The organism is Shivajiella indica (assembly GCF_042683085.1).
In the GTDB taxonomy this organism is placed as follows: Bacteria; Bacteroidota; Bacteroidia; order Cytophagales; family Cyclobacteriaceae; genus Shivajiella; species Shivajiella indica.
In genome coordinates this window covers 1-57,671 of record NZ_JBHUIV010000034.1, presented here as the reverse complement: position 1 = coordinate 57,671, position 57,671 = coordinate 1, and the positions used below count along the sequence as shown (strand labels likewise).

The window sequence follows — 57,671 nt, the reverse complement described above, 5'->3', positions numbered from 1 at the left end:
CTCTATCACAGAATTTGAAAATACCAGATCAAATTGGCCATCCTCAAATTGCGACAGGTCAGTTGCGTCTCCTGCCTTACTTTGTATGCCTTGGGGTAAATTCTTTTCTTCTTCTAAATTGAGTAAAGTAATCTGAAGCCTTCCCGAACGGAACATTTCTTTGTCTTTCCAGAAATTGGCTGTTCCTCCCACATCCAATACTTTTATGGCTTTTGATTGAGGAAAATTATGGTCAATTAACTGTTCAAAAATTTGGAACCTTTTGTTTCTTAGCGCGTAACCTAAGGAATCAGGTTTATCAGAAGAAGCCAATAAGGCTTTAAAATAATTCATAAATCGCGAATGCTATTTCGATTAAGGCAAATTTGGGACATTTTGAAATTTATTCTTACAAAAGTAATATTGCTTAGTTATAGTTTGCTAGTTTTGTGTAAAAATTAGATAAGGGTTATTTTCTTTTCAACTTATTGATTTTGACCAAAAATTTAGAAAGCGTGTGAAAAACGTTTTCAAGGATTAATGTTTTAGTTTATATGAAAAAACGGTTTGATAGGTTCTTCCCTTGGCTTTTTGTGTTAGGAGATGTAACCGTCGTAATCTTCTCTTTCCTACTTACATCTTTTCTTTTAGGTAGTCCTGCAAATTATGATGGTCCGGATAATGCCATCTTTCTGATATTTATCATGGTTTGGATGGTAGTCACCGTGCTCCGAAAGGATTACAGATGGGAACGGACTTCCAGACAGGATAGCCTTTTTAATAAGCTGATAGTTTCTTTACTATGGTTTATGGTCATTGTAGCCATAGTTTGGATGCCGATGATCAATGAGGGGAGATTCTTGTTTTTTGGGGTACTTGGCTTGGTTCTGTTTCTCTTTATCAGTTTTTATAGGATCAGTGTTTACCTGGTCCTCAAAAAATATAGATCAAAAGGATTCAATTACAGAAATGCTGTTATTCTTGGCAGGGGAGAGGTCGGAAAGAAATTGGAGGAAGTGCTTGGCAAAAGGAAAGACTTTGGGATCCGTTTTATGGGTTATTTTGATTTCAACAAGGAATTGGCTCAAAGTAAAGAAATGCTCCAAAAGTTTTTTGAGGATGCCGTCAAAAACGAAATTGACATTATTTATATCAATGAAATCAGGGATTCTTATCTGATCAAAAAATTGATTGATTTTGCTGATGAGCATTATATCAAGGTTAAAATAATTCCCAGTGATTCCTTACAGCTGGAGAAAAAGTTGTCATTTTCAAGGTATGGGGATCTGTATGTGGTCAATGTCAATGAAATCCCACTGGATAATGTAATGAACTGGGGATTGAAAAGGCTTTTTGATATTGTGTTTTCACTTTTAGTAACGGTTTTCATCTTGAGCTGGATGATTCCTTTGGTCGGATTATTGATCAAACTGGAATCCAAAGGACCTATTTTCTTTATTCAGGAAAGAAATGGGGTAAACAATAAGGTCTTCAAATGTTTGAAATTCAGGTCCATGACCCCTAATGATTATTCAGACACCAAACAGGCTGTGAAAAATGACCCAAGGGTGACAAGAATCGGGGCCTTATTGAGAAAAACTTCTTTGGACGAAATGCCACAGTTCCTCAATGTTTTGTTTGGTGACATGTCTATCGTGGGCCCAAGACCTCACCCTGTGCCCATGAACCAAAGGTTCAGCACTTACATGCAGAAATATAATGCAAGGCATAGGATTAAGCCAGGAATCACTGGTCTTGCGCAGGTTAAAGGTTATAGAGGTGAAATATTATATCCCTATCAGATCCGTTCCAGGGTAAGATTGGACTATTTTTATGTTCAGAACTGGAGTATCTGGATGGACCTTTCGATTTGCTTCAGAACTATAGCTGAGATATTTGTTTACAGGAAAAATGCTTATTGATAAGCAGCTGAAATGTGGGTATTGTGGGAATAGAATCAGCTTTAACAGGCATCATGTTAAAGAGATGATGTTTGGGTCAGGGCAGATTTTTGAATATGCCGAATGCCTCGGATGTGGAAGTTTGTATCAACCTAATATACCGGAAAACCTTTCTGAATTTTATCCTAAAAATTATTATTCCTTTAAACAATTGGAGCGATCTTCTCCTATTAAGATGCTCCTTAAAACCATCCGATATCAATTTTTCCGAAATGGATTGACATTTCTAAAACCGTTTTATGGGGACTGGTTGAAATTTACCAAGGTGTCCAAGCATTCAAAAATCGCTGATTTGGGATGTGGTCATGGACAATTGCTCTATGAATTATTTGCCTCTGGATTCAGAAACTTAGAAGGATACGATCCTTACATTGAAAAAGAGGTTATTATCAATCCTTATTTGACCCTATTCAATAAATCTGTATTTGAAATGAAGGGGAAGTATGACCTCATCATGATGCACCATGCCTTTGAACATATGGTCAATTATGCAAAAGCTATTGAGAAGTGTTTTTCCTTACTGAATCCGGGGGGATATTTATTGATTCGGGTTCCCGTGACCGATGCACAGGTTTGGAAAGAGGAAGGGGTAAATTGGGTGCAATTGGATGCGCCCAGACATCTCACCATACCCTCTACCAAGGGACTTATAGCATTGGCAAAAAGTATTGGTTTTTCTGTAAAAGGAATTGTCTTCGACAGCACCTCCTTTCAATTTTGGGGGACGGAACTTTATAAAAAAGGTATCCCACTTAAGGAAGGAGAGGACAAACTACAGGCAATATTCAAAAGTGAGCTAAAAGAATTCCATAAAAAAGCCCTTCTCTACAATAAGAAGGGCATTGGGGACCAGGCCTGTTTATATTTTTACAGGGCTTTTTGATCAAATTTTCAACAGCGCATCCAGGAAACTCATGGTTTCTCCTTTCTTTTTGAAAATCAGCATGGGTACCTGATTGTTGGCATTGACCAGTTTTTCGGCAAAGCTTCCGAGTAAAGCTGCCGCCGAGGCTGTTCTTCCCCTGCTGCCCATCAAAATCATGTCAGCACCATTTTCTTTGGCAGTATCAATGATAAATTGTCCTTCATTCCCATCTTCTCTCAAGATAAAGAGGCAATCAAATTCGGGAATTTTATTTTTGGTTAAAAACTTTTGGAAATCATTCCTGGCATGGGATTCCATAATCTGGGCAAATTCCTCATGGCTTTTACCGGTTTTGTAGTAACCAATGGGGACAGAATATACATGCATTCCTAAAATTTCTGCATCTATTTCATCAGAAAGCCTTTGGGCAAATTCCAGTGTCAACACCGAATGGTCGGAAAAATCCAACGGAACCAATAGCTTTTTGGGCAATCCTGCATTGAACCTTTCCGGGAGAAAGAGCACTGTACAGGGAGCCCTATGGGCCATATTTTTCGCCAGTGAACCACTACCTTCCAATTGCTCTTTTCTACCCATAATGAGCACATCCACATCTTTTATTTTGGCCCATCTGAGCACTGTTTCCATGGGTTTGCCTTCCTCAACGATGACTTCCATTTCTAAATTCTCAGGAAATTCGGCTGCGTCGACTATTCCCATTATTTCTGCTTTGATAGATTCATCGGTGGGAACCATCAGGTCAGGATACTTTTTGATCAGCTCTTCAGGAATGGAGAGATCCTTGGCTACATGGATAAAATATAATTTTTCTATTCCAAGTATACCGGAGATAATAGCTAGTTTCTTGATGAGAATGTCATCCATCTCGGTAAGGTCCAAACCGACCATCGCCTTAGTAAAATTCTTCATAATTCTATGTCTGCTTATGAATTATCAATTTACATTATAAAATATTCTTTTGAAAAATCTTCCTCAAATTACTGTAAAGCTTTTTGAAATAAACGGTTTATGGGTACGAAATCAGATATATTTGTGTTGAATGGCGACAATTCCGGCAAAATATTTTATAGCACTGGTACCTGAAGGTAAAATTCAGGAAGAAGCTACCGCTTTGAAAGAGGAAATGAAAAACCTTTTCAATCTAAAATATGCCCTAAAATCACCTGCCCATATCACGATCAAAATGCCCTTTGAGTGGAATGAAAACAAGGAAGATAAATTGATTTACAAACTGCAGAAATTTTTGGCAGGAATTGGGGTTTTTGATCTCAAATTCAGGGATTTTGACCGCTTCGGCAGAAGAGTGATTTTCGTTGATGTTCTGCCAAGTGCAACCCTTCAATCCTTACAGGAATCCTTGGGGAAATTCTGCAAATTGGAATTAAACCTGATCAATGAGCTGAGCGATAGGGCCTTCCATCCCCATTTGACCATTTCCTTCAAGGATGTTAAACCAAAGAATTTTGACCTTTACTGGAAACACATCCAATCCAAGCATTTTAATGCGGACTATCAGGTCAGAGATGTAGCGCTTTTGAAAAGGATGGAAGGAAGATGGAAAGTAATCCACCGCTTTCCTTTGACAGAAGCTTAACAGCTCAATTTTTTGCCTTTTTGGCTTTTAAGGTGCGGAATACTTCCAAATATTGGTCGGTGACAAAATCCCAATTGTATTTTTGGGTGAGCCCTTCTCTGGAGCTTGAACGAAGTTGCTCCATGGCAGCTTCCTCCATTTCGGCTTTTTCTGTGATTGCTTTGACAGATGCTATATTTTTTTCAAAAAACCATCCGTATTTTCCATTTTGAAGCATTTCCTGATTGAAGACTGTATTTAGCGCCAAGATGGCGCAACCATATCCCAAAGCTTTCAACATGGAAGGATTGGTTCCCCCGAATTCATGTCCATGGTAATAGGCATAGCAATTATGAAATAAGGCTTTCAGTTCCTCGGGGTCGGTGACATATCCCGTAAATACTAGTCTACTATCCTGGATCTGCTTGAGTTGGGAAGCGTAGGCATCCTTATAGGGCACATCTCCCACCACTACCAGCTTCCTCTTGGAATTGGAAGCCACAAATCCCTTGACCAACAAATCGGCATTGTTGTCAGGCACCATCCTTCCGACGATAAGGAAGTAATCCTGTTTATCCAGTCCCCATTTTTTGATTTTTTCCGGATCAGAATGGAAAGAAGGATTGGCACCATAGGCAATGACGGTGGATTCACAACCAAACATATCCTTGTAAATCTTCTGCATGGCATCTGCATCGTTGATGATGTGGTCATACCATTTGGTGGACATTTTTGAAGACCATAAAAAATACTTGGCTCCCATGCCTTTCCATTTTGGTCGGAGCCATTCCAAACCGTCCACGTTGATGGCAGTAGGTTTTCTGAATAATCTGGATATCAATCCAAAAGGACCGTTGGCACTGTTGACCACTAAAATTACATCTACATCCGACAAGCAGGCATGGACCATAGAGAAAAAAGAATGGGTCAACTGGGAAAGGCTTTTTTGTTCTATGGCAGGCATATACACCAGCTTTATACCATTTACCTCTGATGGGCGATTGCTGAATAGGGATCGATGGCAGTAAACCGTCACTTTCACACCCCTTTTCTGCAGGCGTTCTCCCAGTTCTTTGACCAAAGTTTCATAGCCACTGTACACATAAGGATAGCCTCTTACTCCGAGTATGGCTACTTTTAAATTGCTGTCAGTTGTTTTCATATAAAGCAATAAATTTCCGTTGGAAAGATTCTTTGGAGAACATTTCCATGGCCCTTTTTCTTCCTGCCAGGCCCATGGCTGTACGCACGGATGGATTTTCAATCAACATTCCAATTTGATTGGCAGCTTTTTGGGGATCATTCCAAGGAATCAGCAGTCCGGTCTCCCCTTCTTTGACCATTTCGCAGGCACCACCATGGGCAGTTGCTATTACCGGTATTGCCGATGCCATGGCTTCCAGGATTACTGTTGGCAAAGGGTCAGGTAAAATGGAAGGCAGGACAAAGATGTCCAGACTTTGCAGGAGGTCAGCCACATCGGATCGGAAACCCAAATAGCTTACTCTTTCCCCTAAACCCAAAGTTCTGATTTTTTCCTGCATCTCTGAAAGAAGGTGTTCAGTGCCTGGAAATGCATCACCGGCTATAATAAAATGAATGTTGGAATATTTTTCGGATAAGATTTTGGCCAGGTCCAGGAAATAGCCCTGCCCTTTCCAATGGCTGACCCTTCCAATCATTCCAATCCAGATTTTATCCTTTTCCGGAGGAGCAACCTGTTCACGGATGGATTTATTTCCTTCAAGGAAAGGGGTATAATCAAGTCCATTGTAAATCAGATGTAATTTTTTTTCTTCAATCTTATCTTTCCAGTTGTCATATACAGCCTGTGAGACCACGATGACCTGATCGGAAGTTTTTTGTATCAACATTCCCAAAAATTTGCCTAACCAGAATGGGGAAACGATGATTTCATGGAGGTGAAAAATATGGCGTTTTCCGGTGCTGTATGCCAGCCAAGCACCAACCAAAACAGCGGAAGTATTGGAATAAATAATGTCAATGTTTTTTTCGACAATCCATCTTTTCAAGACCTTTTTTGCTTTCCAAAGTACCTGGGCCCTATTGAATAAGCCTTTGGGATTAAAGTACTTTCTCCTTAAAATACCCAGTCTTTGAATGATGACCTCAGTCCCGATTTTTCTTAATTCTTCTGCTAAAGGACCTTCCTCCGAAAGAACAACATACACTTTATATCCCTCTTGTTGTAAAAAGTCCACACTGTAGAGCAGGATTCTGCTGGCCCCGTAGAGGTCAGATGAGCTATGAAGCATGAGCACATTTTTACCCATCTAAGCTTCGTGATTTAATGACTTTTGCCGGATTACCGGCTACTATACTGTAAGGGGGCACATCTTTGGTGACTATGCTTCCTGCGGCCACTACTGATCCTTTTCCTATAGTCACTCCAGAAAGAATGACAGAATTTGCAGCAATCCAACAGTCGTCCTCTATTTTAACAAAAGACCGGGTCACTCCTTGATCTATCATGACCTTGTCCAGCTGGTCAAAATTGTGGTTTTCTGAATAAATACTCACCCTAGGGGAAATCATGACATTGTCACCGATTTCGATATAACCAGAACAACCAATGTAGGAATAGGCTCCGATATTGCTGTTATTGCCCATTTTCAGACCAATTCCCGGCTCTCCTCCATAGAGATTGGTAGGACGGATGATGGCATAACTTCCAATGCTGACCTTATCTCCGAATATCAGACCTCTTTGGGATAGCCCATTGACCTCACAGTGGTCCTGAAGGATAAAATTTTTTCCGGCCTCAATGTAGTGGGCCTGCCGGAGTGTAACCCCTTTTCCCACTAAAAACAATCCCCTGATTTTTTTAAAACGCCATCTGTGGGCAAGGCCTCTGAGGATACTCCAACCCAAGCTCCAAAAGGTGCCTAAAGTTGACCGATTGTCCCATTCTTTTCCAAACCTTTGGGAGAGGTCCATACCGGTAAGGGAGGAAATTGTATTGCCCAGAAAATTACTCATCCAGAAGTGATTTAAAAATATCCTTCAAAGATAGAAAAAACTTCTCCGTGGTAAATTCTTTGAGCCGATTTATCCCTTTTTGTGCCAGTTCCTCTCGCAAAGTCCCATCTTCTGCCAGCTTTTTCATAGCTTGTTTTAAGGAATCAGGTTCATTTTTTTCCAAAACCAATGCCGCTTCTCCCGCCACTTCTTGAAGTGCCCCTTGGTTGGAAATGATTACAGGAAGCCCAAAAGAAAATGCCTCCAATACAGGAAGTCCAAATCCTTCATTGGCAGAGGGGAAAACATAGGCCAAGGCATTTTGAAAATATATTTTTAGCTGATCTTGGCTTACATAACCGGGGAAAATGACTTTTCCTTGAAGTTGCAAACCCTCCACCAGGTTTTGAAGCTGATCAAAATCATCCAAAGCCTCCCTGGGTCCTCTTTGGCCTACCAAATAAAGTCTGAAGTCTTCAAATCCCTTTTCCTTGATCAGTTTCCCAAAGGCTTTGATCAGCAGACCGAGGTTTTTACGCTTTTCCATCACCCCCACATGTAGAAAGTATTTTTCTTTATTTTCCAACCTTTTCGGCTTTCCTTCTGGAAGATGTAAGCCTGAAGATGGATATGCCACATCTATCCTTAGCTTTTGGAAAATCGGGAGTTTAAGCAGTTTTTTCTTAGAAAATTCAGTAATGGTTACCACAGAGGCATTTTTCTTAAGGCCTTTTTTGAGAAAAAAAAGGTAGTACTTCAACCAAAGGCCTTGGTAATGTTCCGGATTGTCCCAAAAGAAAGTGTCATGTATGACAGAAACTTTGTGCCCTTTTCCCCATGAGGGACTCATGATATCAGGGCTTAAAATCATGTCCGCGCCATGCTTATAGGACAGCAGTGGCAGCCATAATTGTTTTCTGAAAAAGTAAAAAGCTTGGAACAAAAGGTTCTTTAGGAGGGAAGTTTTTCCCTTAAAAAACCTGCTTGTATTTATCTTTTCAAAATCAGGGCTCAGTATAAACTCAAATTCGCTATTCTGTTGTTTCCTGATCTCCTCACAAAGGGTTTGGATATAGGTCTTGATCCCGGTCTGTGCCACATGCAGGTAGAAGATATCGATCAGGATTTTAGGCTTCCTCATGTTGTGGTGTTCCTTTTGGGTACTGGTTAATGGAGCAATAAATAGCCATTTCTATATTCCAAACATAAAATGAATAACAAAAAGAAAGTTTTCTTGCTTCATAACAGTTTTGCCCTTCAAATGATCCTGAAAATTAAGTGAATTTGAAGGAAAAAGCATTCATTGGGGAGACTGAAATAAGTATTTGGGAAAAAATCCTAATTCTATACAAGGAATCCAAGTTTCTAATATTGGATTTCTTTATCGGATGGATTTTATGATTCTTTCCAATACTTCCAACAGCTTTTCTTTATCTATAGGTTTGGACAGAAAGTGATCCATTCCAACTTCCAAACATTTTTCCCTTTCAGTATGAAGTGCACCTGCGGTGAGGGCTATGATGGGTGTGGAAAAACCAGCTTGTTTTTCAATACTTCTGATTTTCAAAGTGGCTTCATAACCATCCATTACGGGCATCTGCACATCCATAAAGATTAAATCGGGTCTGGATCTTTGAAATTGTTCGACAGCTTCTTTACCATTTGCACATTCAATGACCGTTGAATCCGGATAATAGGACTTGATGATGGTTCTGAGCAGCAACATATTCAAGGATACATCTTCAGCGATTAAGATACTTATGCCTTCCCTGTTTGTGGATCTACCTTCTCCAGTGTCTCTCTTTTCATGAGAAATTTCCAAGGTATGGAGGTTGCTGATTTTATTCAAACAATTGAACAATTCAGAAATCTTGGCCGGTTTGACAAGTTTTGCATCAATTTTCAATTCATGAATTGAATTTTCCAATCTGGCATCATCAGCCGAACTATACAGGATGATTTTAGGCAATTCTACCTGGTGTTTTTCGGCAAACAGCTTTTTTATCTCGCTGATCGTGGTTATGCCGTCCACAAAAGGCATGTGATAGTCCACAATCAACACATCAAAATGGGGGTCTTTATCCAATAGGGTAAGTGCCGAAATGGCATTATCTACCGATTGGGTTTTAATATTCCAATGGGCCAAAATATGTTCAAGAATCGTCCTGTTGTTTTTGTTATCATCGATGATCAAAATCTTTTCAATATTGATCAGTCCATTATATTCAATGGAAGGTGTCCTTTTATATGATTTTTTAATGGAGAAAGAAAAGACAGAACCCCTGTCAATCTCTGATGTCAAATTAATTGTGGATCCCATTTTTTCTGCCAACATCTGGGAAATCACCAATCCAAGACCAGTTCCTCCAAATTTCCTTGTGGTGGAGGAATCCGCTTGGGAAAAAGATCTGAATAATTTGGCCTGCTGTTCTTCTGAAATACCGATTCCAGTATCCCTTATTGAAAAAGTGAAAATGCCTTCCTGTTTGACGGGATCTGTTTCTTCAAAACTGATGGATAATTCTACCTCTCCTCTTTCGGTAAACTTGATCGCATTGCTCAGAAGATTGACCAGAATTTGTTTGATGCGGATCTGATCCAAAATGACATATTTTGGAATGTCAATCTGAATATTGAGGAGAAATTCAATGTTTTTCTTTGCAGTATTGTATTTTACTATGTCGGCTGTCTGTTCAGCCAATTCGATTAGGTTGGTTTCCACCTCTTCCAATTCCAACTTTCCTGCTTCAATTTTTGAAAAATCAAGAATGTCATTGATGATTCCGAGGAGGATATGGGCAGATGTATTGGCACTTTGCACATATTGAAGCTGTTCATTGCTAAGTTCGGTATTGATTAGAAGATCTGTGAATCCAATGACGCCATTCAAAGGAGTTCGGATTTCATGGCTCATGTTGGCGAGAAATTCAGATTTGGATTTATTGGCCGCTTCTGCTTCTTCTTTGGCATTGATCAGGTTCCTTTCGAGAACGGATCTTTTTTTAATATTCACCAACATCTCTGCATACACCAATAACAATTGGAGTTCCGTTTCGGAATAAGGATGGACCCCTTTTACCCAATCAAAACCTACAAAGCCCAGTAATTCTTTTTTGTACAACATGGGAAAGGTGACCAAGGTCTTGATATCTTGGGGAATCAAAATATCCTTCAAAGGGCCTTCCTCCAATTCTTCCACTACAGGTACGCCAAATATTTCCCGTCTTTGATGTTTTTCCACCCAATGAGGAATATATTCCATAGGAAGGCCTTGAAGATTTTCAATTTCCGGACTGACCCCTTCAGCGCACCATTCATAGGTATTGGAGGCGGTCATGTCTTCAAAATTATATTCAAAAATGTAGGCCCGGTCTGCTTCAACAAAATGACTCAATTGCGCTAAGGACTTTTGTACATTATTCTCTAATTCCTTCAGGTCCATATTGATATACTTGGAGGAAATATCAATAAGAATTTGTTGAAGCTCCAGCTGCTTTTTTAAAGATTCTGTATTTATAAAGGCCCCCATTTTTTCACCTTCCATAGGTTGGTTATTTTTAATTTTAAAAACTCAGATTCAAAACAAAAGTATTTTTTCACATCATAAGATGCAAAATACTTTTTATGAATTACATAAAAATAATAGAAAAACAAAGAGGCGGGTGAATTTTAAAAACTTTTATTTCAAGAGATGATTTCAGAAAGTATCATATATTTCAGCTCTGTTTTTCTTTCCCAGCATCTTGAAAATCTTCCTTTTGAGTGGGAATAAAAACTGCAATCTGTCTTTGATGAGATGTATAGAATGGAGATAGGTTCCTGCGAAAAGGTGTTTCTGACTCTGACCAATTTCAATGGGGGCGGATTTATGATTTGGATCCATTTTTACCATTGCCAAACCTCCCCACATTTCCCTGTAAGTATCGTTATGCCAATAGGATCCTGTAACATAATCCAATTCTGCGTAAGTAATATGTTCAGGATGTTTTTTCAAAAAATCCCGGATACCTTTTCTACATTCGGGATTGAAACTATCATGCATGAGTATGGTGACAGGATGGATATGTGGATAACTATAAATTGCTTCCAAATCCCTATAAACACCTTTTCTGGTATGGTCGCCATCTACCAGAATAAAATCCAGACGGCGGTTATCATTTTTAATCTTTTCAAAAATATCAATCAAGCAACGGGAGGAATCCCCAACTACAAATTCCACATTTGAAAATCTGCTGGCCAATAAATCCCCAGGAGCCTTACTGATATCTATGGAATACACATTTTTGGAATAGTGGCTGATTACTTGGAGACTTCCCCCTTGGTAGGTTCCTATTTCAATAGCTACATCAGGTTTTAGTTCCTGTAAAAGGCCTATTAAGGTGTATTTTTCTGCTCTGGACATTTGCCAGTTCAAGGATTCATCTACTTTGAAGCTGGAAAAAAACGGTTTACCGATATTGTCAATCATAATTCAATTTTGGCAAAGGTATAAATTTCCTTTCATTTAATTTTTCAAAATGCCCAAAGCCCCGTTCAAATAGGCTTAATACCTGGCCTAGATTTTATGTATCTTCTTTTCAGGCAATCAATGTTTTTTGGTAAGTGATATTTTGATAGGCGTGCACACTGTAACCAACCATCCACCAAGTGAGCCAAGAAACATATGCGTACACTTCAGCATTGGCAGTAAACAGGGGCAAGAGTAATCCAAATTTTACCGTAGCAGCAACGAAGGCAATTCTGGCAGTCATGAGGTTCTCTGTTCGGTTGAAAACTTTTAAAGCAGTACGTATTCCATAGAAAAGGATAAGGATATAAATGAACATCCCAATCCAACCTAATTGTACACCAAAAATCAAAAATTGGTTTTCGCCGCCAACCCGGAGTTCTTCTTCCACGCTGCCTACATTACCGCTCATGGCCAACCCTATCCCAAATGGATTGGCAATCATAGAATCCAAAGCAATAAGCCATTCCAATACATGGCCTGCACTGGAAGGGTTTTCAAAGGTAATGGTGTCCACCACGAAGTAATAGAAATCATCTGAAGCAAGGAATACTACATAAAACACAAAAAACAGGAAAAATCCGATGCCCAGAAAGATCAACTTATACAGCCTGAAAATCATGGCAATGAAGAAAATCATGACAAAAAAAGAAAGAAATGCTGCCCTTGATGAGGCGAAAAATAGACTTCCTAAAGAACATAACATCACCATGGTATATACGAACCAGTTTTCTCTTTTACTGGATAAAAACCAAATCAGTCCTGCTGAAAAGCCCAAAAGTACGGAACTGGCCAATTCCAAGGGGTCGGAGAAAAATGAGGCCAATCTTTTGGTCGTTGCCTGTGTTTCAAATGTCCAGGTCAGCCCAAAGTTTCCGGTCGGCTCCATGTCATTAATTGCCTGGTTAAACAAAGCATAACCTGTTAGGGATTGTAGATGTGTATCGATAGTTTTTTCAAATAAATTGACAAAAAATGCCCCTATTGCGATCAGGAATATCCCTTTAAATAAAAACTTTATTTCCCTGTCATCAAATAGGGTATTCCTCCCCATAAAGTAAACGAGGCCAGGGACTAACATATTTTTAAAGTAAAGCGCTTTATTGATGGTGCTTGCTTCACCTATGGGGATTACCATATAAATAAAACCCATTGTCAGTAAGGCGAGGAAAAGTATATCTACTTGATGAAACCTGAATGGGTAGTCGAATAGATTTTTTTGGAACAATACAAAACATATCAGAGAAGTCAGGATTACTATCTCCTTTAAAAACTGAAATAATTTTACGATTAATTCAGAACCTGTAGTCAGGTACGTGACACTCAGCACAGTGGTGTAAAAAGGTAAAAAAAGCAAAAGAAAGTAAATTCCATATTCCCATTTTCCATACAATAACATTTTACTAAGGACCCAAAAAATGAGCCCAATAGTAAGTAAGGTTATGATGGATAGAATTATTAGGGACATAAGGGTTCATTATGATGATGGTCCAAAAAAATACCGTCCCGAATACCTTTTGCCACTGCTTTCATTTTTTTGAATCTCCCTCTTATACAAAAATAGCTAATCCAGATCAAATACTTTCCAATATGAAATGGCCATGCAATTACCCAAAAAGGAAAATCGAGATGCCGTCTAAGTTGGAATAGTTGGTTTCGGCAATAAAGGTAAAATACGGTTGGGCTGATCATGCCCTCTTTATGGGCCTTTTTAGAAGAAGCACCGCCTTCATGGTATATGGTGCTTTTCGCTGCCAAGTAAATCAAATAACCTGCTTTTCTTATTCGTAAAGACCAATCCACATCTTCAAAATAGGCAAAATAGGATTGTTGCAGTGTCCCAACCTTTTCTATGATTTGTCTGGGAATAAGGATACAGCAACCTGTTGCCCAATCCAAAACTTTATCCTCAACTTTCGCAGTTTGAAAATTCTTTTGACTATCCAGTGTTTTGGCAATCCCCAAGGGCGCAATATATCTACCTCCGGCACTCCAAATCTTATCCCTTTTATCATGAAATAGGATAAGAGGTTGAACCATCCCTACATTGGGGTGACTTTTTTGTACTTTCAACAACTCATTTAAGAAGTCGGGCTCAACTTCTGTATCATTATTCAACAATAAAATAAAGTCAAATTTATTTTTTATTGCATAGTCGATACCGGCATTATTTCCTCCTGTAAATCCAAGATTTTTTTCATTGGCAATAAAAACCGGGGTTTCAAATTCACGCTTTAATTTTTCAAAAGAACCATCTTCTGATCCATTGTCTACCAGTACAATGGTGTAATTGGAATAATGGATCTGCATTAGGGACAGAAGACACCTTCTGCTAAGGGAATATCCATTCCAATTAATGATGATAATGGCCACCGATGAGGGTTCTTTTGAATCCATGAAATAAATCTTTGTTTTTTAAGAAGATCAATAGGGTACAAATGATAAAAATAAATACTTCTGTGGAAAGCAGGGCAAAGCATAGGCCGATGCCTCCATATTTTGTGGTAAGAATCAAAGAAACGGAGATCATATAAAGGCACATGAGCCAAGAAGAATTGAACAAAAGATATTTCTTATCAGTGACCAGTAAAATGAGCACATTAGGGATATTGAAGGATGCCAATAGGGGCACGAATGCCAATACCCTGAGATAGCTCACGGATTCTTCCAAAGGAGATTTAGCCAGAGCCTGAACAATGAAAGAAGCGGAAAAATACGTGAAAAGGGAAAGCCCCAATCCTAAGAAGACAGCCCAGATATAGACTTTTTTCAGAAATCTGTAAAATTGAGCGGTATCGGATAGGTATTTTTTGGAAGCATTGGGAAAAACCGCCTGAATAATGAGGGCCGGTAACAAACGGAGGACCATGGTAATCCTTTCTGCCAGGCTGAACATGCCCAAGGTTTCGGCATTGGCGAAGAAACTTAGAATAATCAAACCTCCATTTATGGAAATATGGGAGGTTATATTTGACAAAAACAATAATATATTTTCTTTCAGGGATCGGAAAATCTGCCTGAGTTTGGGTTTATAAAAAAGGATTTCCAATTCATAATGGATATAGACCAAAACAAAAAGATTGATAAATAAACCTGCACCTCCCAGGATAAAGTTCACCCATTTTGCCTGTTCGGGTTGGTGTATAAACATAACAATACCCAAGAGATAAAGGAGTTTACTGAATACGTTGGCCATGGAAATCATCTTCATTTTTTCCATTCCCTGAAAAAACCAAAGAGGAAGGGTAGCTTCTGAGAAAAGAAGCAATATGGAATACACCAGGATAATCTGATATTCCCTGAATAAATTGAATGCAAAAACCGCCACAAGTATGAGGGCTGCAGCAAAAAAAGCCAGGGTAACTTTACTGAATATGATATTGGAAACCAAATGGGATAGGTTTTCTTTGTTTTTTTGGTTGATGGCCACCTCTCTTGGTCCGCTCAGATTATAACCAAAGCCAACCAGAATATTCAAAAGAATGATGACGGAAAGTGCCAGGTTAACCAAACCAAATTGATCTACCCCAATAGCCTGTATCAATAAAGGCATGGAAACCAATGAAATCAGGATATTGGATGATTGGATAAAACCCAAAAAAATAAAATTCTGAATAGATTTATTCTTAATCAGATTGCCGAATTGATAAGAAAATATTTTATCAAGCATGATTAAAAAGTCTATTCCTTTTTCTCCGCGACATGTAAACGGTACAACTGTCTTACATAGATATAGAACAGAGCTAAAATTCCTACTATCAGCGCGCCAAATACCATTCCTTTCAATAACCTGATTTCAGTTCTTTTCAAAGGAAATCTGGGGGTATCGATGATCTGGATCAAAGGAGAATTGTTTCGGTGATTGACTTTTGCAATCTCCAGGTTTTTTACAATTTCCGCATAGACAGCCGAAGAGGCTGTGACATCCACCTGCCTTTTTCGTGCTTCCACTGTGGCTGTCTGAAGTATAGGATTGGGGTTAGGAACCCGGTCTGTGGTACTGGCATAGGCCAAAATGCTTTCATCCAACAGGTTACGCACACTATCTGCCTGGGACTGAAGTATGGCCAGGTTTTCAGCTGTTTTTTTCGTTTTGGTCTCAAAATAAAAAGTATTGACATTTTCCACCAAAGTTTCATTGAAGACCTTCGCAAAAGGCTCATCTTTTGAAGAGACATTTACCTGAATGATCGAGAGTTTTCGGTTAGGCTTTTCCACTGCAAGGTGCTTTTCCCTGATCAATTTTGAAACCTCTTTGATGACAGAATCCTGGGTGACTGAAAAGCTTTCCCTTGGAAGAGAAAAATCCAGTTTTGAAAAATCAACTTTTCTTTTCCATTTTTTGTCCAGTTCCTGAAATTGTATGTACCGGTCAATCAAAAGGGAATTTACATCAAATGGACTCAATAGGGTTTTGCTGAGCATATTATCTGATTTGTATAGCTCCATGATATTATCTCCCTGAAATAATCCGCTTGTTGAACCAATAGATCCCAGGTTGACGCCTATTAGAGAAGCCAGACCGGACATCTGGCCTAAGCTGGACATGTCGCTTTCTTCCAGTACAAAGGTAGTCTCTGCATGGTACACCGGTTTTTTGAGAAATGAGGTCAAAGCCCCTAAAATCAAACCAATACTGCCCGCAAGTATTAAAAATTTCCATTCACCAATAAAAAACCCGATCCAATACCGAAACCGTTGGACAACTTCTTTAAGGGTAATTTTATCGTCTATAATATGCTCCGCCATCAGGGATTAATTTGGGTAATGACAAGTACAAGGGTAGCCAAGGCTGTGGCAATTCCGACAAATTCAGATGGACGGATTGGAACCCTAGGGCCTTTGGTAGGGACAATGATTTCTGATCCAGGCATCACATTAGGATAGGACCTTATTCCCATAAAGCTTTTTGTCCTGGACACCTGCCCATTTGCATATACAATATAGGACCGCTTTCTATTTGCCCTGATATCAAATCCTCCGGCACGGTCGATATAATATTTCATGCCTTTGTCTTTTTCAAACCGAACGGTGGCGGGATATACCACATCTCCCCTTAGCCTGACTGTCTGTAATTGTCTTGGAATGGAAATAATATCTCCTTCTTCCAATATCAAATCCAAATCAGATCCAGGATTTCTTAAAATTGCCTCCAAATCAATAGCTACTGCTTCAGTCTGTCTGATTTTTATGGGAGCCAAATCAGTTTTTGTTTCAGTGATGCCGGTGATCACTTCCCTTTTTGTGGCTGCTGCGGAATATCCTTCACTGCTGTCCTGTGGGCTGGTTCCCAAATCTTTGAAAAGACGTTCCAATAATAGCTCCTGAGCTTCCGTGTTGTTGGGATCCAACAATAGCTTTTGCTGTAAATCCAATAAATTCCGCTGTCTTCTGACCTGTTCGGACTCTGTTTCGTAAAATTCTGTCCTTCTGATCAATGTCGCTCCTTTGGCATAGGCAAAAGCTGTCAGACCCCCGGCTCTTTGAATTATATTGGAAATTCTTTCATCAGCAGAATATATGGAGAATATACCCGGAGAATTGACCTGGCCTTCCACCTTTACCAATCTATCCAAAGAGAAATTGGGCTTCCTCCTGACCAAAACCATATCATAAGGCTCAAGGGAAACCTGAGAATTCTCTGCTGTTAAACCGCCTTCCACACTGACTTTAATCAGATCTGAAAATGTACCTGATGTCGTTTCCTGTGACCTCCTGGCAATTTCCACATCTTTGGCATTTGCAGCTTCTCTTAAGCCTCCTGCCAAAATAATCAGCTCTTCCACTGTCATATTCTTGGAAAAGGGATAGGTTCCCGGATTTTTTACTTCCCCACCGATCTGTACATAAACTTCTTCCTGAAGATCATATATACTGGAGATCCGGACTACATCTTCTCTTTTGAGGGGTATGTCTGATGAAGAACCATTCAAAAGATCCCGTAAATTGACAGTCAATACTTCCGTGCTCAGGTCATCAAAAGTTCTTAAAATGCTGGCTCTTTCCAGATACGCATCCCCTCTTAACCCCTCCGCATTCTGGATAAGCTGGCCTAGGGTTAAGCCTTCTGTCAGCGAATAATTGCCTTCTCTGAAAACCGCCCCTTTGATCTGAACCCTATTGGTATATCTGTTGAGCACTTTTCCCACCACATATTCATCCCCTCCTTTGACAAGGAAAAGGCCAAATTGGTTGGCATAAATATCAGATACAGCCCTTTCCTTGCCGGTTATTCTTGTGACATTAATTCTCTCTTTGAAAGCCTCATCCGTAAACCCTCCTGCATACCTTAACAGGTCTTCAAAATTATCTCCTTCTTTAACTTCAAAAACTTTGGGTCTCTTAACCTCTCCTGTGATGCCTACTCTTGCTAAAAAGGGTTCTACCAGCACCACATCCTGGTCCTGCAAAGTGAATTCTAAGTTTGTCTTCCCATTGACAAGAAAATCGTAGATATCAACTGTGGCAATGTTTTTCCCATTTCTGAGCACTTTAATGTTGCGCATGGTGCCGTTTTCATTCGGACCTCCGGCTGCATAAAGGGCATTGAATACGGTACTGAAAGCACTTAATGTGAAAGTGCCGGGAAGCATTAGCTCTCCTACCAAATGAACCTGTATGGTTCTCACATTGCCTAAGGTCACCTGAACAAAGGTACTTGGGTTGGAACCCCCGATTCCAGGATAATATGCTGAAAGTCGGTTTCTAATAATTCCGGATGCCTCTTCAATCGATTTACCTGAAACACTGATGGGGCCGATATTATCCAAAATCAAAAATCCATCCGGATTGATATTGGCTTCATAATATTGTTCGGATTGTCCGTAAATATCTACATACACCATATCCCCAGGGCCCAGGATATAATTTTTTGGAGTAGCGATATTCAGATTGGGTTCGAAACTCAGTCTCCTGTTTTTATTGTAAAAAAGATCTGCACCGAATAGGTTTGATTTTTCATTTTCAACCCCTTCTAAATCAGACGGGAATTTCATGATCCCCTGAGAAATCTGGCTAAAGTCCACTTGCTTCCTCGGCTCTCTTTTGGATGCAGAAGTTGTAGTTCTGGATGATTTTCCTGCCAAATCCAGTTCTTCTATTCTTTTCTGAAGTTTCTCAGCTTCTCTCGCCGGAAGACCCCTCAATCTTGCCATCTGGACCAATTCCATTTCTGTTATTCCAGCCTCACCTGCCCTCCTGATCAATTCCCTGATTTGATCATCTGTAAGCTCATCCACGTTGATTGTTGAAATATCCGCTAAGTTTTGGGCATCAGCTATAGGCGGAGAAATCAATAGTAAAGCAAACCCAATTAAAAGGTAAGCAAAATATTTCAAGGTGGTGTCAACGGCCTTATTGTTCCTCAAAGAATAGTTTCTCATATTTTTTAACCCCCAATTACAGTTTGACTACATCAAGCTGCAAAAGCTATTTGGGTATTTTTTCTGATTAAAATAGAATAAAATCAGTGTAAAGATAATTATTCCCTCTTGGAAAGAAATAGCCTTTAAACTAAAATAGGGATTAGGCTTATTACTCCGTACAGTTTTTGCAGATTTCAATCTGCTTCCTGTCCTCCAAAAGGGTTTTTCTGAAAGTCTGGTATTTAGGGGTTTTCCAAATAAGCTCAAAGGGTTTTTCAGCGACATTTCCCATTACATGGGAGCCATCTTTATCAAAGCAACAGGGAACCACCTTCCCATCCCATGTAATTACTGCACCCTGCCACATCCTCCAACACTTATTTTCAATGTTTTTTTTCAGTTTCCATTTTCCAGATCTATCCTGGACATATCTCGAATATTTGGTATCTGAGGGTATAAGATCCGAACCGTTTTCGAAATTGTAAATTTGTGTGGTTTTTAATTGCAGTTCATCTACCCCAATCTCTTTCGCCCATTTTTTCAAATCCGGAATCTGGTGCTCATTTTTTCCTGTAACCAAAAATTGAAGTATGATTCTGGGAAACTTGCTGTTCAGTTCATTTCTTCGGGAAAGAAAAAGTTGAAGGCCTTCAGTTACTTTTGTCAAATTCCCCCCAACCCTGTAATGTTCATATACATCCTGGGTTATGCCGTCCATGGAAACTATCAATTGCTTTAAGCCAGATGAAATTATATCATCCACATTTTTACTTGTGAGGTAATGGGCATTGGTGGAGGTGGAAGTAAAAATTCCCTCTTTATCAGCCAAATTGACCAATTTCGTAAATCTGGGATGAAGGAAAGGCTCACCCTGAAAATACAAATGAAGATAAGTAAGATATTTTCCGGTTTCTTGGATGACCTTTCGGAATAGTTCCTCATCCAACATTCCGGTTGGACGTGTAAAACTCCTTAATCCACTCGGGCATTCCGGACAACGGAGGTTACAACTGGTGGTCGGTTCGATGGAAAGAGTTGTAGGGTAGCCCAATAGTATAGGTTTTTTCCTCCACCTGCTAATATGAAAGGATAGATATAAGGCAAAAATGTTGGAAATTTTTTTCCAGGTAAATTGCTGTAAAAATGCTTTTGCGGTAATCCATTGATTTTTCACATATTGAAGTAATCAAAATCCTTTGAAATAAAAAAGAAGCTGCCCCAAATCGAAGCAGCTTCTTAAAACAGCCTACATGAAAAACTTATGGTAATAAAACAGAATCAATTACATGTATCACACCATTTGTCGCATGGATGTTCAATGCTGAAGGCACTAAACCTGAATCATTGATCTGAAGAGAACCCAAATTAACGGTCAAAGTGGAACCCTCCAATAAAGATGGCAATTCGGCACCTTCTCTTAAATCCTGAGAGAAAGCTCTAGCAGGTACTACATGGTATAATAATACGTTGGTCAATGTTTCTAAAGGAATATCATCCACACCATTTACGCCTAAAACTTCGTAAAGTGCTTCAAAAGCAGCATCAGTTGGTGCAAAAACAGTAAAATCATCATCGAATCCACCAGTGAAAGCACCTGCTAAATCTGCTCTAACCAAAGCAGCAACCAGTTGGGTAAATTCAGGAGTAGCTGCCTGAGTGGAAGCAATAGCAATTTCTGCAATATTTTGCGTTGGAGGAGTAATGACATAATCCAACACGTGGATAATACCATTTGAAGCAGCAACATCAGTTTGTACAATCCTAGTGTTACCATTGATCCACAATTCTCCATTAGGAGCCGCACTTACAAAGAATGGATCTCCAGCTACAGTATTTACTCTTCCGGCACTTACAGCTGAGGATGGTACTGAAGCACCCAAAACATGATAAGTCAGAACATCCGCCAATTGATCCGAGGCCAAAAGTTGATTTGCTGTAAGATTATTATCTTCCAGAAAGCTACCAAAAGCATCGTTGGTTGGGGCAAATACTGTAAAAGGTCCTGGACCTGATAAAGTTTCAACCAAACCTGCAGCATCCACTGCTGCTACCAAGGTTGAAAAATTATTGTTGGCAGATGCCACTTCGACAATGTTAGGATCTTCCTGTACCGGTGGCATATCATCGTCATCATTGCAAGATGAAAATCCAACCGCAACGACTAATCCCATCAAGGGATATTTTAAAATTGAGCTGAAAATGCTTTTCTTATTCATAATTTTTGTTGGTTTAGTGAATAAATTTCATTGGTAGAACACAGAGGAAGCCTTTAGGTTTAAAAAAATTTGGAAAAATTTTAATAATTATCAGTAAGAATTATGTAATCGTGTACCAACTGCATGAAATTGTAAATGAAAATCCTGTATATACATTAATTATTTTGACAAGTATTGATTTCAGAAAAGGAATAAGTATCTATTTATTGACGATTTCCATTAATTTGTGTCGGTTAATATTAATTTGATATAAAACATTTTCAAGATGAGTTCAAAAAATATCCTAGCACTTACCTTCACGTTTTTTTCTATAATTCTTACTTCCTGTAAAAAGGAAAGTCAGGACTGTGTGCTGGACAAGGAAATTCTTGCTGTTGAAATAAATTTGGATCTTGAAAGGCTAGAAGATAAATTTTATAAGGCGCAGGAAACGGGGGAAATCCTCTATTTGTTGGAATCCTATCCTGAATTTGCAGAAAATTATTTACAAGTAAGTCTTTATGGCTCCCGAGAGAAATTTGCAGATGAATTGATCCAGGGTAATCAGGATACCTTGATGATGGCTTTATATGAAGAGGTGAATAAAGAATTCAAAGACATGAGTGGTTTAGAAGAGGATTTATTGACTGCCTTCAAATACATCAAATATTATTTTCCGGAATTTAAAATTCCAAAAGTGTACACTTTTGTCAGTGGTTTTGCCTCCGATATTTATATTGATAAAGATATATTAGTAATTGGTTTGGATTATTTTTTACCTTTTGAACATCGTTTTCAACCACCTGATTTACCTCAATATATTACCAAGCGCTATCAGAGGGAATATATTGTACCGATGGTTGTCACTGCTATTTCTTCCCAGTTTAACAAAACGGATCTCAATCAGAATTCTCTATTGGCTGAAATGATTTATTATGGTAAGGCTTATCATTTTACCAAAAGTATACTACCATGTACTCCGGATGAATATATTATAGGTTACACCTCGGAGGAAGTTGCTTCATGCTTTAATAATGAGGTCTATATCTGGTCATATTTTATTGAAAATGATTTGTTGTATACTACAAACCCCTTTGAAATTAGAAAATATATCGGGGAAGCGCCTTCTACAGATGAAATCAGTCCTCAGGCACCGGGAAGATTGGGAAGATGGTTAGGTTGGAACATTGTGGATGATTACAGATTGAACAACAATCTGGATTTACCGGAATTGATGCTGGAGTCAGATACGGAAAAAATCTTTAGGCAGTCAGGGTATAAGCCCCGCCTGTGAAATTTCCTTTTGACGGTTTTGTGTTAAAGACCATAATTAAATGTTCCACAGCCTTGTCTTTTGAAAAATGTTGCTCTGAGAGTTTTCTGGAATTTCGTTGCATACTTTCAAGGAGCTTTGGATCCCTTGCCAATAATTCGATTTTTCGGAAGGTTTCATTGGGCTTTTTAGGATTATAATAATAACCCAGTTCATGGGTTTTTACCAGGTCATAAACCCAACCTTTGTGATTGACAAGTATGGCTTTACCTGCGGCTAAAGCATCAAAAAATTTATTGGGACTATTTGTTTTTAACACCGGCAAGTGGTCAAATGATATGAATGCTATATCTGCTACATTCAATAGTTGGCTAACTTCCTGTTTAGAGCCAAAAGGGATATAATAAAAATTCCGGAGTTCCAGTTGTTTCGCTTTTTGGAGCAAATCGGGTATTTTCGATCCCTTTCCCATTACGACAAACTGAAAATCCTTTTCATGCTCTTGGGAAATTCTAGCAAGGTCAAGGATTTCTTCCACTGCATTGACTTTTCCTATGGCACCTGTATAGGCTATGGTAAAGGTGTTTTTCAATTTTAATTCTTCAATTATCCTTTGGTTTTTAGGGGCAGGATAAAAAGCTGTGGTATCTGAAAAATTAGGAATGATGTGTATGGTACAGCCTGGACACTTTTTTCTTATGCTTTCCGCAATACCTGGAGAAAGGGCAATTACTTTAAGTGCATGTTTATAAATTCTTTTTTCCAGACCGTAAAGCAATTTTTTTAATAATGGGTTTCGAATGGCACCAACTTGTATGGGGGCGTCAGGCCATAAATCCCTAACCTCAAAAAGGTAGGGTAAAGCAAATTTCCTTTTTGCCCATAAACCAATCAGGCCAGTGGTCAAGGGGGTTGAAGAAATGTAAAGAAAATCAGCCCTTGGTATTTTTTTTATCCATTTCCTTGCGCCATGTACAAAAAATAAAAAAGCAAATATACGTCTGAGAAAACCATAACTTTGATCATAGCTGACCGGTAAATAATGCACTTTAATACCATCAATGATTTTCAGATCATAAAAGGATTTATTATGTGCAGTTATCAATTCCACATCAATTCCCTTTTCCACCAAACCTTTAGCCAAATAATAGGAACGGGTAGCACCCCCCTCTTCAGGAGTTAAAAAATATTGGTGTATGTAGACGATTCTCATTACTTATTTGCCTCAAGCCACGATGCCAGGAGGAAGAGATTCCAAATTTGAAGGAATTGCCTGCCTTCTGCCTTTGAAGGGTCAAAACCTAAATTACGCATTTTTTCCGGAAAATGTTGACCCCATTCATTTTCCATTTTCCTGATAGGCTCTATTATCCAATCTAAAAAGCTTTTTTCCTTGGTCCACTCTGCCAAGGGTAAGCCAAAGCCCAGTTTCTTCCTTTTGGAAATGAAGCCAAGCCCTCTTTTTTCCAAAGCCTCTTTGATCCATTTTTTACCTATTTGTTCATGAATTTCCTCTTCTGTCAAACTTTGGCTCAATGAAATCAAATTACAGTCTAAATAGGGAGACCTTCCCTCTATACCATGTGCCATACAGGCACCATCATGGATCTTCAGAACATCATTCACCAGATAAAAAGAACGGTCCCATTCCAGCGCGTTTTTCAAGTGGAATTCAGATTTTGGATATAAATTCAAAAAAGAATCCAAAAATTCTTCAGGTATATTTTCCAAAGCAGCCATTTGAAGAAATGTTAAATCAGAATCATCTTGGATACTTTCAAGCATTTTCTTCAAATTGGAGTTGAAGATTTTAAAGGGTAAGAGTTTTTTTAAACCTTTCCAAAAAAACGGATGTCTTAAATATTTCTGAAAAGCAAGGTGTCTGTTATAACCTCCGAATAATTCATCCGCACCAGCTCCTGTGATTAATACTTTTACTTCTTTGGAGGCCTCTTTGGCGATCATCCAAGTTAAAAACCCTGCACTGTCTCCTATGGGTTGATCCAGCGAAAGAATATAGGAGTTCCAATTATCCTGGAGAGTTTTTAAATCAATTTTAATTTCTCTATTGAGGGAAAAGTATTTTTTTCCAAATTTTTTTACAAAATCCGGATCTGAATATTTGCCCATTTTCCCAATATCAAAAGTGGCGGTATATGTTGGAAGTGGCTCTCCGGTTTCTTCATACCATAAGGCATAAATTAGACTGCTGTCAGCACCACCACTTAACAATTGTCCTACCGGCCTTTCTGCATGAAAATTATGGATAACAGCATCTTTCAGCAGGTCTTCGAAATTTTCCCGGGTCTTTTTTTCCTGATTGGATTTGGGAAATTTCCATTTTAATCCGGCAACTTCACTTCCTTTCAAATCAAAAACCCAGGCGTTTCCGGGAGGAAATTGCTTGATGTTTTCAAAGAATGTTTCCGATGGATAGGAATGCCTTTGGTAGAAATAAGGAACAAACTGCTTGGTGTCAATTCTATTTTTAGGCAACAAGGCGATCCTTATAGCTTTGGATTCGGAGGAAAAATATTTTTTCCCATTTTCTTCAGCATAGTATAATGGCTTTTCTCCCGAAGGGTCCCTGGCAAGGATCAGTTTATTTTTTGATAAATCTGCAAAGGCAATTGCAAACATGCCTTTTAGCTTGGGTATACCATTTTCACCATAGTACTTGAGCCAATACAATAAAACTTCAGAATCGGAATTACTTGAAAATACAAAACCTAATGTCAAAAGCTCGTTCCGTAAATCCTGATAGTTGTAAATTGCACCATTCCAGACCAAAACACATTTCCGTTCCCTGTCCCACATGGGTTGGTTGGAAGCATCACTTAGGTCAAGAATCTTTAACCTGTTTCCTGCAAAATACAATGATTCTGAAACCTGGGTGAAATCAGAAAAGTCAGGCCCACGGTGAGCAGTTGACCTCATCATTTGCTGGATAAGGTTATTACCCGGATCTTCACCTACAATGACATTGATACCGCACATTATTTTTTGGAAGGAGGAAGGGTGTTTTCCAAGTCTATAAGTGAACTTTTATTCTTTTCGAAAAACCTGCAAAAATGGCTGATCGGACATTCCAAACATTTTGGTTTTCTGGCCAGGCAAATGTATCTGCCATGTAGGATAAGCCAATGATGGGCGATGTGGATGTGTTTTTTGGGGATGTTTTTGATCAATTGCTTCTCTACCTCTAATGGAGTTTTGGCATTTTGGGTAACCAATCCCAATCTTTTTGATACCCTGAATACATGGGTGTCCACGGCCATGTTGGGTTGGTTCCAGACCACAGAGGTGATCACATTGGCTGTTTTCCTACCGACACCGGGTAGTTTTATCAACTCCTCTACAGTAGATGGAATTTCACCATTAAATTCTTCCACCAATTTCTTGCCTAAGCCGAGGAGATGTTTGGTTTTATTGTTTGGGTAAGAGATAGACTTGATATAGGGGAAAAGCTCATCAAAGTTGGAAGATGCCAGGTGTTGTGGAGTTGGGAAGTCCCTGAAAATCGCCGGAGTAGACATGTTGACCCGTTTATCTGTACACTGTGCAGAAAGAACCACCGCCACAAGAAGTTGATAAGGGTTTTCATAGACCAGTTCGGTTTCTGCGACAGGCATATGATGTGTAAAATAATCAATAAAAGCAGCGTATCTTTCCTTTTTGAGCATGATTCTTGATATGTTGGTTAGAAAATTAAGGTTTATTCGATTGAAATTGAAGTCAAACCTGATTTTTACAACAAGATTAACTTGTTTTCGTTTATCATTCACTGATTCAAAACTGTTTAATTATGGAGCAAACCAAATTTTTGAAGTATTTAGCCCTTCCAGTCCTGATTTTGTTGTTATTTGTTCAATCCTGCCAGCCCGATAAAGAACCTATAGAGGATGAGAATGTAGCCATGGAACTTTTTGATGTATCCTATGGTGATCATCCCAGACATAAGATGGATATTTTTCTCCCTGCAAACCGCACCAGGGAAAATACCCGTTTATTGATATGGATCCATGGGGGTGCCTGGGTAGATGGGGATAAGGGTGAGTTTGTGGATTTCAAACCTTGGTTTGAGGAGGTGCAGGATGATTATGCTTATATCTCTTTGAATTACCGCTTATTTGATGTGGCCTCAGGAGCAAACAAATTTCCCAGTCAGGAAGAAGATATTAAAATGGCTCTGGATTATATCAAGCAAAAGCTACCTGAATGGAAAGTTTCTGATCAAGTGATTTTGTCAGGAGGAAGTGCTGGAGGACATCTTGCTTTATTACATAGTTATAAAAACAATTCTGATGGATTGGTGAAAGTTGTTGCAGCTGTTTTCCCTCCTACCGAGCTATTTACACTTGGTAACGGTAATCCTTTGATCACTTTTCTATTACAAACCCTGGTAGGAAATCCCGAGACAAATAGTGACATGTACATCAATTCATCACCAATTAATTTTATAGATTCCCAATCTGTTCCTACCACTTTCTATCATGGTGATGCAGATGAGGTAGTGCCAATAGATCAAAGTTACCTACTTGAAGAAAAACTTCGGGAAAATAATGTTCCTCTATATTTTGAATATTACCCAGGGCAGGGACATGGTTTTACTGATCAGACTTATCAGAATATGATCAGGAAAATTGAAGAATTTATCAATTTGCATTTATAAAAAAACCTGAAAGCTTAGCTTTCAGGTTCACCGTTAATCTAAAACGATTTGATTTTTTCGAGTCCTGTAGAGTTGGCTTTCCTAAGAATGCTTTTTACTACTTTTTCGGAAGGTTCGAGAATGAGGTCGTCCAATTGTTCCATTGTGCTCAGCATTTCCAAATATTCTTGCATCAAAGATTCTTCTTCATGCAAGGCCTGCACTAGCTTTTCATTCTCACCCTCACTCATTTCCTGGTAGATATATCTAAGCAGGTCATTTGGGGTAAAAGGTTTTGTCATAGGCAAAATTTAATTGTTTCATCTTTTTTCTCATATTGATCAATGCATACCTCATCCTGCCCAAAGCAGTATTGATACTTACACCAGTTTGATCAGCTATTTCCTGAAAACTTAAATCCATATAATGACGCATGACGAGTACCTGCTTTTGAGATTCAGGTAGTTCATCAATCAGCTTGCGGACCATCTCTAAGGTATCTTCTTTTACGCGTTGATCCTCTACTGAATCATCAGCAAACTTCATTGTGTTGAACAAACTTTCGCCATCTTCCATTATTATGGTAGGATAGCGTTTACACTTCCGGAAATGATCGATAGCTAGATTGTGCGCAATTCGCATCAACCATGGCTGAAATTTTCCTTCTTCGTTATACCCATCGGAGTTCAAGGTCTGAATCACTTTTACAAACACATCCTGAAGTAAATCTTCAGCAACTCCCTTGTCTTTTACTATTAGATAGATAGTGGTATAAACTCTTGATTTATACTTATCCACCAAACATTCAAATGCGGTTTCATAGCCGCTTCTGTACTGGGTAATCAGTTCAGAGTCTTTAGGAAGAATCCTTTTGCTCATACAAATTGACTTTAAAATAACGTAGAAGTCTAAGCCATAGTATATGTTGAGGGTGAAACAATTTATTTTACGCTAAATCAAATGTATTGATTCAGAAACATACATGCAAAAAAATTGGGAAATTTTTAGAAGGAAATCTAATAAAAAAATAAATTATGGATGTATATAGGATTTTTTTGTGTTTAAAATGCAATAAAATTTTGATAAAAAAATTTATACATTTTTAAATTTTGAAGGGTTCAACGATTTAAAAACGATTATTTTTAGGTTTATTATACTTGGGTAAGAAAAATAATGTTAAAAATTGTGCCAATTTTAATTTTTGCCCAGAGTTTATTTCCGAAAATGAGGACCTTTTTTATCTAATTTCTTACCTTCGTTTTAATAAACGAAGAAGTATGGAATTAAGCGGAAAAATTGTTCAAATTATGCCGGAAGTAAATGGAACCGGTAAAAATGGTCAGTGGAGAAAACAGGAATTTATTATTGAAACCCAGGGAAATTATCCTAAAAAAGTCTGTATTACGGTTTGGGGGGATAATATTGACCAATTTGGAGTCAATGTGGGAGATCAGGTGAACGCATCCATTGATATTGAAAGCAGGGAATATAACGGAAGATGGTATACGGATGTAAAAGCATGGAAAATGGAAAAAGCAGGTGCTGCTAAAAAAGAAAATTACGCAGGAACCACTTCTATGCCGGATGTGACCAGTTTTTCGGATGACAGTTCGGATGATATTCTTCCTTTCTGATTTTCTTAGCTAATACTTATTGTGCCTCGGTTACCCCTTAACCGAGGTTTTTTAATAAACCCAAAGTGAGAACCATTCCTGCTATAATACCTCATGGGTTAAATTGTCTTTCCCCAAATAAATAACCCATAAATGCACCCCCGATCATAAGAATCAGTGCAATTAAAAAAAGGAGCAGCAATATACCCAAAGGCATTTCCCAGACTTCAGATCCTATTTTAAATCTTATATTTTTTTTGAGATCCATTTCGTATACAAGATAGCCAAAAAAAGAAAGCGAGCATGTTGGTTTGCCCGCTTGTCAATCAATCTAGTAAACTTTCAATCAATGTCTATTTGCCTAACGCTGTTCTCCAACCTTTTGTTTCAATTTCCTTGGCTGAAATTTCAACTTTTTCTTTCAGATCCATTTTAAATTTGTCCATATTTTTCGCAATAACTGGATCAAATGCTCCTACTATGGAGGCAGCCAATATCCCGGCATTCTTAGCCCCATTCAACGCAACGGTTGCAACAGGAATACCGCCAGGCATCTGAAGAATGGACAATACACTGTCCCAACCATCTATGGAATTGGAGGATTTGATGGGTACTCCGATGACAGGAAGTGAGGTCATAGAGGCAACCATCCCAGGTAAATGGGCCGCACCACCTGCTCCAGCTATGATAACCTTTAAACCCCGTTCTCTGGCAGATTGGGCATAATTAACCATTTTATCAGGGGTTCGGTGAGCAGACACTACAGTCAGTTCATAACTGACCCCCAATTCCTCCAAAGCTAAAGCAGCTTCTGACATAATGGGCAAATCTGATTTACTGCCCATGATAATTCCAACCTGTACAGTCATGGTTTTATGCTTTTATTTTGATCAAAGATTTTATTTCCGAAGCTCTCTTTTTGAGATTATCCAGATTTTCATCAATAAGGGTAACATGGCCCATCTTTCGGAATGGTTTGGTCAATTTTTTTCCATATAGGTGTACATATACCCCCTTTTGTCCCATAGCTTCTTCAAGCCCTTCTACAAAGGCCTCCCCAGAATAGCCATCCTCTCCCAATAAATTGACCATGGCAGCAGGACTTCTCAGTTCAGTATTTCCCAATGGCATGTTCATCACAGCCCTTAAATGTTGCTCAAATTGTGAGGTAAAATTGGCTTCTATACTGTGGTGGCCACTATTATGGGGGCGTGGAGCTATTTCATTGACCAATACCTCACCGTTTTTGGTAACAAACATTTCAACCGCCAATAGACCTACCAGATCCAATTCATGAATCACATCCACCGCAATTTTTTTTGCCTTCGATTCTATTTCTGGAGAGATTTCTGCAGGAGCAAAAAGAAATTCCACCAGATTGGCCGTAGGGTGAAAAGAACATTCTACGGACGGATAGGCCACCACATCCCCTTTTTTATTTTTTGCTACGATCACTGAAATTTCCTTATCAAAGTCAATGAGTTTTTCCAGAAGTCCCGGTGCATCAAATGATTTATCCAGATCAGTTTGGCTTCTAAGTATCTGAACTCCCCTTCCGTCATACCCTTCCCTTCCTAGTTTATTGACTGCAGGAAGAAATGCTGCATTATTAATGACTTCTTCCCTATTTTCCGTCAGGATAAAATCAGCCGTTGGAATTCCTTTTTCTTTGTAGAAAGTTTTCTGCAACCTTTTATCCTGAATCATCCTGATCAGGTGAGGTTGCGGGTAAACTTCCTTTCCTTCAGAAGCCAGTTTTTCCAAAGCTTCTGTATTGACATTTTCTATTTCAATGGTAATGATGTCGCAGTCTTTTCCAAAAGCATATACGGTGTCGAAATCAGTCAATTTGCCATGGACAAATTTTTGACAAATAGATTGGCAAGGGGCATGGATATCCGGATCTAATATATGTATATCAATATTGTAATTGATGGCAGATTGAATGATCATCCGTCCAAGCTGTCCACCTCCTAAAATTCCTAAAGTCTTTTGTTGGTAATTTTTTTGCACAGGGATTGGCATTAGTCCGCCCAAAAATAACAGAAAAAAGTAGCATCCGGAAAAAGTCAAGGAGATTATACAAAAACCCTTGAAAAAGGGCTTTTAGGATACATTGGAATTTGTTTTATACCGTCCGGCCTCCAATCAACCTTAACAGTATGGATATAACCGCCAAGACCAATAATATATGTATCAAGCCTCCCAAGCTGTATACAAAGAACCCGAAGATCCATCCAATGATAAGTATGATTGCAATTAAATACAGTAATGAACTCATGGCATTTAGGGTTAAGTTAAACAATTGGTTATGAACAAGATGAAACAATGACTGTGCCAAAGGGGTATTTTACTGAAACCTAATTCCCATCAACTCCATTAATTTGTGGGCATTGAAACTTGGGCATGGACCTGATTTGAGTTTATAATCAAACGAAATTTCCCTGTCCTCAATTTTGCTGTGGAAACTACTGTTGACCAAAAACGGGAGGTCTTTTTCCAATTGGCTTAACTCAATATCATGGGTAGAAATAATACCTTTGGATTTTGTTTGGGATAATTGTTTGATCAAAGCTTCACTGCCCATAACCCTATCTATAGTATTGGTTCCTTTCAGTATTTCATCCATCAAATAGAATACCTGAATTCCACTTTCCGCTGCTTCCAAAATCTGCCGGATCCTTGCTAACTCTGCATAAAATGAACTCACACTTTCTCCCAGACTGTCGGAATTCCTCATGCTTGTGTATAGTTGGAAGGGACCGCATTGGAATATCTCTGCAAATGGTCTTAATCCTAAATTGACAAGTACCATATTGATTCCAACGGTCCTCATAAAGGTAGTTTTCCCGGACATGTTGGATCCTGTCAGTAGAACTGTCTTTTGGTTTTTTTCCAAAATGAAATCATTTCCTATGGATTTTAGGGGAGGTATTAGAGGATGATGCAGGTTTTTTGCTTCAATTATGGTATCCTTTTCCCAAATAACATCACCTTTGAGTTCCTCTTCATTCGAAAAGGAAGCCAAAGAAACCATGACCTGCCAATGGTCAAATATGCCTTCAATATGGGATAAGTCATTACTGAATTCCTTCTTCCATTTTTTAAGTCGCCAAAGCAAAAAGAAATCAAGCCAAAATAAAAGGTTAAAAATAAGATAGACCAGATTGAACCTGTTTTGGATCATAAAAGAAACCTGTTCCAGCGATTTCAGTCCTTTTGAAAGTTTTCCATTTTGAAATGGCCGGTGCAATTCCTTTAATTTATGGCTTACGAAGAATTCATTTTCCAATAAATCTGACCAAATTCTAAATGTTTTTATATCCCCTTCATTGGGCCAGACCAAGGCTGCATTGTGCAAGTCTTTATAAACAATGGATAAAAAAAGTAAACCGGCCAAAATCCATAATCCAATCCATGAAGTATGAATGAAACCAAATGCACCAGCCAATAGCAAAATCATGCCAACTAACGGCCCAAGTGCTAAGAAAATGTAATAGACTTTGGACCATTTTTCATTTCTGTCCAGCCATTGGTAAAAAAAGGCCTTATTTTTCTCGCCTTTTATAAAAGCCCTTCCAATTGCTTCAAAATTCCGAAGGAATTTTTCTTTTTTTCTTAATTCTTCTGTTGCATGAAAATTTTCAATCGCAGATTGCTGATTGATCTGACTTTTTATGTTATCTGCAAGAAGTTGACGGCCGGAAACAGACACAGTATGATTGATGAGTTGGAAAAGTGAGTGTGGTCCAAAAAGATCTAGATCATTGCAGAAAGGATGTTTTTTGTCCAAAAAATCCAAACCAGGGTCCAACTCATTTAATTCTCTTGCAGCTCGTTTCTGTTTGACCTCATCCATTCTTTCTAATTCTATCAGAAAGCTTTGAAGATCAGTGTAATAATTAAACCTAATTATTAGCCAGATAAAGGTGTATCCTAAAGGAAATAGTAATAAAAGAATTGATTTTTGATCAGTAAGACCTACAATTAATAGACTGATAATGACAAAAAATAATATGAGCCTATTGACAGAAATAATAAATGCCTTTCTTTTGGCATTTTTAAGCCCCAATGAAATGTTTTTTATATTTTCAGGAATTTTCATGGCGCAAAGATAGGTAAAGAAGCAGGTCCAAATAGAAACCTTAAAGAAACTATTGGAAAAGGCATTTTCATTGAACTATATCCGAAATTCATTGTTCTTTGATTGTCCATAAGGCAAGATTTTGATTCCAAATCTTCAATAAAATATTTACGTATAAAGGATATGATGAAAAAAATTCTAGTGGGTTGCCTATCAATATTGATCATTGGAAGTTCTTTCACAATGAGGGAAGATAATCTATGGGCTTTATTTGCCAAAACCAGGTTTATTGAAAAATTGAACCGGGAATTTGGTATGTATTTTTTATATCCAAAATTCCCTGAGGAACTGAAGGCTTATGAGGGTAAAACGGTGACCATTTCAGGTTTTTTTATTCCTTTAGACATTAACGATTCCAATATTGCAGTAGTTTCTAAGTTTCCAATGGCAGAATGTTTCTTCTGTGGAGGGTCAGGTCCTGAAAGCATTGTGGTGGGTTACCTAAAAAAGAAACCGGGAAAAAGGATAAATACCGATGAGATTGTGACTATCCGGGGGAAACTGAAACTTAATGAGGATGATATTGAAGAGTTGAATTTTATTTTATTGGATGCTGAACTCATATTGGAAAAATGAAAAATCCAAAGAAGAAAAATAATACAAAAATTAAAATTCAAGAAGAAAAAGCAGATTGGGATTTTTCTGAAGGATTTGGAGGAATACCGGAAAATGTATCTCTTACACAGAATATTGGATGTGGTTCTAAACCCTTGAAAAACAGGAGAAAATGATTCCAAAATTTGGAGAAAACAGTTTTTTTTTGACTATTTTTCCGCAAACAAACCTACATTCTTATGAAGACAAATCACCCATTTTTAAAGCCATTATTAGCCTTACTCGTACTATTCATGACCGTATCCTGTACCGAATCGGTAGACCCTTTGCCTCAGGAAGATGCAACGCTTATTCAAGAAAGTATAGTAGTTAATGCAGCTTTTGAGGAGGCAGATAATTTTGCTTTAACAGCTTTTCAGACACAGGGACCAGGGTTCCGTTCTGTCTTGGGATTAAAAAGTGACTTGTGCAGCACAGCAAAAGTTGAGGTTTTTCCTGAAAACAAGTCCATTCAAATTGATTTTGGGACAGGTTGCAAAAGTGCAAGCGGAATTGAACGCAAAGGTAAATTGATCATAAGCTATGCGGAAAGCACTGAGCAAGGATTTGTTATTTCAACCACTTTTTCGGACTACCATGTCAATGGGCTTAAAATTGAAGGAATGAGAAAATTATTTTACCGTGGATTTAATTCCAATGGAAATTACTTCTCATTTGAGAGTGTCATTTATGACGGAAAAGTAACATGGCCTGATGGGAAATTTGCTACTATTGAAGGAGAATTTCCCAAAAAACTTTTTCTACCTAATGACAATGAAGGAATCAAACTTGAAGTTACCGGTGGTGCCGGCGGTACAAACCGCTTAGGGATGAATTATTTTTATACCATTGAAAAACCACTTACATTCTTTCAGGAATGTACCGAAAAAGGTAATTGGATACCTTCCATGGGAATCATTGAAATTACAATTGCAGAATCAAATAAATTCACTGTAGATTATGGTGAAGGGACTTGTGATAAAGATGCAATAGTCAATCACAATGGGGCCTCATTTCCTATCAAATTTGATTGATCCGGTATTTTGGAATAAATAGCAGAAATCCCTTGATGTAGATGATTCAGGGATTTCTGCATTTATTGACATTGGATAATTAAAAAAGCCGGGTACTTCGGTTTAATGAAATACTAAGCCTTTGCTTTAAATTCAAGGATAATTTATTTTTTGTCTCTCTATTTTTTTCCTTCCGGATAATAATGATGGATATCTCTTTGAGGGAAAGGGACCTCAATATCATGGGCTTCAAGTGCTTCTTTGATGGCTTCCATATTATCCCAGTACACAGGCCATAAATCGGCTGAATCGGCCCAACAACGTATGGTCAGATCCAAAGAACTGTCGCCAAAATTGGTAAAATAAACTACAGGGTTAGGATCATCGTGGATTCTTTCATCTTTTTTTAAAACATCTAGGATTACTTTCCTAACTTTTTTGAGATCAGTGCCATAAGCAACGCCGACAGCCATATCTACCCTCCTGGTTGGTTTTTGGGAATAGTTAATTATGGGATTGTTGGCAAGTGCCCCATTGGGAATCGTGACCACTTTATTGTCAAAATTCCTTACTTTGGTGTAGAGAATATCAATACTTTCCACCTCCCCAATAGTACCTTGGGCCTCAACTGAATCCCCAACCCTAAAAGGTTTGAATACCAGGATTAAAACACCCCCTGCAAAATTTGAAAGAGATCCCTGTAAGGCCAAGCCTATGGCCAAACCTGCAGCACCAAGAATTGCCACAAAAGAAGTCATTTCCATTCCAAGTGTAGTTGCAACACTGATCAGTAACAATACCCAAAGGATGGCATTCAGAAAACTCTTAAAAAAGGTAGAAAGGGAGGGATCTATCTCGTATTTTTCCAGTGCAGCAGACATAAGTCTGATCAGCAACCGAATGACATATCGGCCTACCAAAAGTAAAATTAAAGCTTTTAATAGTGAAGGGCCGAATTGAAAGGCAAGGTCAATGGCTTTTTCTTTGATAATTGATAAATTGTCAATGTTTAAATCGTAATCCATAAAATTTAGGTTTTAGTGGAAAATAAGGTTATGATTCTGGCGTATATGCAATGATTTTCCAGCGAAATGCCCAATGCCAGCTAATTTCAAAATTTTTAAATCCAGATGCTTTCATCAAATATTCTATTTCTTTTTTCCGAAAACTTCTCAAAACGGAAAGAGGTCCGTCGTTTTTCACCATAGGTGAATGGGAGAAAAGAGCAGTTAAAAGCTTGATGCTGTAAAATGCAAGCGGATGCCTGTGCAGGTCATTGATGACCAAGGCAATTTTTGCCTTAATAATAAAAGTGGAAAAAAGGTTAATTAGTTCCTTGTCTGTAAAATGATGGGTAAATAAAGTACAGGAGATGATATCTACCTTTTGGTCTAAAAATGATTTTTCGAAAACATTTTGAACCTGAAAGGAAACATTTTTCAGGTCAGCCAGATTTTCCCTTGCAGCGGCAATCGTGTTGGGATTGGCATCAATTCCGATAAAATGACAATTTAAATTTATTGATTTTGCCCAATTGGCCATTACGCGGATCATGTCACCTCCACCACAACCTATATCTGCTATTGTAAAAGACTTGTCTGGGGAATTTTCAATTATTTTTTTTAATGCAGAGGTGGTTACATAATTTCCGCCAAGAAGTTTATTGATCGTTCTTAATTCTTTCAGTGTCTGAACCAGCACAGGTCCATCTACTTCCAGGTCATCCATGATCTCTTTTTCAACACTTCTTGTTGTAAATTTTACCATTATTTTTCCAATAACATGGTTTCCAATGTCAATCCAGGTCCAAAACCCATAGCTAAAATGTTGCCGCTTTTTGTTTGTTCTTCCAACCATTTTTCTAAAACAAAAAGAATGGTTGCGGAGGACATATTTCCAAAATCCCGCAGGACTTCGTGGGAGGCAAAGTTCTGGTTTATGTCCAAACCAAAAGCTTCTTCCACTTTTTGTAAAATTTGCCTCCCCCCCGGATGAATTGCAAAATTCTTCAAGGTTGACAATTGAAAATAATTCTCCAAGTGGGATTGAATTACTTCGAGACCTTTTTGTAACAGATCCGGTACATATTTACTTAATTTCATTTCGAAACCAAAATTACCGATTGACCATGCCATGTCCTCCTCCCCATTTTTGAAGAGTTTGGAATCATATTTGGCAATTCCCAGTCCGGATTTTGATTTGCTGATTAAGGCAGCTGCTGAACCATCCCCGAAAATGGCATTTGCAAGCAAATTGTCTTCTGTGTAATCCTTTTGGAAGTGTATGGTACAAAGTTCAACTGAAACAATTAATACCTTAGCCTTAGGAGAAGAATCACAGATCTTGTCGGCTAATTTTATAGCATTGAATGCTGCATAGCAACCCATGAAATGGAGAGAATACCTTTCCAGATCGGTTTTTAATCCCATTTCATGAATTATCTGAAGTTCCAGCCCAGGAGCAAACATTCCTGTACAGGAGACCAAAATCAAATGGGTTATTTCTGTTGGATAAGTCATCCCCTTTTGAAGACATCTGGTGATAGCTTTTTTTGCCAAATGAAAGCCGTTTTTTCGGAAAACTTCCATTCTTTGCTGTGTACTTGGAAATGGGGTCAGGCTGTGGTTTTTTGGGAAAAAACTGAATTTTTGAGGATCGTCATACTTGAAATCTTCCAGAACACTATAGCGATGTTTGATCCCTGACTGTCGATATACAAAATTGAGCTTACGCGATTCTACAGCGTCAAGACCATGGGCGATTTTCATAAATTCCCCAATTTGCGTTTGAGAAATACCTTCGCCTGGATTCGCTGTTCCAATACTCACAATATGATTGTTCATCAACTTAAGTTTATTTTTTCTAACTTGGATACGAAGTTAAAACATCTCTTAACCGCAAAAGTTAAAAAGAAAAGCTGATTATGTTTAGGTGGTCGAATTGGAAACATTTGAGAATTCCCTTCTCTTTTTACTTAATGCCAGTATTTTTCTTTGCACTGGCATTAACCCCAAATTTGAGCGGGGAAACACTTGTGATCGTTTTTCTTGCTTTGCACCTTTTTTTATATCCTTCCAGTAATGGTTATAATAGTTATTTCGATAAAGATGAAAAAAGTATCGGTGGTTTAAGAAACCCCCCAAAGGTTTCGGTAGGGCTTTATTACCTATCCCTTCTCTTTTTTCTAATTGCCTTAGCATTAGGTATTTTGATCAATTGGCAATTTGTAAGTATGCTTTTGGTTTATGGCCTGGTTTCAATGGCTTATAGTCATCCATCTATTCGATTGAAAAAATATGCTTATGGCAGCTGGATAGTGGCAGGATTTTTTCAAGGGTGCTTTACTTTTTGCATGGCCTATGCAGGTTTGAGCAAATTTGGATGGGAAGTATTCTCCAAATCCCATGTGATCTTTCCTGGATTACTGACCAGCCTGATGCTCTGGGGTTCTTATCCTTTGACCCAGATTTACCAACATGAGGAGGATGCCAAAAGAGGAGATTTAACCCTAAGTTTAAAATTGGGCATAAAAGGAACATTTTCTTTTTCAGCTTTATGGTTTTTGATTGCAGGAATAGCTTTCACCTGGTTTTTTATTGATAGAGGTCAAACCCATGTCATTTTTGCATTTTTGGGGGCTATGCTTCCTGTAGTACTTTATTTTATACTCTGGTTTTATTTTGTTCGGGAAAACCCTGAAAGATATGTGAATTATTCTTGGGCTATGTGGATGAACAGGGTTTCTGCCTTGGCGTTGAATGTTTTTTTTATTTGGTATTTTCTTGAAAACACCCAGGTACTTCAGGTCTTTTAAAATAAACGCACAGCTATTATCTTATTCCCTATGGCTTTATATTCAGAAGTAACTTCCCCAGTAGAAAAATCCAATAGCAAACCCTGCATATTATCTTTTTCCGTGCTGCTCCAATAAGTCCCACCTTCGAAGCCAACTAATTCATTCAAGTATAATTTTTCACGGATTTCCTTTAGTTCATCTATGGAAGGTAAAAACCAGTCTTTATATCCGTTTTGATTGAAATCTGCCAATACATGCATGCTGCTCAACTGATTGATGGCCCTGTTTTTTTGATTATACAAATAGCTGTTTATTTCGCCACTTCCTATGGTATTGGAAGTGCCAAGGGGAATAAATTGATGATCAAACCAAAAGGTGTTATAATAAAGGCTTTCAAAACTTAAAGCTTCCATGTACCTCCAGCCCCAATCGTAATTTCCCATATCAATAAAAATCAAACCGCCACCTGGACCCGTTTCAAGCAAGGAATAGTCTGCCTCAGGCAAAGTTTCAAAAACTATTTCATTACTATAAGCCAAGCCTGCCTTATTTTGGACAAATGCCCTCACATAAAATTTTGTATTGGGTTGTAAGTCAAAAATCTTACTGTCATATGCACCATAAAACCTTTCATCATCCTGTACGGTGTTTTGGAGATCTGGATTGGGTTGTCTGCTTATCGTTAACCCCCTTCTAACCACACCTCCGGTACCATCATTAATCAGTCGGGAATGTATCGTTACCCTCACTGCACTCACGCTTTCAGGTGATTCCAATAAGATTTCCGGCAATACCTCAGGGTCATTCTGCATACAGGAAATCCCGAGAAGAATAATTAAAAAAAGACTGGGTAAAATGTTGAACTTCATTTCACTTGGTAATTGGAATCAACTAAAGTTAATGGAATTTGATCAAAAAACTTCCCCGTGTGTTCTTTTAATTATTTCCTTAGCCAAAAAACCAGAGTTTTTTATCAGCCCTACTGCAAATTCAGATACTTTTCTTGAACCGAATAACCACTGTACTTTTCTACCTATCCATAGACGTCTTCTAAAATGATGATTCCATAATCCAGCGTACTGTAGTTCAATGGCATTTCTTTCTTTGTTCTGAAGAATAGCCTCAGCAGCCAGTTTCCCTGTATGGATGGCGATGGCCATTCCATTTCCACATAAAGGTGTGATCAAACCCGCAGCATCCCCAAGCATTAAGATATGGTTCTCTAAGGGTTTTTTGGGAGAAAAATTAACCTCATTGATAACTTCAGGCTTTTCAAAAATAAAATCACTGTTGCGAAATAGAGATTTTAAATGGGGGTTTTGGAACAAAACAGCCTCCTCCATGTCAGGAATATTTCCATATTCCTTAAGTTGGTCCTTGGAGCCCAAATAACAGAGATTGTACTTTTCTTCTTCTATTTTATTCACCCCGCAATATCCCCCTTCGAAATTATGAAGGGCAACAGCTTCTGGGTCAAAATCGGTAAGAATATGGTATTTCACTCCGATATAGGGTGAACGGGTAGTTATAAATTGCCTGTCGAGTGACTTATCAATTTTAGACCTTTTTCCAAAAGCACCCAAAACAAAATTGCTTGTCAATTGACTTCCATCACTTAAAGTCATTTCGAAATGCTGGTATTTTTCTTTGAAATTAACATCTTCCGCTTGTTTCTGGAGGATGAATTCAACTCCCGAATCTTTTGCTTTTTTATATAGAAAATCATCCAGTATATATCGGCTGATGCCAAATCCGCCCAGGTCAAGTGGTATTTCTGCCAATTTTCCATTTACTGCACTTAATTGAAACCTTGAAATTTCTGAAGGAATGAAATCCTTGGGATATAGACCTTCCCTTGATAAAAATTCCCGGACTTCATTGGAAATATATTCCCCACAGACCCTATGGAACGGGTATTTCTTTTTTTCTATGAGTAAAACTTCCCGGCCATTTTTAGCCAACTGATGCCCAGCAATCAATCCGGCAAGCCCCCCACCAATAATAATGATGTCTTTTTGAAAAGTTTTCATAGATGCCTATTATTAGAGAGATATGCCGTTTATCAAATTTGTAGGGATTAAATTAATAAATACCTCCTCCTAGGAGTTATTTTCAAAAGTTTAATAATCATTCAACCATTATATTAAGAAGAAGTTTACCCAAATACGATTTAAGAGGGGTTTTTTAATTCTTTTTTTGGGATGATCTTGGTCGGAGATCAAGCATTTGCCCAAAAGAAGAAGCCAAAAACCAAACGGAAGCCACAGCTCCTGCCCAGGCCCCTGCCAGGCACCCGGCTTCAAGGAATGGAATTAAACCCTATGCTGAAGTATTCATAAAAAAAGCCAAGTTAAAAGAAGGTTTATTTATGGTTCATGAGGTACAAGGGGAGTACTATTATGAAATCCCTGATACTTTGAATCAGGAAATAATCTTTATTTTTACACATTCGAATAAAATACATAAGCATGTCTATTGATCCAGAACATATCCTTTATGAGCACAAACTTCGGATAACAAATTGTCGGAAAGAAGTTCTTAAAACTTTTCTTAAAAAGAAATCAGCACTTTCTCACTCTGATTTAGAGGAAATTTTAAAAAAAGATTTTGATAGGGTTACCATATACAGGACTTTGAAGACATTTTTGGATTCAGATTTGATCCACAAGGTCCTGGACGATAGTGGAGCAACAAAATATGCCTTATGTGCTCATAGCCATGAAGGAAATCATTCACATGATCATGAACATGTCCATTTTAAATGTGAGAAATGTGGGAAAACGATCTGTATAGATGAAATAAGTCTGCCAAAAATAAAATTACCTGAAGGTTATATAAATAAAGAGGTGAATTTATTGGTAACAGGAATTTGTAAAAAGTGCAGTTAAACTTCTAAAGGATCAGAGGGACTTTTTCTTTTTGGGCTACTTGTTGGCCAGATTACTCCTGGTGGAAGGTCAATTTTAGGAGGAGTTAAATCTTCAATACCCCCATCGCCATCATCATTGTTGCTATCTCTTCTTGGCATTTTGGTTTTGGTCATTGTGGCTACAAAATATATCAATACCACATAGGCAAAACCACAAAGTACCAAATCTATCACCAAGCTACTCATTTTATTAAAATTTGTGATTAAGTTAACAATTTTGAACTTAGAAGTCAATGTATTAACCATTTACCTTCACATTTGATTTATAATTAACCGAAAAAATTTGGAGTGGTAAGATTCAATTTGTGAAATAATGGATATAATAGGATATTTGCGCTCTGAAAATTTAAAATAATGATAGTTAAAACAAAGAAATATCAATTAGAAACAGGGACTTATATTAAACTGGGCTTGCTAAATATACTAAAGCAACAATGGTGGGTTATATTAATAGCCATTGCCATAGCATGTGGGTATTTTTGGATTGCATCCTGGTGGTGGATAAGTATGGCCATTTTAGCTTATGCGCTTTATTGGCTTTTTTGGGTGATACAGTTTGCCGGGGTTACCCAAATGGAACAGAATAAAGTCATTTTTGAAAAAATGGCTTATGAAATAGACAGCCGACAGATCCTGATGAAACTTAATGTCAAGCAGGGAATGCCCATCAAATGGGATATGATAAAGAAAGCAGAGATGACAAAGGATGCGTTTATTCTTACTATGTCAAAGGCACAGTTTATTCATCTTCCCTTTAGAATTTTCAATTCGGAAAATGACAAAAAATTTGTAGAAACAATCTTGAGACGAAAAGAATATATCAAATAAAAAAATAGCCCTGGAGACTTTCAGGGCTATTTTTTTGGTATTTCTGATCTTACATGGAAGGAAGGATCACTGTATCAATTACATGAACAACACCATTTGAAGCTTCAATATCAGCAGCTGTAACTGTAGCATTGTTTACCATTGCTTTTCCATCTTTCAAGGTAATGGTGATGTCAGATCCCTGGGCCGTTTTTGCTTTCATACCATTTTTTAGGTCTTTTGAATACACTTTACCAGGCACTACATGGTAGGTCAGGACCGCAATTAATTGCTCCTTGTTTTCAGGCTTTAAAAGTGTTTCCACTGTACCTGCAGGAAGTTTTGCAAAAGCTTCATTGGTCGGTGCAAATACTGTGAAAGGACCGTCTCCCTTTAATACATCAACCAATTCTCCTGCTTGCACAGCGGCCACTAATGTGGAAAGAAAATCAGTTTGAACTGCAAGGTCAACTATGTCATTCTCAGCATAAATTGTGGAATTTTTGTTGGCAGTAAATGCAGATGTTACAAAAAAAGCAACAAGCACTGCCACGTTTAATAATTTTTTCATAATAATAATAGTTTTGGTTAGTAGATGTATAAGAAAAAAGTATATGTCATTGTTTATCAATTTTTTAAATAAAATGATATTGATTTTTTTGTTTCTAAATCCGGGGAGTTCATACCTTATTTAATTAGTTTTGGATCATAATGAGGCCGAAAAATTACATGAATGGTTATTCTATGGTGCCGATTCCGATTTTTGATACCTCGCTTTCTAATCTTACTTTTGGTCATGCAAATCAAGTTATTGGCAATAGGAAAAACAGACAATCAGGCAATTCAATCTTTAATAGATGAATATCAGAAACGCCTTGGTTTTTATATCAAGTTTGAAATGGAATTTATCCCCGATATTAAAAATTCAAAAAACCTGAACGAATCAATTCAAAAAGAGAAAGAGGGAGAGCAAATTCTCAAAAAACTTCAGCCATCAGATGAAGTCATTCTTCTGGATGAAAAAGGAAAGCAGTTTAATTCCATCGAATTTTCAGAATTCTTACAAAAGAAAATGAATTCAGGATTAAAGCAATTAATTTTTGTTATTGGAGGCCCTTATGGGTTTTCTGAAAGTGTATATTCCAGGGCCAATGGGAAAATATCGCTATCAAAAATGACTTTTTCCCACCAAATGGTCCGGATTTTTTTTGTGGAACAATTATACAGGTCATTTACTATCTTAAGGAACGAGCCGTACCACCACCAATAAAGGCAACTTTCAGGGTACTTAATGGCAGTCATTTTTTTGCCTATTGGATTCAAAGTAGACTACAGATTTTCTATTTTAATTTTTGCCACTTGAATGTATTTGAATTCAGAGGCATCGTCTGTCCATACCAACCAAATCCAATCCTTGTTCCGGCTGATTTGAGGAAATCCACTGGACCGTTTTTCAGAAGAAGTAGCGATTGTTATTGGTTCACCAAATTTTCCGTTCCTACTCACTTTTCTTATCATTATTTTTCCTTCTTCCATCCAACTTACCAAAGCGTTTTCTTCATCCAATAATTCTATGTCAACCCTTCCAATGGTTTTTCCGAGGTCTATTTTAAAGGGCGGGTCAAAGGTTTTACCGCTGTTTGAAGAAAAAGAAATTTTGACTTCAGGATTATCTTGTGCTGCGGTATACCATGCTACTGCAGCGGAATTACCTAAAGAGGATACCCTTGGGCCATTGACCGGGCAAGCAGCTATTTCCCAAAGATCCAAATAAACAGGCATGGTGGAGGACCAGGATCCATTTTCCCATTTGACGATGCCCATATCCCTGATTTCATTTTCGGACCTATCCCTAAAAATCACCAAAGGGCCATCATTTGTGATTGCCGATGTGGTTTGGCAACAATCGCAAACCCTTTCATCCAAAATCCATTCTTCCAGCTTTTTCCCATCATTATCCAATATTGCAGCTCTCAAAGCCATCTGACCATGATGGGCATGGTCGTGGGTATCATGCCCTCCTCCTGTATTCCGACCATCCAACCAACTGATCAGCATGTTTGATCCCCAAGGTGTCATGGAGACAAAACCATGTTCAGTTTCGGTATTATCATCATGTAGAATAAAAGGAGTGCTCCAATCTACACCATCTTGGGAAAGCGTTACCATAATATTATATGAAAATGTTCCCGGACCACTTTTTTCTAAAAATAAAGCAATCAATGTGCCGTCATCAAAAGCACTTATCTGAGGATAATCCGCCCAATTGGCAAACCAGTTTTCACCTTCAGCCACGGTAACGGGCGCTGACCAGTTTTGTCCTTCAAATGCAGATAATTTCAAACTGCTATTTTTCTCTTCTTTTTCTATCCAAGTAAGGTAGGTTTTACCTTTTTTTGAGGTAAATAAGTAGGGTTCCTCAGAATTTAAATCATCCTTTTGTATGGTTTTGACAAACTCAACCTTATCTTTTTCCAGTTCCAGAATTTGACTTGGTTTTGGCCTGCATGAAAAAAGGGCTGCCTGTAGGATCAGCCCTGTTAAAGCTAAAAGGATGTAGTCATATTTTCTCATTTTCATTCCGTAACCACCATTTTAAATCCTTCCCCATGAACTGTAATTATCTGGACTTTTGGATCATCTTTTAGGATTTTCCTGATTTTACTTAAATATACATCCATACTTCTGGCGTTAAAATAGGAATCATCTCCCCAAATTTGTTTTAAGGCATGACTTCTATTTACCAACTTGTTCATTTCAGAAGCCAAAAGCCGGAGAAGTTCATTTTCTTTAGAAGTAAGTTTAAAATTGCCGGATGGGCCTTTGATGTACTGCTCGTCATAATGTAACTCAAATTCACCAAAGGTGTATACTTTGAGGGCTTGAACGTCTGAGGATTTTTGTGTCCTTCTTAAAATTGCGGCTATTCTAAGCAAAAGTTCCTCCATGCTAAACGGCTTGGTGATATAATCATCAGCCCCGATTTTAAGCCCTTCTATGATATCCTCTTTGAGATTTTTTGCCGTCAGGTATATGATTGGGAGATCCTCCTGGACTTTTTTGATTTCTTTTCCAAGGGTGAATCCATCTTTTTTAGGCATCATGATATCCAAAACGGCCAGATCATATTTGTCTTTTTTAAATTTTGACCAGCCTTCTTCTCCATCTCTGCAAAGGGTAGTCTCATATCCTTTCATAGTCAGGTATTCCTGCAGAATATCGCCCAGATTAGGGTCGTCTTCTACAACTAAAAGTTTTGCTTTGCTCATTGTCTTTTGGGGAGTTTAAGGGTAAATGTACTTCCTTTTCCAAGTTCACTGCTTACATTGATTTCACCGTTATGGGCCTCAAGCATGGTTTTGACATAAGCAAGACCCAGACCAAAACCCTTGACATCATGTACGTTTCCTGTAGGCACCCTGTAAAATTTATCGAATATTTTTTTTAGGGCTTCTTTGGACATACCTACACCATTGTCAGAAATTGAAATAAAGATACTTTCATTTTGATCCCAACATTCTATTTTGACAATGGGATTTTCTTTGGAATACTTTATTGCGTTATCCAATAAGTTATTGAATATATGTGAAATATGAAAAGCATCAGCTTCCAGGTAAGGCTCTTTTAAGCTTGTATGAAGGGAAATATTTCCCCCTTTATTTTCTACTTGCAGCCCAAAACCGGTTTTGACATTTTCCAAAACCTCTTGAATATTCAGCATTTCAATCTTTAGTTTGAAATCTTTTTTATCCAAAGTTGCTGCCTGTAGCACTTTTTCGACTTGAGTGCCCAATCTTTTGTTTTCATCTTTAATAATCCCAATATACCTATTTCTAAAAGTATCCTTGTTAAGCAATTCCGGATCCTGCAAGGCTTCCACAGCCAAACTTACTGTTGCAATGGGTGTTTTAAACTCATGGGTCATATTATTGATGAAGTCATTTTTAATATCAGACAAGTTTTTTTGCCTGATAATGACTTTTATAGCATAGATAAAACAGAAAATGACTATTCCGATAAACAACATGGAACTCAATACAGGAAGCCAAATTTGCTGAAGTATAAATAGGCGTTTGTTGGGAAAATTGATCAATACAAAATTCTCTTTCCCCAGGAGGTCACTGGGGAACAATCTGGCCTGAATTCCCTGGGAAAGCATATTCGCATCTTTTATTGGCCCAAATGGAATCAGTTCTCCTTCATCATCGAGGATGCCCAATTCAAAAGATTGATCAATCCCTCTTTCTTTTAAATGGTTTTTTATCAGCGCTTTTACCTGGGCAGAATCTATACGCTCCAAAATATCCTTTTGGCCTTCCAGTAACTCTTCCCAGGCCTGGTTCATGGCCTCAATCTTCAAATTGGTGTACCTTATTTTTTCCAAAGCATCCCTTGGTACATTGTATTCCTCTATAAATTCCTGATCAAAGCCATACCTGTTCCTACCGAAAGATTCGATGGAATTAAGGTATTGTAGCTGTCTTTCCCTTTCTTCCAAAAGTATGGCCATCTCGTCAGGGGTAAAAATAGAGGAAGCAATCTGGGGGGTTAGGTAACTGAAAAAGTTATCCAAATCGGTAAATAAAGATAAGTCCATACCCCTAGATTCTACAAGTCTTCTAAACCTCTGACTTACTGAAGGCATGGGCTGCTTCATCATGGAATCAGTCAATGAAGGTCTCCTACGCACAACAGGTCTTTGCCTTATCTGGACCTCAATAGGTTCAATTTTCTGAAAAAGAGATTTTTGCAGGAGGGTATCTTTTGCCAAATATGAAAGAAAAATGTCACTTGTTTCCCCTTTCTCGAGTTGATCTATTGCAGAAGATAATGATTGATAAACGTTTTGTTCAAAATTTTCTTCATTGATACGCAAGGCATTGTTCACCCAATAATACTGGAAACCAATCAGCCCTATGCTGGCGATTGACATCAAAAAGATGATTAATTTCATTTGGGCTTTTGACATTTTGCAAATTTACAGGATAAAATAAGCTTGGTCAGGAGCTTAACAATTTTTAACAGCCCAATGACCATGTATTGAATCCATTAAATTGTAGATTTTCATACATTTTATTGGAATCCCAAAAATCCGAAAATGTTAAATCTGAGAATAAAGACAAGTTTCCATGCTCCTTTTTTATTGCTATCCAATCCTTATCTTTGGCGTTTAAAATTAATTTCATGGAAATCAAGGACAATCAGTATCAAATTCAGGGGGTTTCTTTGACCCAGCTAGCAAAGGATTATGGTACACCTTTATATGTATATGATGGGGATAAAATCCTGGGCCAGATAAAAAAGCTCCAAGAAGCATTTTCAACGGTAAAGTTGAGGATCAAATATGCCACAAAGGCTCTTTCCAATATCAATATCCTGAAGTTGGTGAAAAAGGCAGGAACCGGGGTAGATGCTGTTTCAATTGAGGAAGTCAAATTATGCATGTATGCAGGATTTGAACCCCAGGAAATCATGTATACGCCCAATTCAGTTTCCTTTGATGAGATTCAGGAAGCAGTTAATTTGGGAGTGATGATCAACATTGATAATATTCCCATGTTGGAACATTTCGGTACTTATTATGGAAATAAGGTGCCGGTCTGTATCCGGCTGAACCCCCATATTCTTGCCGGTGGAAATGCCAAAATTTCGGTTGGTCATATAGACAGTAAATTTGGAATTTCCATTTTACAGTTGAAGCATGTGCATAAAGTGGTTGATGCCTATGGTCTGAATGTAATTGGCCTTCATGTGCATACAGGTTCTGATATTTTGGATGCAGAGGTATTCTTGAAAGGTGCTGAAATTTTGTTTGATGCAGCAAAGGAATTTAAAGGGTTAAAGTTTCTCGATTTTGGTGGTGGTTTCAAAGTGGCCTACAAAGTTGGAGACATATCCACCAACATCAAGGATGTAGGAAATAAGGTATCAAAGGCTTTTAAGGAGTTTTGTAAGGAATATGGATCTGAATTGGAAATTTGGTTTGAACCCGGAAAGTTCCTTGTTTCCGAAGCAGGATACCTTTTAGTTAAAGTGAATATAGTTAAATCCACTCCCGCGTCTACTTTTGTGGGGGTAGATTCAGGTTTGAACCATCTTATTCGGCCCATGATGTATGATGCCTACCATGATGTGGTCAATATTTCCAAATTGGATGGGCCTGAGAGGGTCTATACTATTGTTGGATATATCTGTGAAACGGATACTATAGCAGCTGACCGGAAATTAAGAGAAGTCCAGGAAGGTGATATCATTGCAATAAAAAATGCAGGTGCTTATGGTTTCTCTATGTCCTCCAACTATAATTCAAGATTGAGGCCCGCGGAAATTTTAATATTGAATGGCAAGCCAAACCTAATCCGGGAAAGAGAGACCTTTGATGATATTCTTAGACATCAGGTTCAAATTGAGATTTGATTCAAAATTTTTAAAGAGATAAAAAAGCTGCCGGAATTTCACCGCAGCTTTTTTTGTTATTTTTCCTTGATTGTACACCAAAATTGGACTTCTTAATGGTTCTTAATATGAAACGCTAAACCAAATTGAAATTTTTTTTAATTTTTTTTTAAGAATATAACTCTATCAAATATTTCAAACCTTCATTTTAAATCAAATAAAAAGCTGATTGGCCTGATTTTTTTGAATATGGTATTATAGCGGGAAAAATTTCACTTTTTTAAGACGTATTTTGTTTATTAGCACACCCCTTCGAAACTTGCATATTCCATATTTTCTTTAATAAATTAAGAAAAATAGACAGAGTGTAAGTATATCATTTTGTTTTATTTGAAAAGCATAAAATTTTATTTTAAAAAATGAAATACAAAATTATATGCGCAAATAACAAAATCTATGCTTGTAAAGACCCTATATGCTGCAATCAATCATAGGACATGTCATTCTTTAGGAAAATAAGTTTTTTACTCATAAGCCTTCTGATTTTTCAGATTGGATTTGCTTTGGCTTTGCCCAAGTTGTGGGGAACTTATTCTCTAGGAAATCATGGATTAGGAATACCATCCTTTTCGGGAGAATCAGAAACGGAAGAGTCACAATTAACTGTCAAGGTATCCGGTAAACTTGCGCTTTGTCATCATTTGGACAGAGGGCATATCATTTTGGAAGTCACAGGTGGTTTGCCACCCTATTCTTTTACCTGGAATAACCTCGAGAAGGTTCAAAACCGGTATAATTTATACGCGGGTACTTACACTGTATTTATCAAGGACAGTAATGGCAAAGAACATGAGGAGCGGATTATCATACAGCCTCCTTTTCCCCTGATCGTAGAAATGGGAGCTATTCAGCAAGCAAGTTGTTCAAATAATTCGGATGGAAGCGCAAAAATCAACATCAAATTTGGAAGAGGAGAACCATACAAAATTGAGTGGAGTCATGGTTTGACGGATGAATTGGAAGCAGAAAATCTGGCGCCTGGAACTTATACAGTCAGGGTAATAGATATGTATAATTGTGATGCTACACTCTCTTTCGAAATAAAATCCGGGGCAGATTCCTTTGAAATCAAGGAAAATGTAACACAAATCAATTGTTCAGACAATGCAAAGGGTGCAATTTCTTTAGTGCTTTCTGGGGGAAATGCTCCTTATTCCTTCCTTTGGTCTAATGGTAGTACTTCTAAAGATATTGAAAACCTTGAAGCAGGTATCTATGAAGTGACCATCACAGATACTGCCGGATGTACCGTTACCAAATCATTTGAAATCAAATCACCTTCCTCTATGGAATTGTCTGTAGGCAGGGTCAGGCATAACCAGTGTTTTGGTTCAAATGAAGGAGAAATTGATGTTGAGGTCAAAGGAGGACAGGAACCTTATACATTTTTATGGAACAATGGGGCAAGTAGTAAAAACCTTAAAGATCTACCCTCAGGGACCTATACGCTAAAAGTTAAAGATGCTAATGGCTGTGAAATAAGCACAGTAGTGGAGATTGAGCAGCCAATTAAGTTATCCGCTAAGATAGAGAGCTCAATTGATGTAAACTGTGAAAACGGAGAGGCAAAAGGTTATGCCTGGGTAAGAATTGAGGGAGGAAAAAGTCCTTATACCATTAATTGGAGCAATGGAGTTACCGATAAACAAGAGATTGAATTTAATCAACCGGGAGAATTTGAGGTGGAAGTGGTGGATAGTTTTGGTTGTAGGACAACAGAAAAAATAAGAATTGAATTTCCATTTGATAATAGTATAGCTGGCAGGATAGATTTCAAGGTAAGGAAACTATCCATTTCTTCAGAGTCTGAAGTACAGGTTTTGGAACCATTGGTTTTTGAAAGTGAGATTGCTGAAGATTTTATAGCATGGGAATGGGATTTCGGTGATGGGGCAGCTGCAAGCGAAAGAGATCCTGTTCATGTTTTTAAAAATCCGGGTGAATTTGATGTGGTATTAAGGGCTTATGATATCTATGGATGTTCCTCAGTACAGCGAAAATCAGTAAGGGTTTTGGAAAAAGATGAATGGATTACCATTCCCAATGCTTTTACTCCAAACGGAGATGGTCTCAATGATTTTTTCATGCCTGTATTAAAAGGTGTGGTCAGTTTCGAAATGAACATTTTTAATCATTGGGGAGAACCTCTTTATACCCATCAGGGGCTGGAAGGAAACGGATGGGACGGCACCTATATGGGCAAATTGCTTCCAACGGGTAATTATGTCTATAAAATTTCATTGAGCACTATCAGCGGGGATTCTATTCAAAAAACTGGTACGCTTACCATTGTTAGATAATTTATGAAAAGGATATTTTTAACATATTGCATGATGACATTGGCATTTTTGGTTAAAGCCCAGGATATCCAATTCTCTCAATTTTATGCAGCTCCAATTTATTTAAATCCTGCTTTTGCTGGGTCATCAGAAATGACAAGATTCGGGGTAAACTACAGAAACCAATGGCCTGGATTGGACCATAGTCTCAATGCCTATTCTGCTTACATAGATCATTATTTTTTCAATTTAAACAGTGGCTTGGGTTTAATTTTAAATGGTATGAATGAGACTATGGCGGGCCTGAGGACTTCTGAGGTTGGTATTGCCTATTCTTACCGGGTCCAGCTCGGCTTCAATAGTTTTTTAAGATTTGGAGGGCAGGCAAGTTTTTTTTCCAGAGATGCCAACCTGAGTCAATTTGTATTCGGTAGTCAAATAGACCAAACTTCCGGAGCAATCGGTGATTTTAGTGGAGAATTGTTGGGCAAGGATAGCAGACACCGTTATATGGATTACCATTTTGGTATGCTGTTCAACAATGAGTATGGATGGATTGGAATCTCTGCCCACCATGTAACCCAGCCCAATATTTCTTTTGTGGATGATCAGATCAGTAAATGGCCCATGAAACTTTCTGCCCATGGTGGTCTGAAGTTTGATTTATCAAATGGGATGGTGAATAATTTTATGAACAATACCCAAAACAGGAGAGAACTTGTTTTGGCGTTCAATTACAAGCACCAGGATCCCTTCAACCAGTTGGATGTAGGAGCACAAATGAATATCCAACCTTTGGTTTTTGGAATATGGTATAGGGGGCTGCCAACGATGGGCAATGGGATGCCCAATAGTGAATCTTTGATTGGGCTTTTGGGAATTGCACTTGGTAATGGCCTTGATATTGGCTATAGTTATGATTTTACCCTTTCCAATCTTGGACAGGCAAATACTGGTGGTGCCCATGAAGTATCTATGAGATTATCTTTTTTGACCGGTGATCAAAAACAAGCCGGACGTAAAGGCAGCATTTTGCCTTGTTTTAAATACTGATGACACTATTTTATATAGTGATTTTTTTGAACAAATAGACCGTTAAAGGGATTATGGTGTCATAATCCCTTTTTTTATGTCCAAGATTTTAAGATTGATTCTAGGAGATCAGCTTAACTGCCAACACCTTTGGTTTAAAGAAAAAAACAAGCAGGTGCTTTATGCTATGATGGAAATGAGACAGGAAACTGATTATGTAAGACATCATGTGCAGAAAGTCATCGCTTTTTTTGTGTCCATGAGAAACTTCAGCGAATGGCTAAAAGAACAAGGACACGAGGTTTTGTATTTGACTTTGGATAATCCCGAAAATGAACAGGACCTTGAAAAAAATCTTAAAAAATTAATAGAAGAAAGTGGCGCTACACATTTTGAATACCAGCTTCCGGATGAATATAGGTTAGATCAACAAATAAATAGTCTTTGTAAGGAATTGAACATTTCTTCCAAAGCATATGATACTGAACATTTTTTGACTTCCAGATCTTATCTGTCTGAATTTTTTAAAGGGAAGAAAACTTTTTTGATGGAAACATTTTATAGGGAAATGCGGAAAAAATACGGCATTTTAATGAAGGGAGGTGAACCCATCGCCGGAAAATGGAACTTTGATCAGGAAAACAGGAATAAATTAAAAGACCCCTTATTGATCAAACCGCCCAAGAGCTATTCCAAAAATGTTACTGAAATATTGCATTTATTGAAAATGAAAGGGGTAAAAACCTTTGGAAAAATCAATGCAGAAAAATTCATCTGGCCAACAACCCGGGAAGAAAGCCTGGATTTATTGGAATATTTCTGTCATCAATTGCTTCCCAGGTTTGGAGAATACCAGGATGCCATGTATTCAGGAGATATCTTTCTTTTTCATAGCAGGTTAAGTTTTAGTCTTAATGTAAAAATGATTTCACCTTTGGAAGTGGTAAAGAAAGTGGAGCATTACTGGTATGAAAATCAGAATAATATTGGTATTTCCCAGGTCGAGGGATTTATCCGTCAGATTATCGGATGGAGGGAATACATGCGGGGGATATATTGGGCAAAGATGCCTGAATTTGCTACCCTCAACTTTTTTCTTCATGAGCGGAAGCTTCCGGATTTCTTTTGGACTGGGAAGACCAAAATGAACTGCCTAAAACTTGCCATTAGCCAATCATTGGAATATGCCTATGCCCATCACATTCAAAGGCTAATGATAACCGGAAATTTTGCTTTGCTTGCAGGTGTCCATCCCGATGCGGTGGATAGGTGGTATTTGGGAATTTATATTGATGCTATAGAATGGGTTGAAATAACCAATACAAGGGGAATGAGTCAATATGCAGATGGTGGTATAGTCGGCACTAAACCCTATGTATCTTCAGCAAACTACATTGATAAAATGAGTGATTATTGTAATGGATGTTTTTACAGTAAATCAAAAAAAACAGGAGAAAGGGCTTGTCCTTTTAACAGTTTATACTGGCATTTCTATGTCAGGCACGAAGATAAATTGGCAAAAAACCCCAGAATCGGGATGGTTTATAGGACTTGGTCAAAAATGAAGGATAAGGAAGAAATCCTCCGTCAGGCGGAATTTTATTTATCCAATATAGATGATTTATAGTGTATTAATGCATACGGTTGTATTTCCGCATTATTTCAAGGACTTTATCAACAGGTAAAGACTTAACTACTCTGTTTTCCTTCCCGACCATATCCTGAGCTGTGAAGAGCGAATTGATAATTGCTTCTTCCGTAGCTTCAATTGTTGCCAAAAAAAGAGGACTCATGTCATCATTCCTTAGCAATTGAGGAGTTTCTAAAACTAAGGGATTTTCCTGATGTCTAATGCGGTTAGATCCATAGGTTGAAAAGGCAATAACATAATCACCTGAACCATTGGAAGCAATTCCCCCGGTTTTAGCCAGTCCCATCATGGCTCTTTGAGCCATCCTTTTTAGATTCCTTTCGTTTATCGGAGCGTCTGTAGCCACAACAATCATACAGGATCCATCCACAGATTCCAATTGGTTTTTAAAACTGTATTGATTCAATTCAAACCCTATTGGAACACCATCAATTTGTAAGACGCCTCCAAAATTACTTTGGACCAATACACCTACAGTATACCCGCCTAGTGATTCGGGAAGTTTTCTCGATGCAGTCCCAATGCCACCTTTAAATCCAAAACAAACTGTCCCGGTTCCTGCCCCTATATTTCCTTCTTCGACGCCTTGGTTTGTTGCATTTTTAATAGCGCTTAATACATCTTCTTTGGTAATATGTTGACCGCGGATATCATTGAGAAATCCGTCATTTGTCTCACCAACAATGGCATTCACCGATTGAACCTGTTCGTTACCCGGAATATTTAATGTATATTCAATTATCCCCTTAATTCCCTCAGCTACACTTAAAGTATTTGTTAAAATAATAGGGCTTTCCAGATTCCCCAATTCTTCTACTTGGGTGCTTCCTGCCAATTTTCCGAAACCATTTCCTACAAATACTGCAGCGGGCACTTTTTCCTGATACAGATTGCCTGAATGTGGTATTATAGCGGTTACGCCTGTTCTGATAGTTTCACCTTCAATTTTTGTTAAATGACCTACTGAAACCCCTTTGACATCGGTAATACCATTTAACTGTCCGGGCTGCATTATCCCAATCCTGATCCCATATTCTCTTGGTCTAAGTTGTTGTCCCATGCTGCTTGTTGTAAATAGGAAGAAAAGAATGATAAATCCATAGATTTTCGTATTCATTGTTGAGACATTATTTTGCAGGTAAAATATTTTGATCTGATAAGTCAAAACCACTTCAATAGGCTTTCGATAATTTTTTTGCTTTTGATTCCATAAGGAGGATAGATAGGCTTCACTGCCGTCAGTCCAATTCTTTGTTTCATTACTGCTTTTTCATTGCTGAAGGCTAAAAAACCGAAGTGTCCATGCGCCTTGCCCACACCACTGTTATTGACCCCCCCAAATGGCAATTCGTTTTGTAAAAAATGGAGCGCGCAATCATTGGCCACTGTCGCACCAGAGGTGGTTTCTCTAATGACTCTTTTGATCATCTCATTATCCTTGGAGAAAACATATAGGGCAAGCGGTTTCGGTTTGAGATTGATGTAGTTGATGGCTTCTTCCAAATCAGCATAAGTAATTACTGGCAAAACAGGACCAAATATTTCCTCGTGCATGATATCCATTTCTTCGGACAATCCGGATAAAATCGTAGGTTCAAAAAAATTGTCCTCCTCGTTGACATATCCTCCCCAATAAATTTGAGCACCTTTCATTTCCGCATCTGACAAGAGGTGTTTGATTCGTTTTAAATGTTTGCCATTTACAATTCGTGTATAGTCTTTTGATTTTTCCACCCCTTTGTTTTTGGGGTCGTACATTTTTTGGATATTTTCTTTGAGTTCATGTAACAAAGCCTCTTTTACCGCAGCATGTACAAGGATATAATCAGGGGCCACACAGGTTTGTCCGCAATTCAATAATTTTGTCGCTATTATTTTTTCGGCTGCATCTTTAATGTCTGTTTTTGAATCAATAATTACCGGAGATTTCCCACCTAATTCCAGGGTCACAGAACTCAGGTGTTCTGCTGCAGCTTTCATGATAATTTTACCAACAGATGGGCTTCCTGTAAAGAAGATATGATCAAATGGTTTTGCCAATAATTTTTGGGCGACATCGACATCCCCTTCAAAAACCGCCACTTGGCTTCTATCAAAGGTTTCCTCTACCAATCTCCTGACCAAAGCGGAAGTATGGGGGGTCATTTCTGAGGGCTTGATGATAGCTGTGCATCCTGCTGCTAGGGCAGATACCAGAGGTCCCAATGCCAGACCGAAGGGATAATTCCAGGGGGCAATAATCAGGCATGTCCCTTTAGGTTCGTAGTGGATATAGGATTCACTACCCAACATGGTAATAGGGGTATGTACTTTTTTTGGCCTCATCCAGGCATCAAGATGCTTGATCGCATGTTTGATTTCAGAGGTTACAGGGTAAATTTCCGTTATACTGATTTCAGGATATGGCTTTTTAAAATCTGCATGAATGGCCCTATTGATGTCTTCCATATTGGATTTTATCCAATTCATCAATTTATTTAACAAAGCAATACGCTGGTTAGCAGTGCTTTGTCTCATGATCAGGGATTGTTTTTTTTGTGCTGTAAAAACTTGATCTATAAGAGAAGCTGTTATTTCTACGGTAATTTCCATGGTTATTCTTTTTTCTATGGATTGGTTGATTAATTTAAGTAAGTATTTTGAAAGGAGAAAAATTTATTTCATATTGGAATCTGTTTGAAATAAACATTTCACACATTCACCCGTTATTTTATCATCACCCAAGTTTATATTGTTATGTACTGGAGTTTGGAAAGGATTATTCCCCAAGAGATTTTGGGAGATAATCAAAAAATGAGGTTGATCAAGGAATACCTCCAAAAAATTAAAAGTGAAAAACTTAGTAAAACAAAAAAGGGCTAAAAAGCCCTTTTTTTGTGTCTTTTCCTATTTTTTTATACCTTCTCAATCATTTTCATCCCTACAAAAAAGTATTTTAAAATAAATTTTTTGTATTTAGATAAAAAAATATTTGGGTTAATGCTTGACATGAAAAGCAAAAAACTGTATGTTTACGTCATAAAAGTTATTTGGAACTTTATCTGTTGACCTGTGAGGGTCAAAAACCGGTCCCTAAGGGCCGGTTCCGGATTGAAAACAGGAATCGGGACGGATTGAGTGTCCCGGAAAAGAGAGGGCTGCCGCGGCCTGTAAATGCGGCAAAGGACCATATAAATCAAATAAACCGAGAAGTGATGAAAAAGATTTTTAACATTTTGTTGGCGGCGGGCATTTTTGCGATGTCAGCGGGCCGTACGGAGGCCCAGCAGCTGCCGCAGTTCAGCCAGTACATATTCAACGGCCTCCACATCAACCCTGCGTATGCGGGCTACAAGAACGAGGGCTATGTACAGAGCACGTACAGGAGCCAGTGGATGGATTTTCCGGGTGCCCCGCGCACATTTACGGTGACAGCCGACCTGAGTGCCAATGAGGGCAAGATGGGTTTCGGTGCGTCCTTTCTTACCGACCAGATCGGTCCGACCCGTACGACGACGGCACTTTTGACCTATGCGTACAGGCTGCAGACGGGTGACGATTCCTTTTTCAGCCTTGGTGCGAGCGGCGGTTTTTCGGACTATATGATAGACGGGGACATGCTGCGCTACAACGACCCGAACGACCCGAACATCCCGGAGGGCCGTCTGACGATGCTGACGCCGAACATGAACCTTGGTGCCTTCTGGCACAGCAGCAGGTTCTATGCGGGGCTGAGCGCGTACAACCTTGTGGGGAAGGGATCCCTTGAGCGTGAGGACATCGCGCTTGCGTTCCACGACGTACATTTTTTCCTTACGGCGGGGGCGATTTTCCCTCTTGGGGACAAGCTTCAGTTCAAGCCGAGCTTTTTGGTGAAGGAAGTTAAGGGTGCGCCGACGTCCTACGATCTTAACGGGATGTTCCTGTTCATGGAGCGTCTGTGGCTGGGCGGTTCGTACCGTTCTAACGTGAAGATCTGGAACGACAACCTGGAGGACAACCTGAACGGC

Annotated in this window: 55 protein-coding genes (1 of these 55 running past the window's edge); 19 read left to right on the top strand and 36 right to left on the bottom strand. The window is 38.3% G+C overall.

Annotated elements, in window-relative coordinates; all coding sequences use genetic code 11:
- Window positions 1-333 carry the beginning of a class I SAM-dependent methyltransferase gene (locus tag ACFSKV_RS19245; RefSeq protein ID WP_380806606.1) on the bottom strand. It extends 336 nt beyond the left edge of the window, so only the first 333 of its 669 coding nucleotides appear in the window; the start codon lies at window positions 331-333; the stop codon falls past the left edge of the window.
- Window positions 334-533: 200 nt separating this feature from the next.
- Between ACFSKV_RS19245 and ACFSKV_RS19240 the strand changes: the two genes are divergently transcribed.
- Window positions 534-1,901, top strand: a complete 1,368-nt coding sequence (locus ACFSKV_RS19240; RefSeq protein ID WP_380806603.1) for an exopolysaccharide biosynthesis polyprenyl glycosylphosphotransferase — start codon at window positions 534-536, stop codon at window positions 1,899-1,901.
- Window positions 1,891-2,823 (top strand): class I SAM-dependent methyltransferase, encoded by a 933-nt coding sequence (locus ACFSKV_RS19235; protein ID WP_380806600.1) that lies wholly within the window; start codon window positions 1,891-1,893, stop codon window positions 2,821-2,823. The genes ACFSKV_RS19240 and ACFSKV_RS19235 overlap by 11 nt, the downstream gene beginning before the upstream one ends.
- Here the strand turns inward: ACFSKV_RS19235 and ACFSKV_RS19230 are convergent, their stop codons facing one another.
- Window positions 2,824-3,735: a universal stress protein gene (locus tag ACFSKV_RS19230; RefSeq protein WP_380806597.1), complete on the bottom strand. Its 912-nt coding sequence runs from the start codon at window positions 3,733-3,735 to the stop codon at window positions 2,824-2,826.
- A gap of 130 nt (window positions 3,736-3,865) precedes the next feature.
- Here ACFSKV_RS19230 and ACFSKV_RS19225 point away from each other — a divergent pair, with 130 nt between their 5' ends.
- A complete protein-coding gene (locus ACFSKV_RS19225; protein WP_380806595.1) occupies window positions 3,866-4,420 on the top strand; it encodes a 2'-5' RNA ligase family protein in 555 nt (184 codons plus the stop codon).
- A 4-nt stretch (window positions 4,421-4,424) separates the two neighbouring features.
- On the opposite strand, the gene ACFSKV_RS19220 is transcribed toward ACFSKV_RS19225, so the two are convergent.
- From ACFSKV_RS19220 to ACFSKV_RS19160, 13 genes are all read right to left on the bottom strand, one after another.
- Window positions 4,425-5,561, bottom strand: coding sequence for a DUF1972 domain-containing protein (locus tag ACFSKV_RS19220; protein ID WP_380806592.1), 1,137 nt, complete (start codon window positions 5,559-5,561; stop codon window positions 4,425-4,427).
- Entirely contained in the window at window positions 5,548-6,675 is a 1,128-nt protein-coding gene (locus ACFSKV_RS19215; protein WP_380806589.1) for a glycosyltransferase, read from the bottom strand. Before ACFSKV_RS19215 ends, ACFSKV_RS19220 begins: the two co-directional genes overlap by 14 nt.
- Before the next feature lie 10 nt (window positions 6,676-6,685).
- Window positions 6,686-7,399 (bottom strand): acyltransferase, encoded by a 714-nt coding sequence (locus ACFSKV_RS19210; protein WP_380806586.1) that lies wholly within the window; start codon window positions 7,397-7,399, stop codon window positions 6,686-6,688.
- Window positions 7,392-8,519 carry a glycosyltransferase family 4 protein gene (locus ACFSKV_RS19205; RefSeq protein ID WP_380806584.1) on the bottom strand — a complete coding sequence of 376 codons (1,128 nt, stop codon included), beginning with the start codon at window positions 8,517-8,519 and terminating at the stop codon, window positions 7,392-7,394. Before ACFSKV_RS19205 ends, ACFSKV_RS19210 begins: the two co-directional genes overlap by 8 nt.
- A gap of 240 nt (window positions 8,520-8,759) precedes the next feature.
- Window positions 8,760-10,922, bottom strand: coding sequence for a response regulator (locus ACFSKV_RS19200; RefSeq protein ID WP_380806581.1), 2,163 nt, complete (start codon window positions 10,920-10,922; stop codon window positions 8,760-8,762).
- Between the two features lie 153 nt (window positions 10,923-11,075).
- A complete protein-coding gene (locus ACFSKV_RS19195) occupies window positions 11,076-11,846 on the bottom strand; it encodes a class I SAM-dependent methyltransferase (RefSeq protein ID WP_380806579.1) in 771 nt (256 codons plus the stop codon).
- Window positions 11,847-11,955: 109 nt separating this feature from the next.
- Window positions 11,956-13,353 carry an O-antigen ligase family protein gene (locus tag ACFSKV_RS19190; protein ID WP_380806576.1) on the bottom strand — a complete coding sequence of 466 codons (1,398 nt, stop codon included), beginning with the start codon at window positions 13,351-13,353 and terminating at the stop codon, window positions 11,956-11,958.
- The gene (locus ACFSKV_RS19185; RefSeq protein WP_380806573.1) at window positions 13,344-14,282 is read right to left on the bottom strand and encodes a glycosyltransferase family 2 protein; all 939 of its coding nucleotides are present in this window, start codon (window positions 14,280-14,282) and stop codon (window positions 13,344-13,346) included. The genes ACFSKV_RS19190 and ACFSKV_RS19185 overlap by 10 nt, the downstream gene beginning before the upstream one ends.
- Window positions 14,239-15,555 (bottom strand): oligosaccharide flippase family protein, encoded by a 1,317-nt coding sequence (locus ACFSKV_RS19180; RefSeq protein ID WP_380806571.1) that lies wholly within the window; start codon window positions 15,553-15,555, stop codon window positions 14,239-14,241. Before ACFSKV_RS19180 ends, ACFSKV_RS19185 begins: the two co-directional genes overlap by 44 nt.
- An 11-nt stretch (window positions 15,556-15,566) precedes the next feature.
- Window positions 15,567-16,634 (bottom strand): GumC domain-containing protein, encoded by a 1,068-nt coding sequence (locus ACFSKV_RS19175; RefSeq protein WP_380806569.1) that lies wholly within the window; start codon window positions 16,632-16,634, stop codon window positions 15,567-15,569.
- Window positions 16,634-19,267, bottom strand: a complete 2,634-nt coding sequence (locus ACFSKV_RS19170; protein ID WP_380806567.1) for an SLBB domain-containing protein — start codon at window positions 19,265-19,267, stop codon at window positions 16,634-16,636. The genes ACFSKV_RS19175 and ACFSKV_RS19170 overlap by 1 nt, the downstream gene beginning before the upstream one ends.
- A gap of 151 nt (window positions 19,268-19,418) precedes the next feature.
- Entirely contained in the window at window positions 19,419-20,423 is a 1,005-nt protein-coding gene (locus tag ACFSKV_RS19165; RefSeq protein WP_380806565.1) for a radical SAM/SPASM domain-containing protein, read from the bottom strand.
- 85 nt (window positions 20,424-20,508) lie between these two features.
- Window positions 20,509-21,465: a fasciclin domain-containing protein gene (locus ACFSKV_RS19160; protein ID WP_380806562.1), complete on the bottom strand. Its 957-nt coding sequence runs from the start codon at window positions 21,463-21,465 to the stop codon at window positions 20,509-20,511.
- Window positions 21,466-21,730: 265 nt separating this feature from the next.
- On the opposite strand from ACFSKV_RS19160, the gene gldB reads away from it, so the two are divergent.
- A complete protein-coding gene (gene gldB, locus ACFSKV_RS19155; protein WP_380806560.1) occupies window positions 21,731-22,738 on the top strand; it encodes a gliding motility lipoprotein GldB in 1,008 nt (335 codons plus the stop codon).
- Here gldB and ACFSKV_RS19150 read toward each other — a convergent pair.
- Genes ACFSKV_RS19150 through nth form a run of 3 tightly spaced genes read right to left on the bottom strand, consistent with a single transcriptional unit; the run spans window position 22,707 to window position 26,400 of the window.
- Window positions 22,707-23,930, bottom strand: a complete 1,224-nt coding sequence (locus tag ACFSKV_RS19150) for a glycosyltransferase family 4 protein (protein WP_380806558.1) — start codon at window positions 23,928-23,930, stop codon at window positions 22,707-22,709. The genes gldB and ACFSKV_RS19150 overlap by 32 nt on opposite strands.
- The gene (asnB, locus tag ACFSKV_RS19145; RefSeq protein ID WP_380806555.1) at window positions 23,930-25,714 is read right to left on the bottom strand and encodes an asparagine synthase (glutamine-hydrolyzing); all 1,785 of its coding nucleotides are present in this window, start codon (window positions 25,712-25,714) and stop codon (window positions 23,930-23,932) included. Before asnB ends, ACFSKV_RS19150 begins: the two co-directional genes overlap by 1 nt.
- Window positions 25,714-26,400 (bottom strand): endonuclease III, encoded by a 687-nt coding sequence (nth, locus tag ACFSKV_RS19140; RefSeq protein WP_380806552.1) that lies wholly within the window; start codon window positions 26,398-26,400, stop codon window positions 25,714-25,716. The genes asnB and nth overlap by 1 nt, the downstream gene beginning before the upstream one ends.
- A gap of 122 nt (window positions 26,401-26,522) precedes the next feature.
- Here nth and ACFSKV_RS19135 point away from each other — a divergent pair, with 122 nt between their 5' ends.
- Entirely contained in the window at window positions 26,523-27,389 is an 867-nt protein-coding gene (locus ACFSKV_RS19135) for a prolyl oligopeptidase family serine peptidase (protein WP_380806550.1), read from the top strand.
- Between the two features lie 38 nt (window positions 27,390-27,427).
- On the opposite strand, the gene ACFSKV_RS19130 is transcribed toward ACFSKV_RS19135, so the two are convergent.
- On the bottom strand, window positions 27,428-27,670 hold the full coding sequence (locus ACFSKV_RS19130) for a hypothetical protein (RefSeq protein WP_380806547.1): 243 nt from the start codon (window positions 27,668-27,670) through the stop codon (window positions 27,428-27,430).
- On the bottom strand, window positions 27,645-28,247 hold the full coding sequence (locus ACFSKV_RS19125) for an RNA polymerase sigma factor (RefSeq protein ID WP_380806543.1): 603 nt from the start codon (window positions 28,245-28,247) through the stop codon (window positions 27,645-27,647). Before ACFSKV_RS19125 ends, ACFSKV_RS19130 begins: the two co-directional genes overlap by 26 nt.
- A gap of 398 nt (window positions 28,248-28,645) precedes the next feature.
- Between ACFSKV_RS19125 and ACFSKV_RS19120 the strand changes: the two genes are divergently transcribed.
- A complete protein-coding gene (locus ACFSKV_RS19120) occupies window positions 28,646-29,002 on the top strand; it encodes a DUF3127 domain-containing protein (protein WP_380806540.1) in 357 nt (118 codons plus the stop codon).
- Window positions 29,003-29,334: 332 nt separating this feature from the next.
- Here the strand turns inward: ACFSKV_RS19120 and purE are convergent, their stop codons facing one another.
- From purE to ACFSKV_RS19100, 4 genes are all read right to left on the bottom strand, one after another.
- The gene (gene purE, locus ACFSKV_RS19115; protein WP_380806538.1) at window positions 29,335-29,850 is read right to left on the bottom strand and encodes a 5-(carboxyamino)imidazole ribonucleotide mutase; all 516 of its coding nucleotides are present in this window, start codon (window positions 29,848-29,850) and stop codon (window positions 29,335-29,337) included.
- A gap of 4 nt (window positions 29,851-29,854) precedes the next feature.
- Entirely contained in the window at window positions 29,855-30,994 is a 1,140-nt protein-coding gene (locus ACFSKV_RS19110; protein WP_380806536.1) for a 5-(carboxyamino)imidazole ribonucleotide synthase, read from the bottom strand.
- Window positions 30,995-31,109: 115 nt separating this feature from the next.
- Window positions 31,110-31,262: a lmo0937 family membrane protein gene (locus ACFSKV_RS19105; RefSeq protein ID WP_380806533.1), complete on the bottom strand. Its 153-nt coding sequence runs from the start codon at window positions 31,260-31,262 to the stop codon at window positions 31,110-31,112.
- A gap of 69 nt (window positions 31,263-31,331) precedes the next feature.
- On the bottom strand, window positions 31,332-33,086 hold the full coding sequence (locus ACFSKV_RS19100; protein ID WP_380806531.1) for a MutS-related protein: 1,755 nt from the start codon (window positions 33,084-33,086) through the stop codon (window positions 31,332-31,334).
- Between the two features lie 162 nt (window positions 33,087-33,248).
- Here ACFSKV_RS19100 and ACFSKV_RS19095 point away from each other — a divergent pair, with 162 nt between their 5' ends.
- From ACFSKV_RS19095 to ACFSKV_RS19085, 3 genes are all read left to right on the top strand, one after another.
- Entirely contained in the window at window positions 33,249-33,701 is a 453-nt protein-coding gene (locus tag ACFSKV_RS19095; RefSeq protein WP_380806529.1) for a hypothetical protein, read from the top strand.
- On the top strand, window positions 33,698-33,856 hold the full coding sequence (locus ACFSKV_RS19090; protein WP_380806526.1) for a hypothetical protein: 159 nt from the start codon (window positions 33,698-33,700) through the stop codon (window positions 33,854-33,856). Before ACFSKV_RS19095 ends, ACFSKV_RS19090 begins: the two co-directional genes overlap by 4 nt.
- A gap of 63 nt (window positions 33,857-33,919) precedes the next feature.
- Window positions 33,920-34,753, top strand: a complete 834-nt coding sequence (locus tag ACFSKV_RS19085) for a hypothetical protein (RefSeq protein WP_380806524.1) — start codon at window positions 33,920-33,922, stop codon at window positions 34,751-34,753.
- 158 nt (window positions 34,754-34,911) lie between these two features.
- Here ACFSKV_RS19085 and ACFSKV_RS19080 read toward each other — a convergent pair whose 3' ends face one another.
- Genes ACFSKV_RS19080 through ACFSKV_RS19070 form a run of 3 tightly spaced genes read right to left on the bottom strand, consistent with a single transcriptional unit; the run spans window position 34,912 to window position 37,575 of the window.
- Entirely contained in the window at window positions 34,912-35,757 is an 846-nt protein-coding gene (locus ACFSKV_RS19080) for a mechanosensitive ion channel family protein (protein WP_380806521.1), read from the bottom strand.
- A gap of 28 nt (window positions 35,758-35,785) precedes the next feature.
- Complete coding sequence (locus ACFSKV_RS19075; RefSeq protein WP_380806519.1) at window positions 35,786-36,499, bottom strand: methyltransferase domain-containing protein; 714 nt, start codon at window positions 36,497-36,499, stop codon at window positions 35,786-35,788.
- Entirely contained in the window at window positions 36,499-37,575 is a 1,077-nt protein-coding gene (locus ACFSKV_RS19070; protein WP_380806517.1) for a type III polyketide synthase, read from the bottom strand. The genes ACFSKV_RS19075 and ACFSKV_RS19070 overlap by 1 nt, the downstream gene beginning before the upstream one ends.
- A gap of 80 nt (window positions 37,576-37,655) precedes the next feature.
- Between ACFSKV_RS19070 and ACFSKV_RS19065 the strand changes: the two genes are divergently transcribed.
- Entirely contained in the window at window positions 37,656-38,546 is an 891-nt protein-coding gene (locus ACFSKV_RS19065; RefSeq protein WP_380806514.1) for a UbiA family prenyltransferase, read from the top strand.
- On the opposite strand, the gene ACFSKV_RS19060 is transcribed toward ACFSKV_RS19065, so the two are convergent.
- Together ACFSKV_RS19060 and ACFSKV_RS19055 are read right to left on the bottom strand one after the other, a co-directional pair.
- Window positions 38,543-39,397, bottom strand: coding sequence for an Lcl C-terminal domain-containing protein (locus ACFSKV_RS19060; protein WP_380806511.1), 855 nt, complete (start codon window positions 39,395-39,397; stop codon window positions 38,543-38,545). The genes ACFSKV_RS19065 and ACFSKV_RS19060 overlap by 4 nt on opposite strands.
- A 42-nt stretch (window positions 39,398-39,439) precedes the next feature.
- The gene (locus ACFSKV_RS19055; protein ID WP_380806509.1) at window positions 39,440-40,558 is read right to left on the bottom strand and encodes an NAD(P)/FAD-dependent oxidoreductase; all 1,119 of its coding nucleotides are present in this window, start codon (window positions 40,556-40,558) and stop codon (window positions 39,440-39,442) included.
- Window positions 40,559-40,752: 194 nt separating this feature from the next.
- On the opposite strand from ACFSKV_RS19055, the gene ACFSKV_RS19050 reads away from it, so the two are divergent.
- Entirely contained in the window at window positions 40,753-41,007 is a 255-nt protein-coding gene (locus tag ACFSKV_RS19050; protein ID WP_380806975.1) for a DUF5118 domain-containing protein, read from the top strand.
- Window positions 40,997-41,416 carry a Fur family transcriptional regulator gene (locus tag ACFSKV_RS19045; protein ID WP_380806507.1) on the top strand — a complete coding sequence of 140 codons (420 nt, stop codon included), beginning with the start codon at window positions 40,997-40,999 and terminating at the stop codon, window positions 41,414-41,416. The genes ACFSKV_RS19050 and ACFSKV_RS19045 overlap by 11 nt, the downstream gene beginning before the upstream one ends.
- Here ACFSKV_RS19045 and ACFSKV_RS19040 read toward each other — a convergent pair.
- Window positions 41,413-41,643: a hypothetical protein gene (locus ACFSKV_RS19040; RefSeq protein ID WP_380806504.1), complete on the bottom strand. Its 231-nt coding sequence runs from the start codon at window positions 41,641-41,643 to the stop codon at window positions 41,413-41,415. The two genes, ACFSKV_RS19045 and ACFSKV_RS19040, sit on opposite strands and share 4 nt — an antisense overlap.
- A 168-nt stretch (window positions 41,644-41,811) precedes the next feature.
- Between ACFSKV_RS19040 and ACFSKV_RS19035 the strand changes: the two genes are divergently transcribed.
- Complete coding sequence (locus tag ACFSKV_RS19035) at window positions 41,812-42,285, top strand: YcxB family protein (RefSeq protein WP_380806502.1); 474 nt, start codon at window positions 41,812-41,814, stop codon at window positions 42,283-42,285.
- 49 nt (window positions 42,286-42,334) lie between these two features.
- Here ACFSKV_RS19035 and ACFSKV_RS19030 read toward each other — a convergent pair whose 3' ends face one another.
- Entirely contained in the window at window positions 42,335-42,835 is a 501-nt protein-coding gene (locus ACFSKV_RS19030) for a fasciclin domain-containing protein (protein ID WP_380806499.1), read from the bottom strand.
- A 225-nt stretch (window positions 42,836-43,060) separates the two neighbouring features.
- Between ACFSKV_RS19030 and rlmH the strand changes: the two genes are divergently transcribed.
- Window positions 43,061-43,534, top strand: coding sequence for a 23S rRNA (pseudouridine(1915)-N(3))-methyltransferase RlmH (gene rlmH / locus ACFSKV_RS19025; RefSeq protein WP_380806496.1), 474 nt, complete (start codon window positions 43,061-43,063; stop codon window positions 43,532-43,534).
- Window positions 43,535-43,593: 59 nt separating this feature from the next.
- Here the strand turns inward: rlmH and ACFSKV_RS19020 are convergent, their stop codons facing one another.
- Genes ACFSKV_RS19020 through ACFSKV_RS19010 form a run of 3 tightly spaced genes read right to left on the bottom strand, consistent with a single transcriptional unit; the run spans window position 43,594 to window position 47,218 of the window.
- Window positions 43,594-44,844 (bottom strand): exo-alpha-sialidase, encoded by a 1,251-nt coding sequence (locus tag ACFSKV_RS19020; protein WP_380806494.1) that lies wholly within the window; start codon window positions 44,842-44,844, stop codon window positions 43,594-43,596.
- Window positions 44,841-45,533, bottom strand: coding sequence for a response regulator transcription factor (locus tag ACFSKV_RS19015; protein WP_380806491.1), 693 nt, complete (start codon window positions 45,531-45,533; stop codon window positions 44,841-44,843). Before ACFSKV_RS19015 ends, ACFSKV_RS19020 begins: the two co-directional genes overlap by 4 nt.
- The gene (locus ACFSKV_RS19010; protein WP_380806488.1) at window positions 45,530-47,218 is read right to left on the bottom strand and encodes a sensor histidine kinase; all 1,689 of its coding nucleotides are present in this window, start codon (window positions 47,216-47,218) and stop codon (window positions 45,530-45,532) included. Before ACFSKV_RS19010 ends, ACFSKV_RS19015 begins: the two co-directional genes overlap by 4 nt.
- Before the next feature lie 230 nt (window positions 47,219-47,448).
- On the opposite strand from ACFSKV_RS19010, the gene lysA reads away from it, so the two are divergent.
- The 4 genes from lysA (at window position 47,449) to ACFSKV_RS18990 (ending at window position 53,658) form a co-directional block, all read left to right on the top strand.
- Window positions 47,449-48,681, top strand: coding sequence for a diaminopimelate decarboxylase (lysA, locus tag ACFSKV_RS19005; protein ID WP_380806486.1), 1,233 nt, complete (start codon window positions 47,449-47,451; stop codon window positions 48,679-48,681).
- A 476-nt stretch (window positions 48,682-49,157) separates the two neighbouring features.
- Window positions 49,158-51,020, top strand: a complete 1,863-nt coding sequence (locus ACFSKV_RS19000; protein WP_380806483.1) for a T9SS type B sorting domain-containing protein — start codon at window positions 49,158-49,160, stop codon at window positions 51,018-51,020.
- Window positions 51,021-51,023: 3 nt separating this feature from the next.
- Window positions 51,024-52,052 carry a PorP/SprF family type IX secretion system membrane protein gene (locus tag ACFSKV_RS18995; protein ID WP_380806480.1) on the top strand — a complete coding sequence of 343 codons (1,029 nt, stop codon included), beginning with the start codon at window positions 51,024-51,026 and terminating at the stop codon, window positions 52,050-52,052.
- A 76-nt stretch (window positions 52,053-52,128) separates the two neighbouring features.
- Window positions 52,129-53,658 (top strand): cryptochrome/photolyase family protein, encoded by a 1,530-nt coding sequence (locus tag ACFSKV_RS18990; RefSeq protein WP_380806478.1) that lies wholly within the window; start codon window positions 52,129-52,131, stop codon window positions 53,656-53,658.
- 4 nt (window positions 53,659-53,662) lie between these two features.
- Here the strand turns inward: ACFSKV_RS18990 and ACFSKV_RS18985 are convergent, their stop codons facing one another.
- Together ACFSKV_RS18985 and ACFSKV_RS18980 are read right to left on the bottom strand one after the other, a co-directional pair.
- Window positions 53,663-54,799, bottom strand: coding sequence for a DmpA family aminopeptidase (locus ACFSKV_RS18985; RefSeq protein ID WP_380806475.1), 1,137 nt, complete (start codon window positions 54,797-54,799; stop codon window positions 53,663-53,665).
- Between the two features lie 44 nt (window positions 54,800-54,843).
- On the bottom strand, window positions 54,844-56,274 hold the full coding sequence (locus tag ACFSKV_RS18980; protein ID WP_380806473.1) for an aldehyde dehydrogenase family protein: 1,431 nt from the start codon (window positions 56,272-56,274) through the stop codon (window positions 54,844-54,846).
- Between the two features lie 602 nt (window positions 56,275-56,876).
- On the opposite strand from ACFSKV_RS18980, the gene ACFSKV_RS18975 reads away from it, so the two are divergent.
- The coding region (locus tag ACFSKV_RS18975) for a PorP/SprF family type IX secretion system membrane protein (RefSeq protein ID WP_380806470.1) at window positions 56,877-57,671 on the top strand (795 nt) is incomplete at its 3' end.

Bases quoted from the DNA above. Each gene is read 5' to 3' on its own strand.
- ACFSKV_RS19240 (WP_380806603.1), top strand. From the start codon at position 534: ATGAAAAAACGGTTTGATAGGTTCTTCCCTTGGCTTTTTGTGTTAGGA.
- ACFSKV_RS19235 (WP_380806600.1), top strand. From the start codon at position 1,891: ATGCTTATTGATAAGCAGCTGAAATGTGGGTATTGTGGGAATAGAATC.
- ACFSKV_RS19230 (WP_380806597.1), bottom strand. From the start codon at position 3,735: ATGAAGAATTTTACTAAGGCGATGGTCGGTTTGGACCTTACCGAGATG.
- ACFSKV_RS19225 (WP_380806595.1), top strand. From the start codon at position 3,866: ATGGCGACAATTCCGGCAAAATATTTTATAGCACTGGTACCTGAAGGT.
- ACFSKV_RS19220 (WP_380806592.1), bottom strand. From the start codon at position 5,561: ATGAAAACAACTGACAGCAATTTAAAAGTAGCCATACTCGGAGTAAGA.
- ACFSKV_RS19215 (WP_380806589.1), bottom strand. From the start codon at position 6,675: ATGCTTCATAGCTCATCTGACCTCTACGGGGCCAGCAGAATCCTGCTC.
- ACFSKV_RS19210 (WP_380806586.1), bottom strand. From the start codon at position 7,399: ATGAGTAATTTTCTGGGCAATACAATTTCCTCCCTTACCGGTATGGAC.
- ACFSKV_RS19205 (WP_380806584.1), bottom strand. From the start codon at position 8,519: ATGAGGAAGCCTAAAATCCTGATCGATATCTTCTACCTGCATGTGGCA.
- ACFSKV_RS19200 (WP_380806581.1), bottom strand. From the start codon at position 10,922: ATGGAAGGTGAAAAAATGGGGGCCTTTATAAATACAGAATCTTTAAAA.
- ACFSKV_RS19195 (WP_380806579.1), bottom strand. From the start codon at position 11,846: ATGATTGACAATATCGGTAAACCGTTTTTTTCCAGCTTCAAAGTAGAT.
- ACFSKV_RS19190 (WP_380806576.1), bottom strand. From the start codon at position 13,353: ATGTCCCTAATAATTCTATCCATCATAACCTTACTTACTATTGGGCTC.
- ACFSKV_RS19185 (WP_380806573.1), bottom strand. From the start codon at position 14,282: ATGGATTCAAAAGAACCCTCATCGGTGGCCATTATCATCATTAATTGG.
- ACFSKV_RS19180 (WP_380806571.1), bottom strand. From the start codon at position 15,555: ATGCTTGATAAAATATTTTCTTATCAATTCGGCAATCTGATTAAGAAT.
- ACFSKV_RS19175 (WP_380806569.1), bottom strand. From the start codon at position 16,634: ATGGCGGAGCATATTATAGACGATAAAATTACCCTTAAAGAAGTTGTC.
- ACFSKV_RS19170 (WP_380806567.1), bottom strand. From the start codon at position 19,267: ATGAGAAACTATTCTTTGAGGAACAATAAGGCCGTTGACACCACCTTG.
- ACFSKV_RS19160 (WP_380806562.1), bottom strand. From the start codon at position 21,465: ATGAATAAGAAAAGCATTTTCAGCTCAATTTTAAAATATCCCTTGATG.
- gldB (WP_380806560.1), top strand. From the start codon at position 21,731: ATGAGTTCAAAAAATATCCTAGCACTTACCTTCACGTTTTTTTCTATA.
- ACFSKV_RS19150 (WP_380806558.1), bottom strand. From the start codon at position 23,930: ATGAGAATCGTCTACATACACCAATATTTTTTAACTCCTGAAGAGGGG.
- asnB (WP_380806555.1), bottom strand. From the start codon at position 25,714: ATGTGCGGTATCAATGTCATTGTAGGTGAAGATCCGGGTAATAACCTT.
- nth (WP_380806552.1), bottom strand. From the start codon at position 26,400: ATGCTCAAAAAGGAAAGATACGCTGCTTTTATTGATTATTTTACACAT.
- ACFSKV_RS19135 (WP_380806550.1), top strand. From the start codon at position 26,523: ATGGAGCAAACCAAATTTTTGAAGTATTTAGCCCTTCCAGTCCTGATT.
- ACFSKV_RS19130 (WP_380806547.1), bottom strand. From the start codon at position 27,670: ATGACAAAACCTTTTACCCCAAATGACCTGCTTAGATATATCTACCAG.
- ACFSKV_RS19125 (WP_380806543.1), bottom strand. From the start codon at position 28,247: ATGAGCAAAAGGATTCTTCCTAAAGACTCTGAACTGATTACCCAGTAC.
- ACFSKV_RS19120 (WP_380806540.1), top strand. From the start codon at position 28,646: ATGGAATTAAGCGGAAAAATTGTTCAAATTATGCCGGAAGTAAATGGA.
- purE (WP_380806538.1), bottom strand. From the start codon at position 29,850: ATGACTGTACAGGTTGGAATTATCATGGGCAGTAAATCAGATTTGCCC.
- ACFSKV_RS19105 (WP_380806533.1), bottom strand. From the start codon at position 31,262: ATGAGTTCATTACTGTATTTAATTGCAATCATACTTATCATTGGATGG.
- ACFSKV_RS19100 (WP_380806531.1), bottom strand. From the start codon at position 33,086: ATGAAAATTCCTGAAAATATAAAAAACATTTCATTGGGGCTTAAAAAT.
- ACFSKV_RS19095 (WP_380806529.1), top strand. From the start codon at position 33,249: ATGATGAAAAAAATTCTAGTGGGTTGCCTATCAATATTGATCATTGGA.
- ACFSKV_RS19090 (WP_380806526.1), top strand. From the start codon at position 33,698: ATGAAAAATCCAAAGAAGAAAAATAATACAAAAATTAAAATTCAAGAA.
- ACFSKV_RS19085 (WP_380806524.1), top strand. From the start codon at position 33,920: ATGAAGACAAATCACCCATTTTTAAAGCCATTATTAGCCTTACTCGTA.
- ACFSKV_RS19080 (WP_380806521.1), bottom strand. From the start codon at position 35,757: ATGGATTACGATTTAAACATTGACAATTTATCAATTATCAAAGAAAAA.
- ACFSKV_RS19075 (WP_380806519.1), bottom strand. From the start codon at position 36,499: ATGGTAAAATTTACAACAAGAAGTGTTGAAAAAGAGATCATGGATGAC.
- ACFSKV_RS19070 (WP_380806517.1), bottom strand. From the start codon at position 37,575: ATGAACAATCATATTGTGAGTATTGGAACAGCGAATCCAGGCGAAGGT.
- ACFSKV_RS19065 (WP_380806514.1), top strand. From the start codon at position 37,656: ATGTTTAGGTGGTCGAATTGGAAACATTTGAGAATTCCCTTCTCTTTT.
- ACFSKV_RS19060 (WP_380806511.1), bottom strand. From the start codon at position 39,397: ATGAAGTTCAACATTTTACCCAGTCTTTTTTTAATTATTCTTCTCGGG.
- ACFSKV_RS19055 (WP_380806509.1), bottom strand. From the start codon at position 40,558: ATGAAAACTTTTCAAAAAGACATCATTATTATTGGTGGGGGGCTTGCC.
- ACFSKV_RS19045 (WP_380806507.1), top strand. From the start codon at position 40,997: ATGTCTATTGATCCAGAACATATCCTTTATGAGCACAAACTTCGGATA.
- ACFSKV_RS19040 (WP_380806504.1), bottom strand. From the start codon at position 41,643: ATGAGTAGCTTGGTGATAGATTTGGTACTTTGTGGTTTTGCCTATGTG.
- ACFSKV_RS19035 (WP_380806502.1), top strand. From the start codon at position 41,812: ATGATAGTTAAAACAAAGAAATATCAATTAGAAACAGGGACTTATATT.
- ACFSKV_RS19030 (WP_380806499.1), bottom strand. From the start codon at position 42,835: ATGAAAAAATTATTAAACGTGGCAGTGCTTGTTGCTTTTTTTGTAACA.
- rlmH (WP_380806496.1), top strand. From the start codon at position 43,061: ATGCAAATCAAGTTATTGGCAATAGGAAAAACAGACAATCAGGCAATT.
- ACFSKV_RS19020 (WP_380806494.1), bottom strand. From the start codon at position 44,844: ATGAAAATGAGAAAATATGACTACATCCTTTTAGCTTTAACAGGGCTG.
- ACFSKV_RS19015 (WP_380806491.1), bottom strand. From the start codon at position 45,533: ATGAGCAAAGCAAAACTTTTAGTTGTAGAAGACGACCCTAATCTGGGC.
- ACFSKV_RS19010 (WP_380806488.1), bottom strand. From the start codon at position 47,218: ATGAAATTAATCATCTTTTTGATGTCAATCGCCAGCATAGGGCTGATT.
- lysA (WP_380806486.1), top strand. From the start codon at position 47,449: ATGGAAATCAAGGACAATCAGTATCAAATTCAGGGGGTTTCTTTGACC.
- ACFSKV_RS19000 (WP_380806483.1), top strand. From the start codon at position 49,158: ATGTCATTCTTTAGGAAAATAAGTTTTTTACTCATAAGCCTTCTGATT.
- ACFSKV_RS18995 (WP_380806480.1), top strand. From the start codon at position 51,024: ATGAAAAGGATATTTTTAACATATTGCATGATGACATTGGCATTTTTG.
- ACFSKV_RS18990 (WP_380806478.1), top strand. From the start codon at position 52,129: ATGTCCAAGATTTTAAGATTGATTCTAGGAGATCAGCTTAACTGCCAA.
- ACFSKV_RS18985 (WP_380806475.1), bottom strand. From the start codon at position 54,799: ATGAATACGAAAATCTATGGATTTATCATTCTTTTCTTCCTATTTACA.
- ACFSKV_RS18980 (WP_380806473.1), bottom strand. From the start codon at position 56,274: ATGGAAATTACCGTAGAAATAACAGCTTCTCTTATAGATCAAGTTTTT.